This is a genomic window from Streptomyces sichuanensis (assembly GCF_020328095.1).
Classification (GTDB): domain Bacteria; phylum Actinomycetota; class Actinomycetes; order Streptomycetales; family Streptomycetaceae; genus Streptomyces; species Streptomyces cinnamoneus.
Map to the genome: position 1 here is coordinate 114580 of NZ_JAIXMK010000016.1, position 42092 is coordinate 156671.

The 42092-nt window shown below is 71.7% G+C and carries 37 protein-coding genes and 1 tRNA gene (1 of these 38 running past the window's edge); 8 read left to right on the forward strand and 30 right to left on the reverse strand.

From position 1 onward, the window contains the following. From LE181_RS08420 to LE181_RS08465, 10 genes are all read right to left on the reverse strand, one after another. Positions 1–457, reverse strand: the start of a protein-coding gene (locus LE181_RS08420; RefSeq protein ID WP_225660569.1) for a dihydroorotase. Its footprint begins 944 nt before the window's first position; the window shows 457 of its 1401 coding nt (coding positions 1–457); its start codon is at positions 455–457; its stop codon lies beyond the left edge, outside the window. Next, a complete protein-coding gene (locus tag LE181_RS08425) occupies positions 454–1503 on the reverse strand; it encodes a 2-methylaconitate cis-trans isomerase PrpF family protein (protein ID WP_225660570.1) in 1050 nt (349 codons plus the stop codon). The genes LE181_RS08420 and LE181_RS08425 overlap by 4 nt, the downstream gene beginning before the upstream one ends. Continuing rightward, the gene (gene asnB / locus LE181_RS08430) at positions 1503–3347 is read right to left on the reverse strand and encodes an asparagine synthase (glutamine-hydrolyzing) (protein ID WP_225660571.1); all 1845 of its coding nucleotides are present in this window, start codon (positions 3345–3347) and stop codon (positions 1503–1505) included. The genes LE181_RS08425 and asnB overlap by 1 nt, the downstream gene beginning before the upstream one ends. Positions 3348–3426: 79 nt before the next feature. Then, complete coding sequence (locus LE181_RS08435; protein WP_225660572.1) at positions 3427–4233, reverse strand: nitroreductase family protein; 807 nt, start codon at positions 4231–4233, stop codon at positions 3427–3429. 29 nt (positions 4234–4262) lie between these two features. Further along, positions 4263–5504 carry an MFS transporter gene (locus LE181_RS08440; protein ID WP_225660573.1) on the reverse strand — a complete coding sequence of 414 codons (1242 nt, stop codon included), beginning with the start codon at positions 5502–5504 and terminating at the stop codon, positions 4263–4265. A gap of 99 nt (positions 5505–5603) precedes the next feature. Then, a complete protein-coding gene (locus LE181_RS08445; protein WP_225660574.1) occupies positions 5604–6614 on the reverse strand; it encodes a hypothetical protein in 1011 nt (336 codons plus the stop codon). Between the two features lie 30 nt (positions 6615–6644). Then, entirely contained in the window at positions 6645–7493 is an 849-nt protein-coding gene (locus LE181_RS08450; RefSeq protein ID WP_225660575.1) for a hypothetical protein, read from the reverse strand. Next, positions 7490–8389, reverse strand: a complete 900-nt coding sequence (locus tag LE181_RS08455) for a multinuclear nonheme iron-dependent oxidase (protein WP_225660576.1) — start codon at positions 8387–8389, stop codon at positions 7490–7492. Before LE181_RS08455 ends, LE181_RS08450 begins: the two co-directional genes overlap by 4 nt. Continuing rightward, entirely contained in the window at positions 8376–9614 is a 1239-nt protein-coding gene (locus LE181_RS08460) for an acyl-CoA dehydrogenase family protein (RefSeq protein WP_225660577.1), read from the reverse strand. Before LE181_RS08460 ends, LE181_RS08455 begins: the two co-directional genes overlap by 14 nt. Positions 9615–10167: 553 nt before the next feature. Then, a complete protein-coding gene (locus LE181_RS08465) occupies positions 10168–11493 on the reverse strand; it encodes a YhgE/Pip domain-containing protein (protein WP_225660578.1) in 1326 nt (441 codons plus the stop codon). A 129-nt stretch (positions 11494–11622) separates the two neighbouring features. Between LE181_RS08465 and LE181_RS08470 the strand changes: the two genes are divergently transcribed. After that, positions 11623–12285, forward strand: coding sequence for a MerR family transcriptional regulator (locus LE181_RS08470; protein ID WP_225660579.1), 663 nt, complete (start codon positions 11623–11625; stop codon positions 12283–12285). 141 nt (positions 12286–12426) lie between these two features. Here the strand turns inward: LE181_RS08470 and LE181_RS08475 are convergent, their stop codons facing one another. From LE181_RS08475 to LE181_RS08485, 3 genes are all read right to left on the reverse strand, one after another. Continuing rightward, entirely contained in the window at positions 12427–13182 is a 756-nt protein-coding gene (locus tag LE181_RS08475) for a PE-PPE domain-containing protein (protein WP_225660580.1), read from the reverse strand. A gap of 175 nt (positions 13183–13357) precedes the next feature. Continuing rightward, positions 13358–14074 (reverse strand): DUF6585 family protein, encoded by a 717-nt coding sequence (locus tag LE181_RS08480; RefSeq protein ID WP_225660581.1) that lies wholly within the window; start codon positions 14072–14074, stop codon positions 13358–13360. Continuing rightward, positions 14071–15132 (reverse strand): AfsR/SARP family transcriptional regulator, encoded by a 1062-nt coding sequence (locus tag LE181_RS08485; RefSeq protein WP_225660582.1) that lies wholly within the window; start codon positions 15130–15132, stop codon positions 14071–14073. The genes LE181_RS08480 and LE181_RS08485 overlap by 4 nt, the downstream gene beginning before the upstream one ends. Before the next feature lie 163 nt (positions 15133–15295). Between LE181_RS08485 and LE181_RS08490 the strand changes: the two genes are divergently transcribed. After that, on the forward strand, positions 15296–17770 hold the full coding sequence (locus LE181_RS08490; RefSeq protein ID WP_225660583.1) for a helix-turn-helix domain-containing protein: 2475 nt from the start codon (positions 15296–15298) through the stop codon (positions 17768–17770). Here LE181_RS08490 and LE181_RS08495 read toward each other — a convergent pair whose 3' ends face one another. From LE181_RS08495 to LE181_RS08505, 3 genes are all read right to left on the reverse strand, one after another. Further along, positions 17771–19000 (reverse strand): beta-ketoacyl-[acyl-carrier-protein] synthase family protein, encoded by a 1230-nt coding sequence (locus tag LE181_RS08495; protein ID WP_225660584.1) that lies wholly within the window; start codon positions 18998–19000, stop codon positions 17771–17773. Continuing rightward, positions 19000–19281 carry an acyl carrier protein gene (locus LE181_RS08500; protein WP_225660585.1) on the reverse strand — a complete coding sequence of 94 codons (282 nt, stop codon included), beginning with the start codon at positions 19279–19281 and terminating at the stop codon, positions 19000–19002. Before LE181_RS08500 ends, LE181_RS08495 begins: the two co-directional genes overlap by 1 nt. A 66-nt stretch (positions 19282–19347) precedes the next feature. After that, positions 19348–20163 carry a class I SAM-dependent methyltransferase gene (locus tag LE181_RS08505; RefSeq protein ID WP_225660586.1) on the reverse strand — a complete coding sequence of 272 codons (816 nt, stop codon included), beginning with the start codon at positions 20161–20163 and terminating at the stop codon, positions 19348–19350. Positions 20164–20436: 273 nt separating this feature from the next. Here LE181_RS08505 and LE181_RS08510 point away from each other — a divergent pair, with 273 nt between their 5' ends. Then, positions 20437–21807 (forward strand): condensation domain-containing protein, encoded by a 1371-nt coding sequence (locus LE181_RS08510; RefSeq protein ID WP_225660605.1) that lies wholly within the window; start codon positions 20437–20439, stop codon positions 21805–21807. Between the two features lie 57 nt (positions 21808–21864). Here LE181_RS08510 and LE181_RS08515 read toward each other — a convergent pair whose 3' ends face one another. Then, positions 21865–23124: a Gfo/Idh/MocA family protein gene (locus LE181_RS08515; RefSeq protein ID WP_225660587.1), complete on the reverse strand. Its 1260-nt coding sequence runs from the start codon at positions 23122–23124 to the stop codon at positions 21865–21867. 150 nt (positions 23125–23274) lie between these two features. Between LE181_RS08515 and LE181_RS08520 the strand changes: the two genes are divergently transcribed. Beyond that, positions 23275–24228 carry an endonuclease/exonuclease/phosphatase family protein gene (locus LE181_RS08520; protein WP_225660588.1) on the forward strand — a complete coding sequence of 318 codons (954 nt, stop codon included), beginning with the start codon at positions 23275–23277 and terminating at the stop codon, positions 24226–24228. Positions 24229–24287: 59 nt separating this feature from the next. Here LE181_RS08520 and LE181_RS08525 read toward each other — a convergent pair whose 3' ends face one another. From LE181_RS08525 to LE181_RS08540, 4 genes are all read right to left on the reverse strand, one after another. After that, a complete protein-coding gene (locus LE181_RS08525; RefSeq protein WP_225660589.1) occupies positions 24288–24635 on the reverse strand; it encodes a hypothetical protein in 348 nt (115 codons plus the stop codon). A 29-nt stretch (positions 24636–24664) separates the two neighbouring features. After that, positions 24665–26341, reverse strand: a complete 1677-nt coding sequence (gene qcrB / locus LE181_RS08530; protein WP_225660590.1) for a cytochrome bc1 complex cytochrome b subunit — start codon at positions 26339–26341, stop codon at positions 24665–24667. Between the two features lie 378 nt (positions 26342–26719). Continuing rightward, positions 26720–26793: transfer RNA gene (locus tag LE181_RS08535), tRNA-Pro, on the reverse strand. Positions 26794–26876: 83 nt separating this feature from the next. After that, the gene (locus LE181_RS08540) at positions 26877–27290 is read right to left on the reverse strand and encodes an MmcQ/YjbR family DNA-binding protein (RefSeq protein WP_225660591.1); all 414 of its coding nucleotides are present in this window, start codon (positions 27288–27290) and stop codon (positions 26877–26879) included. A 193-nt stretch (positions 27291–27483) separates the two neighbouring features. Here LE181_RS08540 and LE181_RS08545 point away from each other — a divergent pair, with 193 nt between their 5' ends. Next, positions 27484–30762, forward strand: a complete 3279-nt coding sequence (locus tag LE181_RS08545) for an amidohydrolase family protein (RefSeq protein WP_225660592.1) — start codon at positions 27484–27486, stop codon at positions 30760–30762. A 78-nt stretch (positions 30763–30840) separates the two neighbouring features. Here the strand turns inward: LE181_RS08545 and LE181_RS08550 are convergent, their stop codons facing one another. The 3 genes from LE181_RS08550 to LE181_RS08560 all read right to left on the reverse strand — a co-directional run bounded on the left by LE181_RS08550 (position 30841) and on the right by LE181_RS08560 (position 33830). Further along, the gene (locus LE181_RS08550; protein WP_372458286.1) at positions 30841–31728 is read right to left on the reverse strand and encodes a chitosanase; all 888 of its coding nucleotides are present in this window, start codon (positions 31726–31728) and stop codon (positions 30841–30843) included. 144 nt (positions 31729–31872) lie between these two features. Continuing rightward, complete coding sequence (locus tag LE181_RS08555; RefSeq protein ID WP_225660593.1) at positions 31873–33081, reverse strand: MBL fold metallo-hydrolase; 1209 nt, start codon at positions 33079–33081, stop codon at positions 31873–31875. Between the two features lie 92 nt (positions 33082–33173). Next, a complete protein-coding gene (locus LE181_RS08560) occupies positions 33174–33830 on the reverse strand; it encodes an alpha-ketoglutarate-dependent dioxygenase AlkB family protein (protein WP_225660594.1) in 657 nt (218 codons plus the stop codon). 139 nt (positions 33831–33969) lie between these two features. Here LE181_RS08560 and LE181_RS08565 point away from each other — a divergent pair, with 139 nt between their 5' ends. Beyond that, the gene (locus LE181_RS08565) at positions 33970–34530 is read left to right on the forward strand and encodes a carboxymuconolactone decarboxylase family protein (RefSeq protein WP_225660595.1); all 561 of its coding nucleotides are present in this window, start codon (positions 33970–33972) and stop codon (positions 34528–34530) included. A gap of 13 nt (positions 34531–34543) precedes the next feature. On the opposite strand, the gene LE181_RS08570 is transcribed toward LE181_RS08565, so the two are convergent. The 3 genes from LE181_RS08570 to LE181_RS08580 all read right to left on the reverse strand — a co-directional run bounded on the left by LE181_RS08570 (position 34544) and on the right by LE181_RS08580 (position 36605). Continuing rightward, positions 34544–35317, reverse strand: a complete 774-nt coding sequence (locus LE181_RS08570; RefSeq protein ID WP_372458288.1) for an SAM-dependent methyltransferase — start codon at positions 35315–35317, stop codon at positions 34544–34546. A gap of 154 nt (positions 35318–35471) precedes the next feature. Next, on the reverse strand, positions 35472–35735 hold the full coding sequence (locus LE181_RS08575) for a DUF397 domain-containing protein (protein ID WP_225660597.1): 264 nt from the start codon (positions 35733–35735) through the stop codon (positions 35472–35474). 3 nt (positions 35736–35738) lie between these two features. Continuing rightward, positions 35739–36605 (reverse strand): Sco1979 family transcriptional regulator, encoded by an 867-nt coding sequence (locus tag LE181_RS08580; RefSeq protein ID WP_225660598.1) that lies wholly within the window; start codon positions 36603–36605, stop codon positions 35739–35741. Between the two features lie 109 nt (positions 36606–36714). Here LE181_RS08580 and LE181_RS08585 point away from each other — a divergent pair, with 109 nt between their 5' ends. After that, positions 36715–37227, forward strand: coding sequence for an ATP-binding protein (locus LE181_RS08585; RefSeq protein ID WP_225660599.1), 513 nt, complete (start codon positions 36715–36717; stop codon positions 37225–37227). Between the two features lie 28 nt (positions 37228–37255). Here the strand turns inward: LE181_RS08585 and LE181_RS08590 are convergent, their stop codons facing one another. Continuing rightward, positions 37256–38047, reverse strand: coding sequence for an SGNH/GDSL hydrolase family protein (locus LE181_RS08590; RefSeq protein WP_225660600.1), 792 nt, complete (start codon positions 38045–38047; stop codon positions 37256–37258). 142 nt (positions 38048–38189) lie between these two features. On the opposite strand from LE181_RS08590, the gene LE181_RS08595 reads away from it, so the two are divergent. After that, a complete protein-coding gene (locus LE181_RS08595) occupies positions 38190–38996 on the forward strand; it encodes a tyrosine-protein phosphatase (protein ID WP_225660601.1) in 807 nt (268 codons plus the stop codon). A 31-nt stretch (positions 38997–39027) separates the two neighbouring features. Here LE181_RS08595 and LE181_RS08600 read toward each other — a convergent pair whose 3' ends face one another. Next, positions 39028–40425: an aspartate aminotransferase family protein gene (locus tag LE181_RS08600; protein ID WP_225660602.1), complete on the reverse strand. Its 1398-nt coding sequence runs from the start codon at positions 40423–40425 to the stop codon at positions 39028–39030. Continuing rightward, on the reverse strand, positions 40422–42092 hold a 1671-nt coding region (gene dxs / locus LE181_RS08605), incomplete at its 5' end, for a 1-deoxy-D-xylulose-5-phosphate synthase (protein ID WP_225660603.1). The genes dxs and LE181_RS08600, both read right to left, overlap by 4 nt.

Consider the following 42092-nt stretch of genomic DNA (forward strand, 5'->3'; position numbering starts at 1 on the left):
CCTTGGCCGAGCCGGCGTCCGTGCCGGCGAACTCCTTGAGCCTGCCGGGGTCCGCCGGGTCCACTCCGACGTGGAAGCGGTAGTCCACCAGGCTGGTGCCGGCCACCAGTTCGCGCTTGGCGGCCAGGTCCTCGGGGCCGAACAGCGGGGGCACCGTGTTGGGCATGTCGATGACGGTGGTGACGCCTCCGGCGACGGCCGCCCGGGAGCCGCTGGGCCAGTCCTCCTTGTGGGTCAGCCCGGGGGTGCGGAAGTGCACGTGGGAGTCGATCAGGCCGGGCAGCACCCAGCGTCCCGCCGCGTCCACGGTGCGGGTGCGGGGGCCGGCAGTGCCGGGCGGGAGGACGGCGGCGATGCGGCCGTCCCGGACGGCGACGTCCGCCGCCCGCACCGTGTCCGGGAGGACCACGGTCCCGCCCTCCACCACGAGGTCGTGGGCATCGGTTGCTGTCGTCATGCGTACCGCCTTGCTCGGAGTGCGGAGGGGGCCGGCGCGGTGACGGGCGCGGGCCCGAGGTAGGTGACGGTGGTGCCGCGGACCCCGACCTCGGTCAGGGCGGGGTCGGTGCCGGCGGTGCGGGCCGTGACGGTGGCCCAGCGGCCGGGCGTGCGGATCCGCAGCGTGCCGGTGGTCGCGTCGACCGGGGTGCCCGGGGTGGCGTGGCCCGCGAGCTGCTGGGGCAGGGAGCCGGGAACGCGGGCCGCCGCGGCCAGGCACACGGCGCCGGTCAGGGCCAGCGTGGGGTGCCAGGAAGGGACGGAGACGGCTCTCGCGGCCAGCCGCCCCGGGCCCAGCGGCAGCAGGGCGGCGATCTTCGGGAAGACCCCGGAGGGCCATCCGAGCCGGTCCTGTGCGGTCTCCCGGAGGTCACAGAGGTCCGCGAACAGGGCGGCGTCGGCGGCGAAGAGCTCCTCCGGTCCGCGCACGCCGAGGTCGGCCGCACGGACGAAGACGTAGGGGTTGCCCATGGAGGCACCCGTCACCTCGACGGACCCGCCGCGGTGGGGCAGCTCGGTCACGGGCGAGCCGAACAGCAGGAGGTCGTCCAGCGGGATGGGCGGACGGAGGAGGAAGGACGCCCCCAGGCGTTCCCGGTCGGGGTGGGACTCCTCCACCGAGCACTCGACGCTGTCCCCGTTGTTGAGGACGTTCACGCGGATCCGCTGGCCGGGGTGGAGCGGCGGGAGCTCGCCCGACCGGCCCGCCACCGAGCAGGCGGCCAGGATGGAGTGCCCGCAGCTGCCGCGGAGTTCGAAGGCGGGATCGGCTCCCGGCACGACCTGCACGAACCGGTAGTCCAGCTGGTGGCCCGGGCGGGCCGAGGGACCGATCAGCGCGATCTTGGTGACGTCCGCCAGCCCGACCCGCAGCAGCGTGCGCCGTACGTGGTCGAGTTCGGCGAGGAAGAGGCCGGGATCCCGGGTGGCGTCGGCGAAGTTCTTGGCGGGCAGCACCAGCGTGGTGCTGGGGCTGCCGTGCGCCGCGGCGAGGTGGCCCGCCATCACAAGGCCCGGGAGCCGGCGAGCGCGGGCGCCGCGAGCTGCGCGCGCCACGTCCGGTGGATCATCAGTGCCCATACCGCGAGCGCCGTGGTGTCGTCGGGCCGCTCCTCCTGACGGCGCAGCAGGCGCTGGACGGCGGCCGCGTCCAGTTGCCCGTCCCGGCGTATGCCCTCCGGGGCCAGCAGGTCGCGGGCGTACTCCATGAGCGGCAGGCCGTCGCGCAGCATCGCCGTGATCGGCAGGGTGAACGGCTGCTTGGGGCGCTGCAGCACACTGTCCGGGACGAGGCCCCGGGCGGCTTCCCGCAGCGCGCGCTTGTCGTCCCGCGCGGTGAGCTTCCATGCCTGCGGCAGTGCCGTGGCCGTGCGCTGGACGCCGGGCTGGCAGAAGGGCAGGCGCACCTCCACGCTGTGGGCCATGGACAGGTGGTCGACCCGGCGCAGGTGGTAGGCGGGGAGCCGCTCGTCGAGTTCCAGGGCGGTCAGGGCGGTCAGCGCGGCGGAGCCGGGCGCGCCGTCCCCGGGGAGGGCGGCCAGGCGGTCCCCGAGCCTGCGGCGCAGCCGGTCCTCGCTGCTGCCGGCGGCGCGCAGCCAGTCGCGGTACTCGCCGCTGTAGAGCTCTGTCCGGAGGGCGCCGGGCACGGCCGCCAGGGAGTCGACGTAGGCGTCCTGCCAGTCGGCGCCGCCGGTCAGGGCCTGTTGCATGCGGCGGTAGCCGAGGAACACCTCGTCCGCGCCGTCACCGGTGAGGGCGACGGTGAATCCGGCTTCCCGGATCGCCCGGAACAGGGCGTAGCTGCTCACGGTGATCGGATCGGCGTTCGGCTGCCCGAGCCGTGCCACCACGTCGGGCAGCAGGGTCACGAACTCGGCCGGGTCGGCTTCCACTTCGTGGTGCACCGTGCCGGCGTGCCGGGCGGCCTCCGCGGCGAAGGCACGCTCGTCGAACGGCCACGTGCCGCGGTAGCAGATGGTGAAGCTGTGCAGTGAGGGGATGCGCTCGGCGAGCAGCGCGGTGACGAGGCTGGAGTCCAGGCCGCCGCTGACCACGGAGCACACGGGTGCGTCGGCTTGCGCCAGCCGCCCCGTCTCGGCGCGCAGCAGGTCCCGTACGTGCGTGCCTGCGGCCTCCAGGGTCGCGGGAGGTCCTGCGGGCCGGCCGGGGAACGGCTCCGCGCGGCCGGGGCCGCGGCGGTGCAGCCGCATGCCGCGCCCGGGCTCGAAGACCAGGTCGGTGGCCGCGGGCAGCACCCGCACCTCTTCGTACATCGTCCGTTCGCCGAAGGGCGTCTTGGTCGTGAGGTAGTCGTCGAGTCCGGACAGGCGCGGCACCCGGGGCACGCCCGGCAGGGCGAGCAGCGCGGGCAGTTCGGAGGCGAAGCGCAGGCTCTCGGCGGCCGCATCCCAGTGGTAGTAGAGCGGCTTCATGCCCGCGCCGTCGGTGGCGAGGACGAGCCGGGGCGCGCTGCGGAGGTCGATCACCGCGATCGCGAACATGCCGTCCAGGTGCTCGGCGAAGTCGTCGCCGTAGTGGGCGTACAGGGCGGGCAGGACGGCGCCGTCACAGTCGTCGTCGATGCGATGGCCGAGTCCGGCCAGGCGGCGCCGCAGGTCGCGGTGGTTGTAGATCTCGCCGTTGTAGACGACGTGGATGCCCGTGCCCAGGCTGTACGGCTGGCGGCCGCCCTGCGGGGCCATGACGGCGAGCCGGTTGGCGCCGAGCGCCCAGCCGTCCCGGGCGAGGAGGTACTGGGCGTCGGGGCCGCCCGCCCGCTGGAGTCCGGCCGCCGCGCGCAGGCTTTCGGCCGAAAGACGTGCTCCCAGATGTCCGATGATGCGGCACATACCGCCCCCTTCATGTCTCTTCGGTGCGCCGGGCGCGGGCCGTGACCCGGTCGCCGGGGTGTGTCCGGGGCTGCCCGTTTCAGGTCGTGGTCAAAACCGGGCCGGCGGCGGGTGCGGGCCCGGTGGCCGGTACGGCCGGTACGGGCTCGGTGGCCGGCGTCCGCCAGGCCGGGGCGCGGCGGCGGCCGAGGCTGCGGGCGCCCTTGGTGATCTGGGCGCGCCAGGCCACCCGGTCGTCGGCCGTGACGTCACCGGCCGGGCCGGCGAGTCCCGTGGCGTCGACGTCCGCCGGCAGGCGCCGGGACCGTCCGTCGTACCGCTCACGGTGGACCAGCAGTTCGGTGCGCAGGCGCGGCCGCGCTGCCGGACGCCCCGCGGCGGGGCGGCCCAGGCACAGGCCGAACACGGCGAACACCCCGGGCGGCAGGTCCAGCAGTCCGGCGGTTGCGCCCGGGTCGTTGCGGATGCCGCCGACCATCACCGCGCCCAGCCCCAGGGCCTCCGCCGCCAGCGTCGCGCACATGCCCGCCATGGACGCGTCGATGACCGAGGTCATCAGGGCGTCCGGGTGCTCGCTTCCCATCAGCCGGCCGGCCGGGAGGTCGCACAGCTCCTCGATCCGGCGGAGGTCCGCGCACACCACGACGAAGACCGGCGCGTCGACGACGTGCCGCTGGCCGCCGGCTATCCGGGCGAGCGCGGCGCGCTGCCCCGGGTCACGGACGACGATGAAGGAATAGGGCTGGAAGTTGAAGGCGGTGGGCGCGCGGACCGCCGCGTCCAGCACCTGGTCCACGAGGGAGTCGGCGAGCGGCTCGGTGGTGAAGTCACGGCAGCTGGCGCGCTCGGCCAGGAACTGCAGGGCGGTGTCGGTGCGGGTGGTCACTGCCCCTCCCAGGGCTGGATGCGGACGGTTCAGGTGGTGGCGGGGGCGTTGTCCGCGCCTTCGGTCGCGTAGCGCCGCTCGGCCTCGCGGTCCCGGCGCCACCACCACAGGGCGCCGAGGACCACCGAGGCGGCTCCGGTGCAGACGCCGACGGTGCGCACGTCGGAGACCGTGAGCAGGACGCCGAAGAGGGCGAGCGAGAGCCGAGCCATGCCGCTGTAGGTGGTCATGTGGACGCTGGAGACCCGGCCGCGGAGGTGCGCGGGCACCGTCGCCAGCAGGACGGTGGTGTCCAGCGCGATGATGACGCCGCTGGCCAGGCGCATGGCGCCCAGCAGGACGAGTGCGGCGACGGGATGCCCGGCCAGGAACAGGGCGCCCCAGGCCAGCCCCTGGACGATGTAGGCCGCCGCATAGGCGGACAGGTGGCGCTGCAGCACGATCCTGGCCGCTATCACCGTGCCGGCGATGACGGCGAGGCCGTCCATCACGTACAGCGCGCCCAGGACCGTGCCGCTGCCGTCGAGGGGGCCGGTGGCGTAGGCGGCGAGCAGGACGTCGTAGGCGCCGCCGATGCAGCCCCAGGCGATGCCGATCCACACGACCGAGCGCGCCAGCGGCAGGTCCCGCAGCACCCTTACTCCGGCGGTCAGTTCCTTGCGCAGGGACTCCTGCGGGCCGCTCTCCTCAAGGGGCTCCGCATACGTCAGCGGGCTCTTGGCCTGTTGCAGCAGCGGCAGGGCCGCCAGGACCTGCAGGACGCAGGCGACCGTCATGCCACCGGTGGGGCTCCAGGCGGACAGCACGCCCCCGAGCGATGCCCCCACGACCGTCATCGTCCCCTGGACGGAGCCCATCCTGGCGTTGGCGGCCGCCCTCGATGCGGGCGGCACCACGCCGTACAGCCACTGCTGGCGGGCCGGCGGCCAGAAGGTGTTGCTGAGTCCCTGGAGACCGTAGAACGCCGCGGCGACCCAGAGGGCCGAGTCGAGGGCGAGCGCCATGCCGAGGACGCACAGCGCCTGCGCGACCATCGACCCGATGGCCAGCCGCCGTACGTCGAACCGGTCGGCGAGCGTTCCCGCCACCATCATGAAGGCCAGAGCGGGCAGGGTGCCCACCAGCTCCACCGCCGCGAGGACGGCGGGGGACGAGTCGTGCAGCACCTGGATGAACAGGCTGATCTGCATGACCCAGGTCGATGCGGAGGACAGCGCGCTGGCTGCCCAGAGCCTGACGATGTTGCGGTTGGGGGCAGGGGGCGAGGTCACGCTGGCTCCAGGAGTGCCGGGACGCGGCGGGATGTGAGCGGCTACGGACGAGTGGGGATGGCCGGTCGGCCCGGGGGCGTCCCCGGGCCGACCGGGTCATCAGGCGGCGATCAGCTCACGCGACAGCATCTCGAAGTCGCTGTCGGTGAAGTTCGCCTTGTTCTTGGCGACGACGGTGCCGGGGCCGAAGTCGACGTCCGCGAAGTTCGCCTTGTTCTTTGCGACAACCGTGCCCGGACCGAAGTCGTCGTCCGCGAAGTTCGCCTTGTTCTTTGCGACAACCGTGCCCGGACCGAAGTCGTCATCGGCAAAGTTCGCCTTGTTCTTGGCAACGACCGTGCCCGGACCGAAGTCGTCATCCGCGAAGTTCGCCTTGTTCTTCGCGACAACCGTGCCCGGACCGAAGTCATCGTCCGCGAAGTTCGCCTTGTTCTTCGCCACGACCGTGCCCGGACCGAAGTCGTCATCGGCAAAGTTCGCCTTGTTCTTCGCCACGACGGTACCCGGACCGAAGTCATCGTCCGCGAAGTTCGCCTTGTTCTTCGCCACGACCGTGCCCGGACCGAAGTCGTCATCGGCAAAGTTCGCCTTGTTCTTCGCCACGACGGTACCCGGACCGAAGTCATCGTCCGCGAAGTTCGCCTTGTTCTTCGCCACGACCGTGCCCGGACCGAAGTCGTCATCGGCAAAGTTCGCCTTGTTCTTCGCCACGACGGTACCCGGACCGAAGTCATCGTCCGCGAAGTTCGCCTTGTTCTTCGCCACGACCGTGCCCGGACCGAAGTCGTCATCGGCAAAGTTCGCCTTGTTCTTCGCCACGACGGTACCCGGACCGAAGTCATCGTCCGCGAAGTTCGCCTTGTTCTTCGCCACGACCGTGCCCGGACCGAAGTCGTCATCGGCAAAGTTCGCCTTGTTCTTCGCCACGACGGTACCCGGACCGAAGTCGTCGTCCGCGAAGTTCGCCTTGTTCTTCGCCACGACGGTGCCGGGGCCGAAGTCGAGGTCGACGGTGTTGGTGCTCATGTAAGGTTCCTCATTTCGTTCCGCTTGTGCGATCTGGTGGGCTGCGGGACGCAGCTCGACCAAGCCATGGGCTTTTCCGTACACGCGCGAGATGGTGTCCCTCACCTCCTGGGGTCAGGTTTCCTCGGTCGTCCCCACCGGGTCGGCGCCGCCGTAGGCCGCCAGCTCGGGGGGAAGCATCAGGTGCACGATCTGCCGGTCGTGCAGGCTCTCCACGAGTTCCTTGACGAACCCGTGGGTGAAGTGGGGCAGCACCCCTCCGGCGTCCAGCACCGTCAGGGGCCCTCTGGTCAGGGCCGCCAGGAGCGGGTGGTCGCTCAGGTCGAAGGCGCGGGATCGCTTGGGCTGCCGCCAGTCCCGCTGGAGCAGCAGCGTCGTGGGGCGGGGCTGCGGGTCGGCGCCGTACTCCTCGTCCTCCTTCGCGAGCCGCAGCATGTCGTAGCGGAACTGGACGACGGCGTAGGGCTTGCGCAGCACCAGGGTGCTGCTGGCCCGCACGGCACCCTCCGGCTCGTCGGGGAACGCCTTGGGGGTCTCGGCCAGCTCGCAGACGTGGCTGCAGAACCGGAGGAGGTCCACCAGGTATTCCGGCAGCGACCTCTCGACGACGTAGTCGAAGGAGAAGTCGACGAAGCGGCGGAGCTCCTCCATGCGTCCGAACTGCCCGACGGAGACCGCCTGGTGGTACGCCTCGAAGAATTTCCCTCGCGGCGTGTAGCGGAACAACGCGTTGAGGAAGAGCCCGAACTCCGCTTCGCGGCGGACGATGCGCTGCTTGATGACGAGCGTGGCGACGCCTTCGAGGTAGTCCGGGTCGATGCTCGCGAACTGGGCCTTCTCCGCCTCGGTGAGGCCGAGTTCGGCGGCGGCCCGCTCCAGGCCGTCCGGCCGCAGGACGGAGCGACGGAAGTCGCCGTCACGCACCGAACGGGTCAGCAGTTGCTGGAGTCCTGCCAGGCTCATCGCGCCTTCTCCTCTGCTTCGAATTGCGGAGCCATCAGTTCGCGGACCCAGTCCAGGCGCTCCTTGGTCCGCTCCGGCGCCGGGCGGGACGGGGTGCCGCTGGCCTCGACTTCGAGGATCACGACGGAGGGCCGGAAGTCCTTCTCCTTGAAGAGCCGCTCCAGGGTGGAGAAGTGCCATTTCTCGTTCCTGCGGAACCTGGCGTATTCCGGCTCGGCGAGTTCCTTCTCGTTGGGGAGCGGGAGGTGCACCTGCCAGACGCGGTCCAGCGGGATGCGGCTCAGTTCGCTCTCCCAGTCGACGGGGTGGTAGTCGTCGGAGATCACGAGGTTGGAGAGGCTGAGCAGGATGCCGGCGTCCGCGCCGACCGCGATGTCGGCGACCTGCTGGCACACGCTGCGCGGACCGATCTGGTTGAACAGCATCGGCTGGTTCTCGATGATCAGCGGAACGGACGACTGCTCGTTGGCGGCCCGCAGGTTGTCGATGAACACCTGGGTCTGCTCGTCGGTACCCATCGGCTGCATGAACGTTCCCGTATAGGTGTCCCGGGTGCCCACCATGCCGACGTGCTCGCCGATCCAGAGGCAGTTGGAGACCTCCGCCATCCGTTGCAGCCGGCGGACGGTCTCCGGGTCGGGGTCGTCGACGGAGCCGAGCATGTACTCGTAGCTGTGCAGCGTCGACGGCAGGCCGGCGGTGGAGGCGTTGACCTCCCCCAGGTAGTCGGGGTCGGTGGCGAAGTGCGCCGCGAGGTACTCGACCATGTCGACCCGGGCGTCGAGCTCCATCAGCCGCTCGAAGTACTTCTGGTGGCCCGGTATGCAGTGGTGCAGGTAGCCCGCGCCGATGGTGGCCGGCCGTGGATGCCGTCGCATCTGGTCAGCGCTGGTCATGTTCCGCCTCCGGCAGAGCGTCGGTGGTGAGCAGGTGGTCGGTGATCCGGTCCCGGATCAGTTCGTTGGACGGGCCCATCAGGGCGGTGGCCCTGGCGTCCCGGAGGCGGCGTTCCAGGGGGAACGACGCCAGGAAGCCGCGGGAGCCGACCGTGTGCAGCAGGGCGGCGGTGATCTCCTCCGCCGCCGCGGATGCCTGGAGCTTGAACTTGCTGGAGGTCACCGGGGACGCTCCCGGACCGCTGCCCGCCACGGCCAGGGCGGCGTAGGCGTAGCTCGTCTCGACGCGCACCAGGGTGTCGGCCAGGGCGGCCCGCACGTGCTCGGCACCGGTGCGGGGCTGTGTCTCCGGCAGCCGCCCGGTCGCCATCAGGCAGGCGTCCTCGAAGGCCCCGGCGGCCGCGCCCAGGGCGAGCAGACCGGGGTTGAGGCAGACCTCGTGGTTGCGGCCCATCAGCTGCCGGCCGCTGCCCGCCTCGCCCACCAGGTCCGCACGCGTGAGTTCGACGCCGTCGAACTCCACCGAGGCCGTGCCCGACGCACGGAGGCCGAGCAGCGGGTAGGGGGCCGATATCCGGACGCGAGGGTCCTTGGTGCCGACCCGGACGAACGTGGGGCCCTGCCGTTCGCCGTCCAGATGGGTGTCGGCGAGGACGTGCACCACGCCGGCGGTGGACAGGCCGGTGCAGAAGGTCTTCTCCCCCTCCAGCGACAACCGGTCGCCGGGGGAGCCGGCGGTGCTGCGGGAGTCGTGGGAGGACAGCCGCGTCTGCAGGTTCTCCTTGTTCTTCGTCGTGGCCTTCTCGGTCCAGGCGCTCGCCCCGATGAGCGTTCCGGTGGCGAATCCCCGCAGGTCGTCGCCGCGCCACGGACCGGAGCCGAACGAGAGGGTCCGGCGGACGACCTGGTAGTGGAACATCAGGACGGCGGCGGTGGAGGCGCAGCACTGTGCCACCCGTTCGACGACCAGGCAGGCCGCCGCGTCACCGAAGCCGAGCCCGCCGTACTCCTCGGGCACCTGGATTCCCAGCGCCCCGAGGTCACCGAGCGCTTCGAGGGACCGCAGCGGTGGCTCACCGGTGCGGTCGGCGTCGGCGGCCTCGGCGGCGATCAGGCCGTCCGCGAGGTCGTCCAGGCGCCGGAACCAGTCCTTTGCGCTCTCCGGCAGGCCGGACAGGCAGGCTGCGACGAATTGATCCCGATACGTTTGGGGCGAAAATTTCATGCGGCCCTCTCCAGGCACAGAAAGTCGACGAAAGAGCGGCGCACGAAACACGGGAAGGCCCTGGCGTCTGGCGTTCTCTTTGCTGTCACTTCGATTTCGAAAGGACATGGCCGATTCCGCTGTTCCGGATCGCCATGTCTCAATTCGGCACGGCGGGACGATTTCCTCGAACCAACAGGCTCGTCAAGCACCCTTTTCCGGCTCGCCAGAGGTCCTGCAACTCGCCCGGTCTCCAGGCAGCTTCACGTTTCCCCACACTCCCCCGTACGGACAAGAAAGGCGCCGCGAGACGTTTGCTCGGAACTGAACGCTACCCCACGTCAAATCGACAGGCCAGGTTTTCCTGGGCCCCTTTGGTCGATCAATGGCCCGACAAACGCCGACATGTCCACCCGTCGAATATTGGCATTAACCTGCAATGGGGCCGCCGGAGGAAGCGATTCCGCGTGAATTCCTGACAGGAGGCCAATCAGCCCCTGAGCAACAAAAAGGAAGCCCCTGACCGGGCGGTTTCCCGCCGGTCAGGGGCTTCCTTCGTGCTGTCGGCCTTCGATCAGGCCGTCGCGGCCGCCGGCACCTCGTCGGCGGACTCGGCGTCCTCGGCCGCTTCAGCGGGGCGGGGGATACGGTGCAGGCCCTTGCGGTCGTAGAAGCGGGTGACGCCGAAGCCGAAGAGGGCGCCGGTGACCAGGGCGAGGCCCATGGCCACCCAGGCACGGGCCAGGCCGGCGTCGGCCTGTGCGTCGTAGTAGAGGATGGCGCGCACGCCACCGGTGATCTGCCGCAGCGGCTCGAATTCCGAGAGCGCGCGGAAGAAGCCGGGCAGCGCCTCCAGCGGCACGGTCGCTCCCGAGGAGGGGACGGCCATGGCGACGAAGATGATGGCCGAGAGCACCATGCCGGGGGTGCCGAAGACGGCGAGCAGGGCCAGGGCGCTCACGCCGACGGCCGCGATGGTGCCCACGGAGTAGAGCCACAGCAGGCCCAGGTGGGAGGCGTCCATGCCGAGGATGCCGACCGTGGCGGCCTCGACGAGGGAGCCCATGACCACGGAGAGGGCAAGCATGAGGACGGTGCCGATGGCCAGCGTGCGCACCCGGCTGGTGTGCCGCAGGGGCATGCGCTGGCGGAAGGGGCCGAAGTCGGCGTGCACGTAGCCCAGTGCGGTGTCGACCTGGGCGCTGATGGCGTTGGCGCCGAGCATGCCGCAGACGACCAGGACCAGCGCGTAGTAGAAGGCGCTCAGGCCCATGGCGCTGTGCGAGTCGAGCGGGTGGCCGTCGGCCACCTGGACGGTCACGGGGTCGGCGAGCATCAGCTGGGCGGCCGGGGCGAGCTTGGCCCCCTGGCTCTTCGCGCGGCCGAGGAGCTCCTTGCCGAGCTGGGCGGAGGCGGCGTGGGCGGCCTTCTGGTTGGCCTGGCTGGCCATGGAGGAGCCGATGCTGCCGGCCGACTGGTTGGTCAGCACGGTCATGGTGGGCCGGACGGCCTCCGCCTGCCGCGGGCTGGTCAGCCCCGACACCGTGGCGGTGAAGTTCTCCGGCACGACGAGGGCTCCGAACAGCTTGCCCTGGCCCAGCTTCTTGTCGGCCTCCTGGCGGCTGAGCACCTGCCAGTCGAAGCTGTCGTTGCCCTCGGCGGACTTCTTGATCCCGGAGACGACCTGGTCCCCGAGGTTGATCTTCTTGCCGCCGGCGTCGGTGCCGCCCTTGTCACTGTTGACCAGGGCGACGGGAAGGTCGCGCAGGTTGCCCTTGGGGTTGACGTTGCCGCCGACGTAGAGCAGGGCGAAGAGGGTGGAGATGACTGCGACGATGAGTCCGGTGCCGATCCACAGCCGCGGGCTGCGGAGTACGGAGGAGGGCTGAGGGGAAGGCATGAACGCTCCGGTGCGATGACGCTGCGTAACTAGATATTGAAGGTATCCAGGAGCTAGATAGTGACAGTATCGGGTTGAGGTGTCCAGTTGCCCGACGGACGCCCGGCCGCACCACCAGTCGAGGAAGCCATGAAGATCTCGGAGCTCAGCCGCACGACCGGTGTGCCGGTCGCCAGCATCAAGTACTTCCGGCGGGAGGGCCTGCTCCCGGCCGGCCGGGCGACGGCGGCGACGCTGGCCGAGTACGGGGAGGAGCACGCCCAGCGGCTGCGGCTGATCAAGGCGCTGACCACGCTCGGCGGGCTGTCCATCGCCGCCACCCGCGAGGTGCTGGCGGCGGTCGACCGGGCCGACAGCACCGACGGCACCCTCAAGGCGATCAGCTACGCCCTGCCGGTCCCCGTCGCACAGGCTCCGGCCGGTGACGCCGACCAGGCGGCGGAGGCGGAATCGGCCGCGGAGACGGACGTGGCGAACCTGATCGCGGCCATGGACTGGCAGGTCCCCACCACCTCGCCGCACGTCCAGGGCCTGACGGCCGCCCTGAGGGAGCTCCGGCGGCTCGACATGAACTACCAGCCGGAAAGACTCGTGGCCTACGCGGAACTGGCCCATGCGGTCGCCCGCCTGGACCTGGAGCGCGCGGCCGCCTTCGACGATTCGCCGGCTCTGGCCGAACAGGCGGTCATCGTCCTGGCCCTGGCCGGCCCCCTGCTCGAACTCCTGCGCCGGCTCGCCCAGGAGGACCAGGTCGGCCGCCGCGCGACGTTCGAGGAGTCCGACGCCGGGTGACGGCCTCCTGCCCCCTGCCGGCCGCAGAGCCGGCAGGGGGCAGGCAGGAGAGGCAGGCGGCACACGAACGGTCCGACCGGAGCGTGCACCGGCCGGACCGTCCCCCGCGCCCCCGTGTGCGCGGCTCGCACGGCGGAGGGATCAGGAGTCGTACCAGACGACTCCGTCACCACCGTCGTGGCCAATGGTCTGCGCCATGACGTTGCCTTCCTGCCAGTACTTGGGGTGCTGGTTCAGGAAGCCGGCGACGGATCGCAGCGAGGTCGCGTCGCACACCCCGTCGGTGCGGATGCAGAAGCGTTGCACCGGGATGCCGTCGAACTTCACCGGGCCGGCGCCGGGGGACGTGAACCCCAGGGCGCTCCACCCCTTGGGCAGGTGGGCCCAGATGCCGGTGCCGGGCTGCAGGGGGTCGGCGTAGAGCATGCCGTTCACCTGCGAGCGGGGAATGCCGGTGTCGCCTTCGGCGATCTTCTGGAGCACCAGGTCGGCCACGTGCGCGCCTTGGGAGTAGCCGACGATCGTGAGACGGGCGGCGGGGTCACGGCGGTGGGTTTCCTGGGCGGTGGCCAGCAGGTTGCGGTACCCCTCGCGCACGCTGGCGTCGAAGCTCGGTGCGGTCGGGTCGGGGACGTTGCGGCCGTTGAGCCACGGGCCGGCGCTCGCCGGGTAGCAGACCGGCACGGGGATGCCGCCGTTGAGGTGCTTGTTGGCGATGGCGAAGGTGCTGGTGCAGTCGGGCGCGGGCGCCGCCGAACCCGTGCCGCCGACCTCCAGGTAGTAGTGGTGCACCGGGTCGGCGTGGGCGACGGTGGGGGCGATGGCGGTGACGGCCACCATGGCCGCCACCGCGCCGACGGCGCCGATCGCCTTCTTCCATCTGCTGGCCAGGGTCATCGTTCTGTTTCTCCTTCGCATGAGGCGGTGATCAGCGGTGCTCAGTGGAACTCAACTGCCGTGGTCGGACCCGACGTTAACCATGGCCGGTGACATGACGATGAAACGGCGGGCCGGCGGGCCGGCGGGCCGGCGCCCCGCTCGGTACTGCGGACGTCCTCGGGACCGGCGCACGTCAGCGGGTGCCGCCGGTGCGAAGGCGCTCCACGAGTGCGCAGAAGACGAAGAGGTTCGGGATCTCGGACGCCGCGGGACCCAGCCGGTGCCGTGTCCCGGCGACGTCGAGCTCGACGGCCCCCTTGCGGATCCCGACCTCCTGCACCTGCGGCCACGGCGCGGACACCCCTGCGGACCCGACCCCCTCCCCCGTCAGCCAGACGTCCCCGAAGGCGACCCGCTCGCCCCCGGCGAGCGCGGCCAGCACCCGGGGCAGCTGGGCGTGGATGACGGCCCGCCGGATGCCGGGCCACCATTCCTCCACGTCGCTGCGCTCCGGCCCGGCGTGCAGCGTGATCCGCTTCCCGTCGGCGGCGGTGACCGTGCAGGCGGTGCCGGCGCGGGCCAGGTCGTACGGGTTGGCGGCGCCCTCCTCGAAGACGGACGTGGTGTCGTAGCGGACCACGTGGATCCGCCCCTTGAGGGCGACCGTCATTCCGTGCTCGTACAGGTCCAGTCGCGCGTCCCGGCCCGTCTGCGGGGCGGAGGGCCTGCCGTGCAGGACGAAGGACAGCAGCGAGCCGAGGCCCCTGACCGGCACGGCCTGCGCGGGGGCCGTGTACGCGACGGCCGTGTAGGTGGCACGCCGCTTGCCGAGGTGCGCGCGGCCGGCCGCTGCCGAGATCTTCGCCAGCAGGAGCTCTTCGCCCGGCGTGGGCGGCGTCGGTCCCGTCACGGCGTCGTTCCGGTGAGGATCATGTGGTGCGTCTGCCGCAGCATCCGGCTGGGCGGTACCCCCAGCTCTTCGGCCAGTCGGCGGCGGGTGCGTTCGAACACGATCAGGGCGTCGGCCGGCCGGCCGCTCCGGTGCAGCGCGCGCATCAGCATCGCGGCGACCGGCTCGTTCAGGGGGTGCTCCGCGGCCAGGGCGAACAGCTCGGCGATCGCCTCGGCGTGCCGGCCCAGCCGCAGCTGCCACTGGAGCTTCCGCTGTACGACGGCGATCCTGCGCTCGGCGAGCCGCAGCCGCTCCAGCTCGGCGAACGGCCCGGGGAGGCCGGCCAGGAGCTCTCCGCGGAACAGTTCCAGAGCCCGCGAACACGCGCGGACCGCCTCGGCCAGTTCGCCCGCCCGCTCCGCCTTCCCGGCGGTGCTGACCAGTTCCTCCATGCGCGCCACGTCCACCGTGACCGCGCCGGGGGCCAGCCGGTAGCCGCACCGGTCGCGCTCGATGACCGAGTCCGGACTGTCCCCGATGCGCAGGGCCTTGCGCAATCGGTAGATGTACACCGGCACCACTTTCGTGACCGGTGGCTCCATCCCCCACACCCCGTCGAGGAGCTCCTGTTGACTGACCGTCCGGCCCTGGCACAGGGCCAGCGCCGCCAGTACGGCTTGCTGACGCAGGTGCCCCAGGTCCACGGGCCTCCCGTCGCGCCACGCCTGCAGCGGTCCGAGCACCGAGATCTGCAGCCTCGGCCCGGCCGTCCGGCGGACGGCGGTCCGTGGCGCGGGGCCCGGCGCCTGCCTGCGCGGGCCGTGGCCGGGGGCGACCAGGCCGCAGTCGAAGGCGTGGACGATGGCGGCGGCCCGGTCACGGAGTCCGAGTACGGCGAGGATCCTCGCGAGGTGTCCGGCCACGGCGTCCTCGGGGATGGCGAGGGCGGCGGCGATCTCGTCGTCTCTCAGGCCGCAGCCGACCGCGTAGAGCACCTCGCGCTCCTGGTGCCTGAGCGGGGGGACGGTCGGCTGGCCGGTGGTTGCTGTGGCTGCGGTGGCTGCGGTGATCGGCATCGTGGCTCCCGGGCTTCGGGCCGCTTCCTGCGGGTGATTGCCCTCGACGCTGGCCCCGGCGGTGGGGCGGCGGACAGGCCAAAAGACCGGCCGTATGCGGCCGGTGGCCGCGCTAGAGTCCCCCACCTGGGGAAACGCATATTCGAGGGGGAGGCCGTGACCTGTGGCCAGTGAGTTCAGCGCGCTGTTACGGCGGCTGCGGCGCGACGCGGGAATGACCCAGGAGACCTTGGCGGAACGCGCGGGAGTGGGCGTGCGCACCATCCGCGGGCTGGAGACGGGCGAGCGCGCCGACCCGCGGGTGACCACGGTGCGGCTGCTGGCCGACGCGCTCGGCCTGTCACCCGAGGACCGTGAGGAGCTGCTGGCCGCCGCCGTCCGCCGGCCCGGGCACGCGGACGGGGACGGGGCGGACGGGCCGAGCAACAAGGGAGCCCCGCCGGACGGCTCGGCCGGCCACGGCGACCGGCCCGACGGCCCGACCGAACACGACCACCGGCCGGACGCCCGCCCCGTCCGACCGGTCGCGGAGCGGCCGGGTTCGGTGCTCCAGGAAGCCCTGGCCGACGTCGGCGAGCAGCTCGCGCAGGCGGTGGCCGCCCGCTGGCAGCGCGAGGAGGAGCACCGGCAGGTCCACGATCCGTACCCGCTGCCGCTGCGCTGGCAGCCGGCTCCGGAGGAGCTGACCGACCACTGGGCCAACATCCGGCGGCTGCCCGCCGGGGTCAGGCACGGTCCGCTGGAGCTGAGCGGGCGTCTGGACGAGATCGTGGGCGTGTACGGGCGGATCCCGTCCGGGCGGTTGGTGGTGCTCGGCCGGCCCGGGTCGGGGAAGACGATCCTCGCCGTGCGGTTCGTCCTCGACCACCTGAAGTCGAGGGCCCGCACCCACGCCGTACCGGTGATCTTCAGCATCGGCTCGTGGGACCCGACCGCCATCACGTTCCGGGACTGGCTGGCGAGGCAGCTGACGCGCGACCATCCCGGTCTCGCCGCCCCGGGACCCGCCGGTCCGAGCCTGGCCGCCGCGCTGGTCGAGAGCGGCCGGGTGCTCCCGGTGCTGGACGGTTTCGACGAGATCGCCGGCGGTCTGCGCCGTCCCGCGCTGGAGGCGCTCAACGCCACCACGCTGCCCCTGGTGCTGACGAGCCGGCCGTCCGAGTACGCCGCCGCGGTGGCGGAGACCGACGTGCTCACCTCCGCCGCGGCGGTGAGCCTGATCGATCTCACCCTGGGCGACCTGGCCGACTACCTGCCGCGCACCACGCGCAAGGCCCGTGGCGGGGACCCGGCGAGGACCGCCTGGGACCCCGTCCTGAGCGAACTGGGCGAACAGGGCGGGCCCGGTGGGCCCGGCGAGCAGCGTGGGTCTGGCGAGCACGGCGAACGGCCGCACAGCCGGGCCGGCGCCAACCTCGCCGCGGTGCTCACCACCCCGCTGATGGTGACGCTCGCCCGCGCCGTCTACAGCGACACCCCCGGCCACGACCCGGTCTCGCTCCTGGACACCCGGCGGTTCGGCAGTCCCGAGGAGCTGGAGGAGCACCTCCTCGACAACTTCGTCGCCACCGTCTACCGCCCCCGGCCGGAACACCACCCCGGCAGCGGTCCGCGCCGCGACGTCGATCCCGAACGCGCCCGGTACTGGCTCGGCTACCTCGCCCACCACCTGACCCGTCTCGACACGCCCAACCTGGAGTGGTGGCGGCTCGGTTCGGGGCTGCGGCGCTCCACGCGCACGCTGGTGACCGCGCTGCTGATCGCGCTGACCACCGGGCTCGTCGACTGTGGCGTCGGCAGCCTCTTCGACTCCCTCGGGTTCCAGATCCCGGACGCGCTGGCCGTGGGAACCATCGCCGGGCTCATGTTCGGGGTCACGTACTGGTTCATGGTCGCGGCCAAGGACACGGCGGTGGCGCCGTCGGGCGTGCGCATGAAGATGGGCGGCAGGGACGGGAAGGCCGTGCGGAGAGCCGTCCGCCAGCTGGTGATCGGACTGGTGGTCGGGCTCGTCTTCGGATTCGGCTACGGATTCATCCGCGGAGTCCACGACGGCTTCGCCCTTCACCTCGGGCCTTCGATGGCCCTGCGCGCCGGTCTCTACGACGGCATGGTCTACGGTCTCGCGTTCACCCTGGCAGCCGGCCCGGCCTTCGGCCTGCTGGGCCTCCTTGAGACGCCTCTCGACATCCGGTCGGCCATCAATCCGGTCAGCCTGCTGCGCGGCAACTGCCGCACGGTCACGGCTCAGCTGCTCGTCTGGGCCCCCACGTTCGGGCTCCTGGTCGGCTTCGGGGCGGGGGTGGCCATCCGTTTCCTGCCGGCCCTCCTGGGGCCGATCGCCTGGAACACCGTGTCCTCGATCAAGATGGGCCTCATCAGTGGGCTCTGCGGCGCCCTCAGCTATTCCCTCAGTCTGACGGCCTGGGGTCAGTGGGTGGTCTTCTCCCGGATCTGGCTGCCGCTGACCGGCCGCTTGCCCTGGTCCGTCGTCGGCTTCCTGGAGGACGCCTACGAGCGGGGCGTCCTCCGCCAGGCGGGCGCGGTCTACCAGTTCCGCCACGCCCGCCTCCAGGACCACCTCGCCCGCACCTACCGGGCGTCGCGAGCACCCCGGCGGCCGGAGAGGGGCAGGTGATCAAGCGGTGCCGAACACCACCGCCGAGTTCTGGCCGCCGAATCCGAAGTTCTGCTTGACGGCGACGTTGATCGGGGTGCTCCGGCCCACGAGCGGCGTGTAGTCCAAGTCGCAGGCGGGATCGGGGTGGTGCAGGTTGGCGGTGGGCGGCACGTACTTCTCGCGCATGGCGAGCAGCACGCCGACGCTCTCCAGGATCCCGCACGCGCCGCAGGCGTGACCGATGACCGATTTGGGCGCAGTGATCGCCACATGTCGTGCGTGGGAGCCGAACGCGCGCTTGATGGCGGCCGTTTCGGCCCGGTCGTTGAGCGGTGTCGACGTCCCGTGTGCGCTGACCAGGTCCACGGCCGCGGGGTCGAGGCCGGCGTCGGCGCAGGCCAGCTCGATCGTCCTGGCCGCGACGGTGCCGTCCGTCCGGGGGGCCAGGGGGTGGTGGGCGTCGCAGGTGGATGCGGCGCCGAGCACCTCGCCGTGCACGGTCGCTCCGCGGCGCAGGGCGGAGCGCTCGGACTCCAGCACGAGCACGGCGGCGCCTTCGGCCGGCACCATACCGTCGCGGTCGCGGTCGAACGGCCGGGACGCGCTCGCCGCCTCCGCCGCGGGCCGCTGGGAGAGCGCGTCCAGCAGGCAGAACGACGCCAGGCAGGGCAGGTCCAGCCAGCTCTCCACGCCGCCGACGAGGACCACGTCGGCGGTGCCGTCGCGCACGGCGCGCAGGCCCGCTCCGATGGCGTCCGTCGAGGATGCGCAGGCGGTCGAGAGGGTGAGCACCGGGCCGGTGATGTCCAGTTCCTGGGCGATGAGCCCCGCGGCCTGGTTGGGCAGCAGGCGGAGCAGGCCGAGCCGGTTCATCTGGGACCAGCCGCTCCGGCGCAGGGTGGTCACGAGCCGGGCGGCCTCGTCGAGCCCGCCGCCGCCGGTGCCGACGAACAGCGCGCCGGGGGCCGTGCGCAGCGCCGCGTCCGCCCGCGCCTTCATCGCCGCGGCGAACAGCAGTTGCTGGAAGCGCGAGGTGCGGCGGACCTGCTGGACGGACATGTGGTCCCGGGGGTCGAACCCCTTGACGACGCCGCCGACCTTGCACGGCAGCGGTTCTTCCAGTTCCAGTGCCGAGATCGCCGGCCGTCCCGTGGACAGGGCGTCCCATAACGCGTCCGGTGTGGCGCCCGCGCACGACTCGACGCCGATGCCGGTCACCAGCACGCGATGGCGTGCCGCCTCGTGCATCACACGGTCCCCGACGTGGACGTGGACATGGCCTCGACCACGTCTCCGACGGTGCGGAGGTCGCCGATCCTGATGTCGGTGTCCGCCAGCTCGACCCCGAATTCCTTCTCCAGTACGGCGATCAGCTCAAGCGCCTCCATGGAATCGAGCCCCAGCACCGGCTGGTCGGGATCGGCGGCGTAGAAGAGGGCCGATTCGCGGGTGATGGCCGTGCGCGATTCGCCCAGGTCCGGCCGGATACCGATGATGGCTCGGGTGACGACGTTCAATACCTCGGTCATGAAGCTTTTCCTTTCCTGATGACTCTTGATGGCTCTTGACGGCCCTTTACGGCCCTTTACGTCCCTTTACGGTCGGACGGCGGAGAAGTACACACAGCGCCGCGTGATGGTGAACGGTGCGCGCTCGTGCTGTTCTGCCATCGTCTCGGCGAGGAGTTCCCCGGCGGTGTGCCGGTCGAGGCCGGGCAGTGCGGCGGCGGCGAACATCGGGGTCGAGCACAACGCGGCGAGGAAGCGCGGGCCGAGGGTGAACTCCCGCTCGGTGGTGACGACGCCGGTGAAACCGGCCGCGTCGAGGGCGGCCCGGTAGTCCTCGGCACTCCTGCGCAGCCCCGAGGGCCGGCCGGCGGCCGACCGGGCGAGGGGGAGCCCGCGCATCCGGGCGACGCGGCGGGCCGTACCGACCAGTTCGGCGTACAGCGGCAGGTCGGCGGCCGTCTCCGCGCCCGAGTAGAAGGCCGAGTTGAACACCAGGCGCCCGCCCTCGGCGAGGACCTGCCCGATCGCGTCGAGCGCCTCGGGGAGGTCCGGAACGAGATGGACGCAGTTGGCCAGCACGACGGTGTCGAAGGCGCCCGACGGGAACAGCCGGGAGACGGAGGCCGCGTCCCCCAGGACGAAACGGGCCCGGTCGCCCAGGCGGGCCCGTGCCGCGTCGAGCAGGTCCGCGTCGGGATCGGCGCCGACCAGGGACATGGCCGGGTCACGCTGCAGCAGTTGCTCGCTGACGGCTCCGTCCCCGCACCCCACGTCGAGGACGGCCGGCCCGGAGCCGACCGGGACCAGGTCGAGCAGGGCGCGGTTCAACTCGGCGTATTCCGGGTCGCGACGCAGCGCGGCGTAGTCCATGGACGGTTTTATGGTTTCTGTTCGTGCGTTCATGAATTGCCCCTCCGGCGGCGCGGCAGAGAATTACCGCAGTGCGGATCGAATGACGGGCGCCGACGCTAGCAGCGCCCTCGGCGGGCAACAAGTGGGTTGCTTTCCCGTGACACCGCCCTCACGGTCGCGACCAGCGAAGACATCCCTGTTTCATCTTTCTTTCATCGCGGCCGGATATTTTCGGTGAGCCGTACCGGGACGCCAATGGGAGAGCGTCTCCGGGTCGGTGGACATGGGAATTCAAGAATCGGGCGAGGAGAACCTGCCGTGCGTATGACCCAGATCCTCGACTGGCGGCCGGAGCCGGGTGAAGTGGTCGAGTTCGAGCCGGTCACCGACCGGTTGCCCGTACCGCACGACGTGCCCGCGTCCCACTTCCAGCAGGCGCATCTGCGGTTGGCGGCCGCCCACCGCGCCGCCGGACGACGGCAGTCGCCCTGGGTGGCCATGGTGTTCGACCTGCCGGGCCGGGCCGATCCCGATGCGCTCGGCGCGGCGTGGCAGGGGCTCGTGCGGCGCCACGAGGCGTTCCACACCTGGTACGAGCCGGAGGCCGAGGACCTGGCGGGGTTCCGTCTGCCGCCCGAGTCCCTCACCGTGCGTCCGGTGCGCGTGGGGGACCTCACGAGCACGGACGAGGTGCGCGCCTACGTGCACCGGAGGATGGACGAGCAGACCTGGGCGGGCCGCCCGGGCCTGCTGGCCGGGGTGATCCGACGGGACACGGCGTCCACGGTGTACTTCGCGATCGATCACGCCTACACCGACGGGCACTCCCTGGCGCTGCTGTTCGACGAGATCCGCACCCGGTACCACGCGGCCTGCAGCGGCGCCCCGGTCGGTCTGCCGCCGGTACCCGGATACCTGGACTGCAACCGCCGCGAGCGGAAGCGCTCCGCGTCGCTGACGGCAGGCGCTCCGGAGCTTGCCGCGTGGTCGGAGTTCCTGACCGTGCGGGACGGCGGCTTCCCCGCCTTCCCCGTCGACCTGGGCAACGACGCCGGCGCGCTGCTTCCCGGCAAGCGGCTCCAGTACCCGGTGCTCACGGCTGCCGAGGCACGCGCGTTCCGGGCTCATTGCGCCCGGCACGGCGGGGGGTTCGGGGCAGGTGCGTTCGCCGCGCTGGCTCTCGCCCAGTGGGAGTTCACCGGCAACGACGTCTACCGCGTGCTGACGGCTGTGCAGACCAGGGCCTATCCTCGGCTGCTCCCGGTGCACGGCTGGCTGGTCAACCTGGTGCCGCTGCTGTTCCGGCTGCCCGCCTCACCGACCTTCGCCGGCGCGATCAACGCCGCGCAGCAAGGCTTCCAGCGGGCCCGCGCGGGATACGACGTGCCGCTGCACCGCGCGCTCGAACTGCTCCTCGAAGACGGCGAGGTCCCGTCGATTCCTCCCATGGTGTCGTACGTGGACGGCCGGACCGCTCCGGGCTCCTGCGACTACCTGCGCGCGAACGTGACGGTCCTGACCGGCCCGGACAACGCCAGCGGCGTGTCGATGTGGTTCAACTGGTTCCCCGACCGGGCCGACGTGGTGGTCAGCATGCCGGACACCCCGGAGGCCGCGACGGGTGTGCCGAAGTACCTCGACCGGGTCAGGGAGATCATGCTCACCGCGGCGGCGGCTCCTCGTTCGGCGTCCTGACAGCACGGGCGGTCAGGACCGGTCTGACGGTCGGGCGCTCTCCGGACGGCGGGCCGGTCAGCGCAGGGCCGGGAGCGTTTCGACGGTGCCTTTCAGGCGGGCTCGTTCGGCGGCGAGAACCGCCAGGTGGCTGGCGAGGGAGTCGCGCGGACCCGACATGATCCGTGCGGGGTTCCCGGTTGCCACGGCCTCGACGAAGGCGTCCATGAGCCCCGCGTCTCCGCCGCCGTGACCACCGCCCGCGGTCATCTCCCCCTGCGGCGGGGGCGACACGTCCACTTCGCTGCGGGTCAGGAAGTCGTGGACCTGAATCGTCCTGCCGTCACCGTACAACTCGCCGCGGGTGCCGAAGATCCGGGTCTTGCGGGGGGCGGCCGCGTTGAACGCGGTCATGGTGAAGGTGGCGGTGGCTCCGCCGGGAAACTCCATCGCGACGACCTGATGGTCGACCACGTCGTTGTCGCAGGCGTACACGCACCGGCCGTAGGGTCCCGTGCGCAGGGCCCGGTCGAGCGCGTGCGGCGTGAAGTCGTCGACGACGACGCTGAGCGGCCAGCGGTGTTCGCCCCGGTCGAGCATGCCGCCGTAGAAGTGCGTGGCCGAGTACGGGCAGCTCTGCGCGAGCGGGCACTCCACGCACCGGTCGGCCGCCTCGGCGGGCCGGTGGTCCGGGGTGAAGTGCGAGAGGCGGCCGAAGCTGGACAGGCGCTCCGGCGACTGCCCCACGACGTACTGCAGCCAGTCCAGGTCGTGGCACGACTTGGCCATCAGCATGGACGTCGCCTCGTCAGTGCGCCGCCAGTTGCCGCGGACGAACGAGTGGGCCTGGTGCCAGAATCCGACCGGTTCCAGGTGCTGGAGGTTGATGATGTCGCCGAGCCGCCCGGAGTCGACGACGGCTTTGAGTGCCTGCGTGTAGGGGGTGTAGCGCAGGACGTGGCCCACGGCGAGCATGACGTCGGCCTTCTCGACCGCGGTCACGACCCGTCGGCAGGACTCTTCGTCGAGTGCCATCGGTTTTTCCAGCAGGATGTGGTAGCCGAGGGCGGCGAAGGTCTCGGTGGGCTCGACGTGGTCGCGGTCGAGGGTGCAGATCAGCACGGCATCGGCGATCCTGCCGCGAGCGGCGAGCTCCTTCCAGTCGGACACCGCGTTCCCGGGCGCGATGCCGTGGTGGGCGACGAGCCGGGCGCGGCGCACGGCTCGTGGCTCGGCCACGCCGACGACGGTCGCGCGGTCAGGGTGTGCGAGGGCCCACGCGGCGTATCCGGTGCCTCGATCGCCGGCGCCGATGACGAGGAGAGAGACAGGCGACATGCCGCACACCCTAGGGAGTCCCGCGCGCGGGGGAAGGCGCTTTCGCAGCACGCGCTTCTCACTCACTCTGCCTACTCGGATGGGCGGTCCGTTCACCGGCTGCCGAGACTGACAGTGAGCGCACGCTGACTGTGACCCCCGGGAGCCGGTATGACGATCATCGGTACGTGGAACCTGGAGAACTTGTTCCGGGCCGGTGAGCCGTCCGGCCCCGAAACCGAGGAGGAATACGAAACCAAGCTCAAGGGGCTCGCCGGCACGATCAACCGGCTCGGACCCGATGTGCTCGGGATTCAGGAGGTCGGCAATCCGGATGCTCTCGCGGACCTCGTCACTCGATTGGACGGGGACTGGCACACGACCCTGTCCGCGCACCCGGACGTCCGCGGTATTCGCGTCGGCTTCATCAGCCGCCTTCCGTTGACCACGGTGAAGGACGCAACGGACTTCCCGGAGCATCTCCGGCCGGTACAAATCGAGGACGACGGAACGTCGGCGGACGCCGCAGGTCGCGGCGTGCTCGCAGTCCGTGTGGAACCCGCCCCCGGCCACACCCTTGCGCTGGCGGTGTGCCACCTCAAGTCGAAGCTCCTGACGTTTCCCCCGCCGCCTCCCCAGCGGCACGTCCCCCATGACGAGGGGGAACGCGCGCGCTACAACGCCTACGCACTCTTCCGTCGCGGGGCCGAGGCCGTCACCCTGCGTGCTCTGGCCGACGAGCTCCTTGCCGGTGACGGCCGTCAGCACGACGTCGCCGTTCTGGGCGACTTCAACGACGGACCCACCGCAGCCACCACACAGATCCTCTGTGGTCCACCCGGCTCCCAGATCGGTACCGCAGGTTTCGACGATCCGGACAACGGTGACGCGCATCGGCTGTGGAACCTGGCGCCTCTGATCGGGAAGCAGCCCTTCTCCCGCATCTTCGCGGGCCAGCATGAATTGATCGACCACATTCTGGTCAGCCGCTCGCTGCTGTCCCGCGTCGAGGAAGCATTCGTGGGGGCCCTGGAGCCCTTGCCCGACATCGACTCCCAGCCGGCCGACCGGCGGGGCAAGCCGATTTCCGACCACGCACCGGTCATCGCCAGGCTCAGATACTGATCCCGCGGCGCCGGCGAAGGGTTTCCCCGCACCGGCACCGCCGACCGGGCCCGCCGGAATCAGGCGGGCGGGTCCTGGCGTGGTCGCTTCCTGCCGGACGGACGGGCCGCCGGTTGCGGGTCTCCGACGGGCAGGGTCCACGCGTTGACGAGCCGTCTGGCCGGCCCGGCGTCGTCGGCGAAGACGAGCACCTGGAACTTCCGCAGCGCCCGCACCGGTCCGTACGACCTGCGGGTGCAGGGGGCGACGGTGGACCGGATCCCGCAGGTGTCGAGGAACCGGCGGACCTCGTCGGCGGCAGTGGTCGTGCCCACGCACGCCACCGGCACCAGCAGCCCGTACGGGTAGCTCCGGCAGCCTGCGGTGAAGGCACGCGGCCGGATGCCGAAACGGGACAGGTAACGCACCGCGATCACCTTCTCGTCCCGTCCCCCGGTCAGTGGTGACCTTCGGGGACCCGGTGGGTCTCGGCGTGCCCGTGCGCCGCGGCGATCTCCTGGTACTCCTCCCGGCCCGCCTTGGAAATCTGGCCCGTCTCGCCGAAGTAGGCCCGGGAAAGACGCACCCTCAGCCGCTCCGACCACGTGATCCTGCGGCGGACGCCGTGCTCGTCCAGCTCCGGCGGGGGCTCGTACGGCTTCGGCTGCTCGTGCGCCGTGTAGTAGTAGAGATCGGCCTGCGACAGCGGCTCGTGGACCTCCACGTATTCGCCGTGCGGCTTGCGCACGATGACTCCGCTCTCGCGCCCGTGCAGGACCTTCTCCCGGTCGCGGCGCTGCAGCCCCAGGCACCACCTCTTGGTGATGACGAAGACCAGCACCGGCAGGACGAAGAAGCCGACGCGGACCACCCAGGAGATCGCGTTGAGAGACAGCTGGAAGCGCGTGGCGAAGAGGTCGTTGCCGCCGCCCACCAGCAGGAGCGCGTATTCGGAGATCCAGGCGGCACCGAAGGCGGTGCGGGTCGGATTGTTGCGGGGGCGTTCGGTGATGTGGTGTTCCCGGTTGTCCTTGGTGAGCCACGCCTCGAAGAAGGGGTAGCACCACAGGGCGAGGAGGATCAGGGGGAAGACCATCAGCGGGATGAACACCCCGAGCACCAGGGTGTGGCCCCACAGGTTGATCTCCCAGCCCGGCATGATGCGGATCAGGCCCTCGGAGAAGCCCATGTACCAGTCGGGCTGGGCGTCGGTGGTCACCTGGTCCGGCCGGTACGGCCCGTAGGACCAGATCGGGTTGACCTGTGCGATGGCCGAGAACACGGCCAGCACCCCGGTGACCAGGAAGAAGAAGCCGCCGGCCTTGGCCATGTAGACCGGCATCAGCGGCATGCCGACGACGTTCTTGTTGGTGCGTCCCGGCCCGAAGCCCTGGGTGTGCTTGTGGTAGAAGACCAGGATCAGGTGGGCCACCAGCAGCCCCAGCATGATGCCGGGAATCAGCAGCACGTGGACGGTGAACATCCTCGGCACCCAGATGGTGCCGGGGAATTCGCCGCCGAAGATGAAGAACACCAGGTAGGTGCCGACGATCGGCACGGACAGGATCGCGCCCTCCAGGAACCGGATGCCGGTGCCGGACAGCAGGTCGTCGGGGAGCGAGTAGCCCATGAAGCCGTCGAACATGCCGAGGATCAGCAGGCCGGCCCCGATGAGCCAGTTGAGTTCCCGGGGTTTGCGGAACGCGCCGGTGAAGAAGACGCGCATCATGTGCACGAGCATCGCCATGATGAAGACGAGTGCCGCCCAGTGGTGCAGCTGACGGAGCAGCAGGCCGCCGCGGACGTCGAAGCTGATGTCGACGGTCGACTTGTACGCGTCGGACATGAGGATGCCGTCGAGCGGCGTGTACGCACCGTGGTACACGACCTCGTTCATGCTCGGCTTGAAGAACAGCGTCAGATAGACGCCGGTCAGGATGATGATGACGAACGAGTAGAGGGCGACCTCTCCCAGCATGTAGGACCAGTGGTCGGGAAAGATCTTGCGCAGGTTCGCCTTGGCGAGGGAGAAGAGCCCGACTCGCCCGTCGGCCCAGACCGCGAGCCTTTCCCCCCGCGATGCCGGGGCGGAGGGGCCCTGGCCGGCCGAGGGGGTGTGTTGCGTAGTGGTCATGCGTGAGCGCTCCCGGCCTGGAAGGGCAACATATCCCTACTTGCCCCTTTATCCTACAAAGATCACCATTTTTGGCATTTTGACCTTCATCTTCCCTGTGTTCTGCCAAGGAGCACGGCATTTGCCGGGGAGTGTCGACGAGGGATGCACTTGGACACCGCCGGGGGCGGATGCGGTGCGGGGCGCGGTGGCCATCCGGCAGGACTCGTGGTGCGCGAGGGCCACCCGAACCACCACGCACCCGCATGCGCCCCGCACGGCTGCAGCCGAGGGTGAATTCCTAAGGCTGACGCCCCATCAGGCACAGGTCGGCCCCGGAGGACGACAAACACCCCCTGACCTGGGTTTTCTCCCAGATCAGAGGGTGTTTTCACACTGTCGGGACGGCGGGATTTGAACCCACGACCCCTTGACCCCCAGTCAAGTGCGCTACCAAACTGCGCCACGTCCCGGTGCTTGTCCGGCCCGGGCTTTCGCCCTTGCCGACCGCGCACGAGAACAATACCGCACTTCGTGAGGTGGTCGCGCACGGCTTTCACGGGTGACAGGGGGCGGGGGGACCCCCGGGAGGGTCGTCACGTACGGCGAGGGCGTCGTCACCTCGCGTCGGCTTCGGGTGTGCTTCCGTCAGCGTGCGGGGGGCCGTCTGGCGCCAGGAGTCTTCGAGGATGGCGCGGAGCTCTGCGGTGTTCTCGACGGCCGTCAGGCGGACGCGCAGCCATGCATAGCGGTCGTCGTGACCCGTTCGGATGAAGAATTTGCGGGGCTCCGAGGCGATCAGCCCGGCCCTGTCCTGCCGGGGGCACTTCACGCCCAGGGAGGCGTCGTCGTCCGCGAGGGACGCGAAGATCTTGCCGCCGACCCGGAACGTGGGCATGCCCCACGCGAGCTTCTCCGATGTCTCCGGCAGGGAGAGGGCGATGGTGCGGACGTCCTCGGCTGTGACCATGGTGCGCTCCGTTCCCGTCTCACCCGGCGCGTCCGGGGTGGCGCCGGATGCCGACGACCCTAACGCCCGGCACTGACAATGCCCGCTTTCTCAGGCTTGGTGCGGTGTTGACCTGCGACCTGTACGGCGTGCAACCATCGCCTTTTGGATTTTAGCTGTTGCATCGTCTAACTCCCTTGACACAGGAGGACAGTTGAACACCAGCATTTCGCGTCGAGGATTCCTCCGCACAGCCGCCGGGACCGCCGCCGCGGCCGGGGCCGCGGCCGGTACGGTCGCCGCTCTGCCACTGGATGCGGCGGCCTCGGCGCGCACCGTCCGCACCGTTCTCTCCTTCTCCGCGGCCACCAACGGGGCGGCCTCCCTCTCGCCTTCCGGCGATCAGTTGATCGCCGAGGTGCAGAACGTTCTGTGGTCCGTTCCCCGCAAGGGCGGGGAGGCCGTCGCGATAACCCCGGCCGATCTTGAGCCCACCCGCCCCGTCCACTCCCCCGACGGCAGATCGCTGGCCGTCTGTGCCTACCGGGGCGGCGGCTTCCACGTGTGGACGCTGCGCACCGACGGATCGGAGCTGCGGCAGCTGACGGACGGGCCGTGGGACGACCGGGGCCCGTCGTGGTCGCCGGACGGGCAGCGGATCGCGTTCGCCTCCGAACGCGGCGGCGACCCCGTGACGGGCAGCCCGTACCGTGTGTGGGTGGTGGACGTGCGCACCGGCGCGCTCACGCAGGTCACCGGGCTGGCCGGGCAGGAGGGGCCGGGGCAGGACGGGCCCTGGGAGGACTTCGACCCCGTCTGGTCGCCGGACGGCAGGCGGCTGCTCTTCGTGCGGGGCCAGGTCGTGGCGGGGGCGCTGGAGGCCCGGACGGTCGCCTCCGTGCCCGCCGACGGGCGGGGGCCGGTGCGGGCCGAGCACACCGAGACGGTCGCCGCCCAGGTCATGACGCCCGCCGTCGCGCCGGACGGACGGCTGGCCTATCTGCGGACGACGCCCGCGCCCGCCGCCTCCTGCACCCTGGTCGTCGACGGGGTGGCGGTGCCCGTGGACGGAGATGTGGAGCCGGTGCCTCCGCGATGGGTGGGGCGGGACGAGCTGCTGCTGACGGTGAGCGGCGAGTTCCGTCTCGTCCGGCCGGGGGCCGCCGCGTCCGCCGTGCGGACCCCGGCCGCCGACTCCCTCCCGCACCCCTCCGCGGCCCCCGCGCCCACCCCGCCCGCCGCGGCCGGTGGTGTGGCGTCGGTCACTCTCCCCTTCTCGGCGAAGCTGCCGGTGGAGCGGCCGCGCTACGAGGTCAAGCGGTACGACTTCGCCGCGGGGGGCGGGGTGCGCCGCGTGCGGGCGCTGCACCTGCCCGCACTGTCGCCCGACGGGCGTCAGGTGGCCTTCGCCGCGCTCAACTCCCTGTGGGTCGCGGACGTCTCCGGCGGCCGTGCGCCCCGGCAGGTGGTGAAGGCCGACCCCACCCGTTACGTCCTGGCGCCGACGTGGACGCGGGACGGCCGGGCGCTGCTCTACGCCGACGACCGCGACGGGCTGTTCGCCGTCCGCCGCCGGGACCTGGCCTCGGGCGAGGAGAGCGTGCTGGCCACCGGCGGGCGCGTGCACCCGGCGCTGTCACCCGACGGCACGCGGCTCGCCTGTGTGGATCTGTCCGGGAACCTCGTCGTGCGCGATCTCGCCGCCGGCACCGAGCGGGTGCTGGCGGCTCCGCTGGGGGGCGGCGGGCTGCCGGGCAGACCCAGCTGGTCGCCCGACGGGCGCTACCTCGCCCTCTGCGACCGCAACCGCCTGAACCAGCGCTTCCGCGAGGGCTACAACCTCATCCGCGTCGTCGACACGGCCGACGGCACCGCCCGGCTGCACGCGATCGCCCCGCACGCCTCCGTCTCCGACCGCTACGACTCCGGCCCGGTCTGGTCGCCCGACGGCCGCACCATGGCCGTGATCAGCGAGTCGGCGCTGTGGCTGGTGCCCGTACGGGCCGACGGTACGCCCGACGGCGCTCCGCGCCGGCTGACGGACGAGGCCGCCGACCATCCCTCCTGGTCCGCCGACGGGCGCTCGCTGCTGTACCTGTCCGCAGGCCGGCTGCGACTGCTGGACACCACGGACAACAGCACGCGCACGGTCCCCATCGCCCTCGACCACCGGCGCCCGGCCCCCGTCGACACGGTCGTGCACGCCGGCCGGTTCTGGGACGGCACGGGCACCGCGGTGCGCGAGGACGTCGACCTGGTCGTGCGGGAGGGCCGCATCGCCGCCGTCGAGGCGCACCGCGCGCGCCGCAACGCCAGGCGCACGGTCGACGCGTCGCGGCAGACGGTGATCCCCGGCCTGTGGGACGCCCACATCCACCCCTGGCAGTACACCTACGGCGGCCGGCAGACCGCGCTGCAGCTGGCGTACGGGATCACCACGGCGGTCTCCTTCGGCGGCTTCGCCTACGAGCAGGCCCGCCTCCGGGAGGCCGTGGCGGCGGGCGAGCTGGCCGGGCCGCGGCTGCTGACCAGCGGGGAGCTGCTGGACGGCCCGCGGGTCGCGTACAGCATGGGCCGGGCGCACCGGACCCGCGAGGGGCTGCGCCGTTCGCTGTCCCGGGCGGCGGCGCTGGAGTGGGACTTCGTCAAGACGTACGTCCGCGCTCCCGGCTGGGTGATGGAGGAGGCCGCCCGCTTCGCGCACGAACGGCTCGGGGTCCGGGCCGGCAGCCACCTGTGCTCGCCCGGCGTGCAGCTGGGGCAGGACCTGACGACGCATCTGCAGGCGACGCAGCGGCTGGAGTTCGGGCACGCGACGTCGGCGACCGGCCGGTCCTACCAGGACGTGGCGGAGATCTACACCGCCACCGACTTCCGGCTGATCGCCACGATCTTCACGTCGGTGCCGCTGCTGGGCTCGGACCCGGCGCTGGCCGAGGACCCCCGGGTGACCGCGCTGATGCCGCCGTGGGACGTGACGCTCGTGCGGCAGACGGCCGCCAAGGCGCCCACCGCCGACCAGCTGACCGCGCTGCGCCACGAAATGGAGGTCTACCGGCGGGTGCTGTCGGGGGGCGGCGTCGTCGCGCTCGGCACGGACGCCCCGCTGGTGCCCGTCGGCCTCTCCCTGCACCTGGGTCTGCGGGCCCTGCACCAGCATGGGCTGTCGGCCGCGCAGGCGTTGCGCACAGCGACCGTGCTGCCCGCGCGGGCCTTCGGCGCGGAGCGGGACCTGGGGACGCTGGAGCCCGGAAAGCTCGCCGACGCCACGGTCGTCGACGGGGACCCGTTCACCGACTTCTCCACGCTCGTCCGGACGACGGCCGTACTGCGCGGCGGCGTCGAGTACCGGCAGAGCGAGCTGGTCGGGGCCTACGAGCGGGCCGGCGCCCCGGCGCTGCGGCACGGCCGCCCGCACGGGGACTGGCTGGACGTCGGGCGGCAGCTGCGCCGTGACTCGTGCTGCGACATGGAGCACGGCCCGGGCCACTGACGGCCGGGCTCCGGGCGGCCGACCGCCCGCGCACTCCCCCGGGGCGGGTGCGCGGGCGGTCGTCCCGGTGGACCGGTCCTATTCCTTGATCTCGAACGAGTCGCCGTAGACCTTCCACTTCAGCGGCGGCTTGAAGTCGAAGTTGCCGCTGTTGAGGAACACGCGCTGGGCGGTGTCGACGCGGCTGGTGTCCTCGTGGGCCTTCTCGCTCTGCATGGCCTTCTTGCGGGCGTCGAGGAAGGCGTTGAGGTACGTCTTCTCGTCGCCGCCCTGGGCCGGGGGCCTGGCCTTGGACAGGGCGGTCTTGCGGATGCCGCCGAAGCTGTACTTGTCGCCGCCGTTGCCGTGCATGACGATCGCGTCGTAGTAGATGAACTGGCCCAGCGCGCGCAGGCCGTCGTTCTTCGCCTGCTTGACGGCGGGGTCGAAGTACACCCGGTCGCGCTCCGACTCCTGGGCGTCCTGGAACGCCTTGTCCTGGGCGGCCTTGCGCCAGGCGTCCTCGAAGGACTTGCCGAGGCCGTCGTGCGAGTCGCTGCCGTTGACCTTGCGCAGGGCGGGGAGGTACGTGGCGAGCGGGTTGCCCGGCTTCTTCTTGGTGTAGAGCTCGACGAGGTCGAGCATGTCGCCGGTGCCCGAACAGAAGCCGATGATGCCGGCGGTGTAGCCGCGGCCGTCGCCTATGTCCTCGATGTACTTGAACTGGCCGCGCCAGTCGAGCGAGGAGTTCTCCGCGCTCGACACCACGCGCATGGCGATGTCCTTGGCGCGGGGGTCGTCCAGGCCGGCCGCGGAGGTGCCGACGGCGTACGCGGCGTCCGCCCGGGCATGCGCCGCCGGCGCCGCCTGGCCGATACCCCCGAGGACGAGGGTGGCGGGCAGGGACAGGGCCGCACCGAGGAGGACGGCCCGAGTGGCCCCTCTCCGCAGGGGCGTCTTCATCTGGTGCGAGGTGCGCGCGAGCATGCAGAACTCCGTTCCCGATCGTTCCGGCAATGCGTTAGGAAGCTTTCCTAACCGTCGTCAGGCATTGAAGCCGCCGTTCCCGCGCATGACAAGGGGGACACGCACACATGTGCGGAAAAGTGCCCCCCGGCGCCAACCCCGGTGCTACACCCGGACGGTGGTCCCGGTGCCCGCCGCCTCGGCGGCACCCGCGGTCCGGCCGGCCGGCGAAGCCGTCGTCCCCACCGCCGGCCGGCCGTCCTCCGGACGCGCCGCGACCTGACGCCACCACGGATCGAGCGGCAGCCCGGCGACCGGCTCGAACGGCTGCCCGGGACGGGGCACGGCGATCCGCGCGCCGGTGCGCCGGGCCGCGGAGACGGTCCCCTCGGCGGGCTCCTCCCAGGGGTGCGGGGCCAGGACGAACGTGCCCCAGTGGATGGGCATCATGAGACCCGGCGAGGCGCCGCCCTGGAGGTCGGCGTGAGCACGTACGCCCTCCTCGGGCGTCATGTGGATGTCGGGCCAGAACTCTTCGCTGTAGGCGCCGACTTGCACCATGGTCGCGTCGAACGGCCCGTACTGCGCGCCGATGCCGGCGAAGCCGGGGAAGTAGCCGGTGTCACCACTGTGGAAGACGCGGTGCACGGGACCGGCGGCCACCCAGGAGGCCCACAGGGTGTGCTGGGTGTTGCGCAGGGCGCGCCCGCAGAAGTGCCGGGCGGGGGTGGCGGTCAGGGTGAGCCCTGCGACGTGGGTCTGCTCGTGCCAGTCGAGCTCGGTGATGCGGTCCGCCGGCACGCCCCAGTGCTCCAGGTGGGCGCCGACGCCGAGGGGCACGACGAAGGCCGTCCCGCGCCGGGCCAGGGCCCGGACCGTCGGCATGTCCAGGTGGTCGTAGTGGTCATGGGAGATGACCACCGCGTCGATCCGGCCGGTTTCGGCCAGTGGCACCGGCACCGGGTGCAGCCGCCGGGGGCCCGCGAAGGCGAAGGGCGAGCAGCGCTCGGACCACACCGGGTCGAACAGCACCCGGGCGCCGTCGATCTCGGCCAGCACGCTGGAGTGACCCATCCAGGTCAGGCGCAGCCCCGAGGCGGCGGGAACGGCCAGGTCGGCGACGGTGGTGGGGTGGACGGGCACGGCGTGGGCGGGTGCTCTGCGCAGGCGCTCCTCCTTGCGGAAGTACGTCGGCAGGTACCGCAGCAGGGAACCGGACGGTGCGTGCCGCTCGCCCGCGGGGTTGACGAACACGCCGTCGGCGAAGTTCGGCGACCGCCTGATGCGCGCCATCCGCTCCCCCGCCGGGTCCGCGCCGAACGCGGCCGGGCGCAGCGAGTCCAGTGGTGAGCTCTTCGGGCGGAAGCCGGGCACGGCGCCTCCTGGGCGGTGGGGGGCGACCCCCCACCGCCGGTTCGGGCCGTGGGGGAGGTCAGCAGGTCACCGTTATTATCCGGCCACACGCGTCACAGGCCGCTCACCCTCAGCGTGATGTTCAACCGTCCCTTCAGCCCCAGGGCCGGGGGTGCGGTGCCCGGCAGCGTTCTGGGCACGCCGTGGTAGGCCGCGCGTGAGGGCCCGCCGAAGACGAAGAGGTCGCCGCTGCGCAGCTCGACGTCCGTCCAGGGGCGGCCGCGGCCGCCGGTGTTGCCGAACCGGAAGACGCAGGTGTCGCCGAGGCTGAGCGAGACGACGGGCGCGTCGGCCTTCTCGTCGGCGTCGCGGTGCATGCCCATCCGCGCGCCGCCCTCGTAGTGGTTGACGAGCGCGATGTCGTACGGCTCGGCCCCCTCGTCCCGCTTCTCCCGCCCGTACGCCCGGGCCACCGCCTCCCGGGCCAGTTCGCCGAGCCACGGCGGGAACTGCTTGACCGGCGCGCCGTCGCCGTCGACCACGGTGCGGGCGTAGCCGTAGGGGAACCAGTGCCAGCCCAGGGACACCGTGCGCACCGACATCTCGCCGCCGCTGGGCATCCGTACCGTGCGCAGGCCGGCCGGCGGCCGGGCCCACTCCCGGCAGGCGGCCAGCAGGCGGGACTGGGCCGGCGGGTCCAGCCAGCCGGGTACGTGCACGGCGCCCGGCGCGATGCGCGCCGGGGGCCTCGGGAAGAGCTCGCCGTCCATGCGGCCAGCCTAGAACGGACCCCTGACATAGGCTCTGACCTGCGGTTTCAGAAACTTTCCGGGACGATGTCACATTCGACGGGGCCAGGTCCGTCGTACCGTCGACAGCAACCGCACCGTTCCGACGGAGGCACCGGCCATGGCTCGCATCTCTCTCGACCCGCCCCGCACCCTGCTGACCCGTCTCACCGCCTGGTACAGCAGGCGCGCCTACGGCAAGGTCATGGACCCGCTGCTGGCGCTGGCGCACCACCGCAGGGTGCTGATGACCGACGCCCGGTTCGAGATGTCGCTGGCCCGCTGGAACAAGCTCGAACCGGGGCTGAAGAACCTGGCCGAAATGGCGTCCGCGGCGGCCATCGGCTGCTCGTGGTGCATGGACTTCGGCTACTGGGCCGGCCGCCGGAAGGGCACGTCCCCCGAGAAGCTGCAGGACGTGCCGCGCTGGCGGGAGAGCGACGTCTACACCCCGCTGGAGCGGGACGTCATGGAGTACGCCGAGGCGATGACCGCGACCCCGCCCACCGTCGACGACGAGCTCGCGGACCGGCTGCGCGGCCGCCTCGGCGAGGCGGCGTTCGTCGAGCTGACCGCGATGGTGGCGGTGGAGAACTTCCGCTCGCGCCTCAACTCGGCGCTGGGGCTGACCAGCCAGGGGTTCAAGGACACCTGTGACGTCCCCGTCCGCCCGGCCGGCTGAGGCCGGTCCGCGGTCAGCCCTTGCGGCCCACGCCGCCGTAGAAGACGGTGTTGTTGAGCTCCTCGGCGCCGGGCACGGGTCCGTCCGGGCGCCACAGCGGCACCCGGACCAGACCGGGGTCGAGCAGTTCGAAGGCGCCGAAGAGCGGCTCGATGGCCGCGCGCCCACGGAGGTTGAGGGCGGCGGTGGCGTTCTTGTAGACGTCGACCACCCCTTCCTTGGCCACGTGGTCGATGCGGCCGCCGGCGTACTCCTCGTACGGCTCCTCGGTGGCGTGCGAGAGGACGAGCAGGCTGCCGGCGGGCAGGGCGTCGCCGAGCGTGGCGATGATGCCGGCCGGGTCCTCCTCGTCCTTGACGAAGTGCATGACGGCGACGAGCAGCAGGGCCACCGGCTCGTCGAAGTCGATGAGCTCGCGCACCACCGGATGGCCCAGGATCGTCCGCGGCTCCCGGACGTCCGCGAGGGCGAAGCCCGCGCCGCCCGCGTGGGTCAGCTTCGCCCCGGCGTGGGTGGCCACGATCGGGTCGTTGTCGACGTACGCCACCCGGACGTCCGGGGCGGCCTCCCGTGCCACCTCGTGGGTGTTCGGGGAGGTGGGTATGCCGGTGCCGATGTCGAGGATCTGCCGGACGCCGCCGCGCACGGCCTCCCGCACGGCCCGCCGCAGGAAGGCGCGGTTGGCGCGGGCGGAGAGCCGGACCTGCGGGTGGACGGCGATGACGCGCTCGGCGGCGGCGCGGTCGACCTCGTAGTTGTCCCAGCCGTCGAGGTAGTAGTCGTACATGCGGGCCGGGTGCGGCCTGCTGGTGTCGATCTCCTCGGCGGTGAAGCCCTGCCCGCCCGTGCCCTGCCCGTCCACGCCTTGCTCGATCACGCCCTGTTCCCTTCGGTACGCATGCGGCTGTCGCCGGTCGGTCGGTCCTCGCGCCTCCCGGCGCCTAGTCGGCGCTCACGCTCGGCCCCGCCAGCAGGAAGTCGGCCTCGCCGGCCTTGGCGCCCCGGATGAAGGTCTCCATCTCGTGACGCGTGTAGATCAGTGCCGGACCCCCGGGGTCGGTGGACTGTCTCAGGGCCACCCGGCCGTCCACCAGCCGCAGCACCTCGACGCAGCTGCCGCCGTTGCCACCGCTCCACGGCTTGCTCCACCCCTCGGTGCCGAGGTCGGTGGCGGGCATGCCGTTGTAGATGTGGTCCCGATCCATGGTTCAGATCTCCTTACGAATGCCACCCAGGATGGCCTTGGTGGTGTGTGCCGGCGCGGCCTGCGCGCACATCCGGTCCAGGGCCTCCAGGAAGGCCGAGACGTCGTCGCGCTGGTCGAAGTACGAGGCTCCGACGAGGTTTTCGGCGTACGCGATGTCCGGCAGCTCCTGGAGGGGGAACCGGAAGATGTGGAAGGGGCCGTACATCGCCGGGTGGGGCCCGGCGGCGAACGGCATGAACTGCAGTCGTACGTTGGGCAGGTCGGTGGCCTCGATGAGCCGGTCGACCTGGGCGCGCATCACGTCCGGCCCGCCGATGGGCCGGCGCAGCACGGTCTCGTCCATCACCACCCACAGCAGCGGCGCCCTGTCCCGGGTGAGCAGGCCCTGGCGCTGCCGGCGGACGGCGACGGCGCGCTCGACGTCGGCCTCGCGGGCGTGCGGCATCCCGGCGCGCAGGACGGCGCGGGTGTAGTCCTCGGTCTGCAACAGGCCGGGGACGTAGTGCGGTTCGTAGGCGCGGATGAGGTTGGCCTCTCCCTCCAGGCTCACGAACGCGCTGAACCACTCCGGCAGGACGTCGCGGAAGCGGTGCCACCAGCCCGGGCGGTTGGCCTCGCGGGTGAGGGTGAGGAAGCCCTCGACCTCCTCGGGGTCGAGCACGCCGTAGACGTGGAGGAGCTTCTCCACGTACGGGATCTTCAGGCCGACCTCGGCCTTCTCCATACGGCGGACGGTGGCGTGCGTGACGTCCAGCGCCTGGCCGGCCTCCTCGTAGGAGAGCCCGGCCCTCTCCCTGAGGTCCTGCAGGCGCTTGCCGAGCACGACCCTCAGGACCGTAGGGGCGCCCGTCGGCCGCGAGTCCGCCACTGTCCACCCCCTCCAACTGCCGTCATATGCCAGCAGTGTGCCACGCAGTCCGTCCACCGAACAGACTGTCCGTGCGGTTCTGTAATTTGCAGATTGAACCTTGCCACAGATGAGCTCTATCGCACATAGTTGCGGAGTGCTCCCCTCCCATGACGCACCCTCGCTCGGGTTCCGCGGTGGCTTCCTCGCCGGCCGCCTGCAGGACGCCTTTCACTTCCCGGCCCTCAACACCTCGGTGTCAGAGGCCCGCAAACGGGTCCTCGCGCGGCTGCGGGAGTGGGGCATCGACGAAGTGGCCTGCGACGACGCCCAGTTGGTGGTGTCGGAGCTGTTCACCAACGCCGTGCGGCACACGGACAGCGACAAGGTCAGCTGTCAGCTGCGGATCAGCGCGGCGGCGCTGCGCATAGAGGTCGCCGACCAGGGGCACGCCTCGACGGAGCCGAGGGCACGGTGCAGCGGGGCGGACGAGGAGAGCGGGCGCGGACTGCTGCTGGTCGGGGCCCTGTCCCAGGCGTGGGGGGTCCGGCCCGACGACACCGGCCGGGGCCGTGTCGTCTGGGCCGAGCTGCCGCACAGGCGGCTCCCCCACGGAAGCGGACCTGCCGAACGGGTCCGCTGAAACGAATCTTCGGAACGGCTCGCCGCGGTTACAGCGGCAGCAGATCCGGCCGCTTGGGCTCGACGTTGTCGCCCGAGGACTCGCCGCGCAGCCGGCGGCCGATCCACGGCACCAGGTGCTCGCGCGCCCAGTGGATGTTGTCCCGGCGCACCTCGGCGGGCGAGCGCTGGTCCTCGTCCGGCCACTCCTGGTCGGGGTCGGCGGGGACCTCCAGGCCGAGGACCTGGGCGGCGCGCAGCGCCACGCGGGTGTGCCCGTCCGCCGAGAGGTGGAGCCGGTCGTCGTCCCAGGCCCGCCGGTCCTGCACCGAGCGCAGCGACCACAGGTCGAGCACCGGGCAGTCATGGCGGTCGGCGATGGAACGCACGTGGGCGGTGTAAGTCGCGATCTTGCCCCGCAGGTGGCGCAGGACCGGTACGCCTCGGGTGTCGAATCCGGTGCACAGCAGCACCGTGCCGACGGAGTCCTTGAGCCGGACCACGGCCGCCTCGTAGCGCTCCGCCACGTCGTCCGGGTCGCTGCCCGGACGCAGGATGTCGTTGCCACCCGCGCAGAAGGTGACGAGATCCGGCCCGAGCTCGATGGCCCGGGGCACCTGCTCCTCGACGATCTGGTCCAGGAGGCGCCCCCGGACGGCGAGGTTGGCGTACGTGAAGGAGTGCTCCGCCTGCTGGTCGGAGAGGAGTACGGCCAGTCGGTCGGCCCACCCGATGAAGGTGCCGTCGGGTCCTGGATCGCCGACGCCCTCGGTGAAGCTGTCCCCGACGGCTGCGTACGACCCGATCGCGCTCTTGCTGAATGTATTCGAATCGTCTGCCACGTCAGTACATCTTTCACCGTCAGGAGTGACCTACGCCACCGTAACCAGGGGTTGACGTGCCGTGATGTATCCCACCCCGGCAAACTCGCGTCAGCCGGAATACGATCGGCACCGGCATCCGGCCGAGACCCGAGGAGCGCCCGTGACCCAGACGCCGCACGTCCCGCAGGCCGAACCCGAGCTGGCGGGGGTACGCAACTTCCGTGATCTGGGCGGCCTCCCGGCCGCCGACGGGCGGCGCGTACGGCCCGGCGTCCTCTTCCGCAGCGGCCACCTCGCGCACGCGACCGAGGCGGACGCCGCGTTCCTCGACACGCTCGGCCTGCACACCGTCTTCGACTTCCGCAACGCCGCCGACATCGCCCTGGAGGGGCCGGACGTCACCCTCACCGGGGTGCGGAACGTGAACATCCCGCTCTCGGACCCGGCGGACGGCAGCGAGTTCTGGCGGATGGTCCGCGACGGCGGCCTGGAGACCCTGCGGTCCGTGCTGGGGCAGGGCCGGGCGGCCGGCCGCATGGCCGAGTCCTACCGCACGATGATCATCACCCGGACCGCCGAACACAGCCGGGTGCTGCGCGCCCTCGCCGAGGACAGCGTGCCGGCGCTGATGCACTGCGCCGCCGGGAAGGACCGGGCGGGGCTGTCGGTCGCGATCACCCTGATGGCCCTCGGGGTGCCGCGCGGGGCCATCGAGGCCGACTACCTCGAATCCAACGCCCCCCACCGCCGCTACCGGGTGCGGCGCGGCGACGGTACGGACGCGGACGGCTCGCCGGAGGTGAGCGAACTGCTGTCGCCACTGTTCGAGGCGCGGGCCGAGTACCTGGCGTCGGCCTTCGACGCGATCACGGAGACCTGGGGGAGCACCCGGCGGTACCTGACCGAGGGGCTGGGCTTCGGCCCCGGGGAGCAGGAGCGGCTGCAGAGGACGCTGCTCACCGGCTGAGGGCCGGTGAGAGCCCCCTCCCTCCCGGCCCTCAGCGCCCGCCCACCGCCTGCTTCACCAGCGTGCGGCCGAAGTCCCACATCAGGCCGCCGCCGGCGTGGGCGTCGTCCATGACGGCGCTGAAGGCCGTGACGAAGCGGTCCACTTCGGGCTCGCCGATGATCAGCGGGGGGATCAGCTTGATCACCTCCAGGTGATCGCCCGAGACCTGGGTGAGGATGCGGTGCTTCTGCAGCAGGGGCACCACGACCATCTGCGCGAACAGGCCCTTGCGCGCCGCCTGCAGCATCGTCCAGCGGCTGCGCAGGCCCAGCGACTTGGGCCTGCCGAACTCGATGCCGATCATCAGTCCGCGGCCGCGCACCTCGTGCAGCAGCTCGTACCTGTCCACGAGCGCCGCGAGGCGGGAGCGCAGCAGCTCGCCGGTCCGGTGGGCGTTGGCCACGAGCTGCTCGTCCGCGATGACGGAGAGGACGGCCAGACCGGCCGCCATGGCCTGGGCGTTGGAGCCGAAGCTGGCCGAGTGGACCAGGACGCGGTCCATGGACGAGTAGACCTTCTTGAAGATCCAGTCCTTGCCCAGCGTCGCCCCGACCGGGACGTAGCCGCCGGAGAGGGCCTTGGCCACGCACACGAGGTCCGGTTCGACCCCGCTCTCGTGCTGGTGGGCGAAGAACGCGCCGGTCCGCCCGATGCCGGTCTGCACCTCGTCGGCGATGAGCAGCGCCTTGTGCCGGTGCAGCAGCTCCTGCGCGGCGCGCAGGTAGCCGGGGGGCGCCTCGTGGACGCCCTTGCCCTGGATCGGTTCGATCACCAGGGCCGCCACGTCACCGCGCTCCAGCTCGCGTTCCAGCCGCTCCAGGTCCCCCAGGGGGACCGCGGTGTCGGGCAGCAGGGGCGCGAAGCCGTCGCGGAAGCCGTCCTCGCCGTTGACGGAGAGCGAGCCGACGGTGAGCCCGTGGAAGGCGTGCGTGCAGTAGAGCACGCGCGGTCTGCCGGTGGCGTAGCGGGCGAACTTCAGGGCGGTCTCCACGGCTTCGGTGCCGCTGTTGCCGAAGAACACCCGGTCCAGGTGCGGGGTGTGGGCCAGCAGCCTCTCGGCGAGCAGCCCGGGCAGCGGGGGGCAGTCGAAGCGGGTGAGGTCGGCGAGCGAGGCGTCGAGGACGTCGTGCAGCGCCTTGCGGACGACCGGGTGGTGGCGGCCCAGGCCCATGACCCCGAAGCCGGCCAGCATGTCGAGGTAGTCCCGGCCCTCGGAGTCCCAGAAGTAGGCGCCCTCGGCCCGCTCGTAGACCTTGTCGAAGCCGATGGTGCGCAGCATGCGCGGCAGCTGGTGGTTGAGGTGCCGGGCGTGCAGGTCGTAGCGTTCGCCGCCGCGCTCGGCCAGCAGCCGGGCCAGGTCGAACCCCTTCGTGGCGTCGGCGGTCATGCGCGCTCGCTCTCCTTCCCCGCCAGGGCGGCGTCCTGGCCACACCCTGCGGCGTCCTTGCGGGCCAGGGCCGCGCTGATCCGCCCGGCGATCTCGGCCGGCGTCAGCCCCAGGTCGGCCAGCACCTCGGCCCGTTTGGCGTGGGCGAGGAACTGCTCGGGGATGCCGAAGGTCCGCAGGGGCAGGTCGACGCCGGCGTCGCGCAGCGCCTGGGCCACGGCCCAGCCGACGCCGCCGGTGCGGCTGTTGTCCTCGACGACGGCGACCAGGCGGTGCTTGCGGGCGAGGGAGGGCAGCGCCTCGTCGACGGGCTTGACCCAGCGCGGGTCGACCACCGTGCAGGTGGTACCGCGGGCGTCGAGGAGCTCGGCGGCGTCCAGGGCGACCGGTGCCATGGCTCCGACGGCGACGAGCAGGACGTCCGCCCCGCCGTCCGGGTCCCCGGGGCGGGCCAGGACGTCCATGCCGCCGATGCGGCCGACGGCGGGAACGTCCTCCCCCACGGTCTCCTTGGGGAAGCGCACGACGGTGGGCGCGTCCTTGACCTCGACGGCCTCGCGGAGCTGGGCGCGCAGCTGGCCGGCGTCGCGCGGGGCGGCGATGCGCAGGCCGGGGACGACCTGCAGGATCGACATGTCCCACATGCCGTTGTGGGAGGCGCCGTCGGTGCCGGTGACGCCGGCCCGGTCCAGGACGAAGGTCACGCCGCACTTGTGCAGGGCGACGTCCATGAGGACCTGGTCGAAGGCGCGGTTGAGGAAGGTGGCGTAGACCGCGAAGACCGGGTGCAGGCCACCGGTGGCCAGGCCGGCGGCCGAGACGGCGCCGTGCTGCTCGGCGATGCCGACGTCCCAGACCCGGTCGGGGTAGAGCTCGGCGAACCTCGTCAGCCCCACGGGGTCGAGCATCGCGGCGGTGATGGCCACGACGTCCGGCCGCTCGGCTCCGATGCGGACCATCTCGTCGCCGAACACCGACGTCCAGGACGTCCCGCCGGCCGGCGAGAGGGGCTTGCAGGTGAGGGGGTTCATCACGCCGACGGTGTGGAAGCGGTCCGCCTCGTCCTCCAGGGCGGGCTGGTAGCCGCGGCCCTTCTCGGTGCGGCAGTGCACGAGGACGGGGCCGTGGAAGCGCTTGGCGCGGCGCAGCGCCGACTCGACGGCGCCGACGTCGTGCCCGTCTATCGGCCCCAGGTACTTCAGGCCCAGGTCCTCGAACATGCCCTGCGGGGCGAAGGCGTCCTTGAAGCCCTTCTTCGCGCCGTGCAGCGACTCGTACAGCGGTTTGCCGACGAGCGGCAGGCGCTGGACGGCGTCCTTGCCCCAGGTCAGGGCGCGTTCGTAGCCGTCGGTGGTGCGCAGGGTGGCCAGGTGGTCGGCGAGGCCGCCGATGGTGGGCGCGTAGCTGCGCTCGTTGTCGTTGACGACGATGATCAGGGGGCGGTCCTTGGCGGCGGCGATGTTGTTGAGCGCCTCCCAGGCCATGCCGCCGGTCAGGGCGCCGTCGCCGATGACGGCGACGACGTGGCGGTTCCAGCGGCCGAGCACCTGGTTGGCCTTGGCCAGGCCGTCGGCCCAGCCCAGCACGGTCGAGGCGTGGCTGTTCTCGATGACGTCGTGCTCGGACTCCTCGCGCGAGGGGTAGCCGGACAGGCCGCCCTTGCCGCG

What these genes read in the sequence shown, in the direction of transcription:
- LE181_RS08520 (WP_225660588.1), top strand. Translation starts at nt 23,275, where the DNA reads ATGACGATCATCGGTACGTGGAACCTGGAGAACTTGTTCCGGGCCGGT.
- LE181_RS08505 (WP_225660586.1), bottom strand. Translation starts at nt 20,163, where the DNA reads ATGAACGCACGAACAGAAACCATAAAACCGTCCATGGACTACGCCGCG.
- LE181_RS08455 (WP_225660576.1), bottom strand. Translation starts at nt 8,389, where the DNA reads ATGACCAGCGCTGACCAGATGCGACGGCATCCACGGCCGGCCACCATC.
- LE181_RS08495 (WP_225660584.1), bottom strand. Translation starts at nt 19,000, where the DNA reads ATGCACGAGGCGGCACGCCATCGCGTGCTGGTGACCGGCATCGGCGTC.
- LE181_RS08515 (WP_225660587.1), bottom strand. Translation starts at nt 23,124, where the DNA reads ATGTCGCCTGTCTCTCTCCTCGTCATCGGCGCCGGCGATCGAGGCACC.
- LE181_RS08570 (WP_372458288.1), bottom strand. Translation starts at nt 35,317, where the DNA reads ATGTACGACTACTACCTCGACGGCTGGGACAACTACGAGGTCGACCGC.
- LE181_RS08460 (WP_225660577.1), bottom strand. Translation starts at nt 9,614, where the DNA reads ATGAAATTTTCGCCCCAAACGTATCGGGATCAATTCGTCGCAGCCTGC.
- asnB (WP_225660571.1), bottom strand. Translation starts at nt 3,347, where the DNA reads ATGTGCCGCATCATCGGACATCTGGGAGCACGTCTTTCGGCCGAAAGC.
- LE181_RS08575 (WP_225660597.1), bottom strand. Translation starts at nt 35,735, where the DNA reads ATGGATCGGGACCACATCTACAACGGCATGCCCGCCACCGACCTCGGC.
- qcrB (WP_225660590.1), bottom strand. Translation starts at nt 26,341, where the DNA reads ATGACCACTACGCAACACACCCCCTCGGCCGGCCAGGGCCCCTCCGCC.
- LE181_RS08450 (WP_225660575.1), bottom strand. Translation starts at nt 7,493, where the DNA reads ATGAGCCTGGCAGGACTCCAGCAACTGCTGACCCGTTCGGTGCGTGAC.
- LE181_RS08475 (WP_225660580.1), bottom strand. Translation starts at nt 13,182, where the DNA reads ATGACCCTGGCCAGCAGATGGAAGAAGGCGATCGGCGCCGTCGGCGCG.
- LE181_RS08510 (WP_225660605.1), top strand. Translation starts at nt 20,437, where the DNA reads ATGACCCAGATCCTCGACTGGCGGCCGGAGCCGGGTGAAGTGGTCGAG.
- LE181_RS08425 (WP_225660570.1), bottom strand. Translation starts at nt 1,503, where the DNA reads ATGGCGGGCCACCTCGCCGCGGCGCACGGCAGCCCCAGCACCACGCTG.
- LE181_RS08565 (WP_225660595.1), top strand. Translation starts at nt 33,970, where the DNA reads ATGGCTCGCATCTCTCTCGACCCGCCCCGCACCCTGCTGACCCGTCTC.
- LE181_RS08500 (WP_225660585.1), bottom strand. Translation starts at nt 19,281, where the DNA reads ATGACCGAGGTATTGAACGTCGTCACCCGAGCCATCATCGGTATCCGG.
- LE181_RS08540 (WP_225660591.1), bottom strand. Translation starts at nt 27,290, where the DNA reads ATGGTCACAGCCGAGGACGTCCGCACCATCGCCCTCTCCCTGCCGGAG.
- LE181_RS08585 (WP_225660599.1), top strand. Translation starts at nt 36,715, where the DNA reads ATGAGCTCTATCGCACATAGTTGCGGAGTGCTCCCCTCCCATGACGCA.
- LE181_RS08465 (WP_225660578.1), bottom strand. Translation starts at nt 11,493, where the DNA reads ATGCCTTCCCCTCAGCCCTCCTCCGTACTCCGCAGCCCGCGGCTGTGG.
- LE181_RS08600 (WP_225660602.1), bottom strand. Translation starts at nt 40,425, where the DNA reads ATGACCGCCGACGCCACGAAGGGGTTCGACCTGGCCCGGCTGCTGGCC.
- LE181_RS08560 (WP_225660594.1), bottom strand. Translation starts at nt 33,830, where the DNA reads ATGGACGGCGAGCTCTTCCCGAGGCCCCCGGCGCGCATCGCGCCGGGC.
- LE181_RS08485 (WP_225660582.1), bottom strand. Translation starts at nt 15,132, where the DNA reads ATGCCGATCACCGCAGCCACCGCAGCCACAGCAACCACCGGCCAGCCG.
- LE181_RS08470 (WP_225660579.1), top strand. Translation starts at nt 11,623, where the DNA reads ATGAAGATCTCGGAGCTCAGCCGCACGACCGGTGTGCCGGTCGCCAGC.
- LE181_RS08550 (WP_372458286.1), bottom strand. Translation starts at nt 31,728, where the DNA reads ATGCTCGCGCGCACCTCGCACCAGATGAAGACGCCCCTGCGGAGAGGG.